Origin of the sequence: Frankia sp. AgB32 (assembly GCF_023243045.1) — a bacterium.
GTDB lineage: Bacteria > Actinomycetota > Actinomycetes > Frankiales > Frankiaceae > Frankia.
Genome location: NZ_JALKFX010000009.1, coordinates 24,908 through 82,578 on the forward strand (window position 1 = coordinate 24,908; position 57,671 = coordinate 82,578).

45 protein-coding genes, 1 tRNA gene and 1 other RNA gene (1 of these 47 cut by a window edge) are annotated in these 57,671 nt (G+C 72.4%); 35 read left to right on the forward strand and 12 right to left on the reverse strand.

Annotation, left to right across the window (positions count from 1 at the left end):
* The coding region (gene ileS / locus MXD60_RS04570) for an isoleucine--tRNA ligase (protein WP_248817689.1) at positions 1-2,790 on the reverse strand (2,790 nt) is incomplete at its 3' end.
* 488 nt (positions 2,791-3,278) lie between these two features.
* Here ileS and MXD60_RS04575 point away from each other — a divergent pair.
* The 7 genes from MXD60_RS04575 (at position 3,279) to MXD60_RS04605 (ending at position 9,768) form a co-directional block, all read left to right on the forward strand.
* Complete coding sequence (locus MXD60_RS04575) at positions 3,279-3,878, forward strand: signal peptidase II (protein ID WP_248817690.1); 600 nt, start codon at positions 3,279-3,281, stop codon at positions 3,876-3,878.
* Positions 3,875-4,813: an RluA family pseudouridine synthase gene (locus tag MXD60_RS04580; RefSeq protein WP_248817691.1), complete on the forward strand. Its 939-nt coding sequence runs from the start codon at positions 3,875-3,877 to the stop codon at positions 4,811-4,813. The genes MXD60_RS04575 and MXD60_RS04580 overlap by 4 nt, the downstream gene beginning before the upstream one ends.
* The gene (locus MXD60_RS04585) at positions 4,810-5,871 is read left to right on the forward strand and encodes a hypothetical protein (RefSeq protein WP_248817692.1); all 1,062 of its coding nucleotides are present in this window, start codon (positions 4,810-4,812) and stop codon (positions 5,869-5,871) included. The genes MXD60_RS04580 and MXD60_RS04585 overlap by 4 nt, the downstream gene beginning before the upstream one ends.
* 191 nt (positions 5,872-6,062) lie before the next feature.
* Complete coding sequence (locus MXD60_RS04590) at positions 6,063-6,707, forward strand: DUF6308 family protein (RefSeq protein WP_248817693.1); 645 nt, start codon at positions 6,063-6,065, stop codon at positions 6,705-6,707.
* A 48-nt stretch (positions 6,708-6,755) separates the two neighbouring features.
* Positions 6,756-7,718, forward strand: a complete 963-nt coding sequence (locus tag MXD60_RS04595) for an ABC transporter ATP-binding protein (protein ID WP_248817694.1) — start codon at positions 6,756-6,758, stop codon at positions 7,716-7,718.
* Between the two features lie 40 nt (positions 7,719-7,758).
* On the forward strand, positions 7,759-8,685 hold the full coding sequence (locus MXD60_RS04600; RefSeq protein ID WP_248817695.1) for an ABC transporter permease: 927 nt from the start codon (positions 7,759-7,761) through the stop codon (positions 8,683-8,685).
* Positions 8,686-8,907: 222 nt separating this feature from the next.
* The gene (locus MXD60_RS04605; RefSeq protein ID WP_248817696.1) at positions 8,908-9,768 is read left to right on the forward strand and encodes a hypothetical protein; all 861 of its coding nucleotides are present in this window, start codon (positions 8,908-8,910) and stop codon (positions 9,766-9,768) included.
* Here MXD60_RS04605 and MXD60_RS04610 read toward each other — a convergent pair.
* Positions 9,716-10,390 carry an LON peptidase substrate-binding domain-containing protein gene (locus MXD60_RS04610; RefSeq protein WP_248817697.1) on the reverse strand — a complete coding sequence of 225 codons (675 nt, stop codon included), beginning with the start codon at positions 10,388-10,390 and terminating at the stop codon, positions 9,716-9,718. The genes MXD60_RS04605 and MXD60_RS04610 overlap by 53 nt on opposite strands.
* A gap of 216 nt (positions 10,391-10,606) precedes the next feature.
* Here MXD60_RS04610 and MXD60_RS04615 point away from each other — a divergent pair, with 216 nt between their 5' ends.
* Complete coding sequence (locus MXD60_RS04615) at positions 10,607-11,092, forward strand: hypothetical protein (protein ID WP_248817698.1); 486 nt, start codon at positions 10,607-10,609, stop codon at positions 11,090-11,092.
* 32 nt (positions 11,093-11,124) lie between these two features.
* Here MXD60_RS04615 and MXD60_RS04620 read toward each other — a convergent pair whose 3' ends face one another.
* Together MXD60_RS04620 and MXD60_RS04625 are read right to left on the reverse strand one after the other, a co-directional pair.
* On the reverse strand, positions 11,125-13,317 hold the full coding sequence (locus MXD60_RS04620) for a DUF8189 domain-containing protein (RefSeq protein WP_248817699.1): 2,193 nt from the start codon (positions 13,315-13,317) through the stop codon (positions 11,125-11,127).
* Positions 13,318-13,491: 174 nt separating this feature from the next.
* Positions 13,492-13,692, reverse strand: coding sequence for a hypothetical protein (locus tag MXD60_RS04625; protein ID WP_248817700.1), 201 nt, complete (start codon positions 13,690-13,692; stop codon positions 13,492-13,494).
* A gap of 156 nt (positions 13,693-13,848) precedes the next feature.
* Here MXD60_RS04625 and MXD60_RS04630 point away from each other — a divergent pair, with 156 nt between their 5' ends.
* From MXD60_RS04630 to MXD60_RS04650, 5 genes are all read left to right on the forward strand, one after another.
* On the forward strand, positions 13,849-14,781 hold the full coding sequence (locus MXD60_RS04630) for a Nif3-like dinuclear metal center hexameric protein (protein ID WP_248817701.1): 933 nt from the start codon (positions 13,849-13,851) through the stop codon (positions 14,779-14,781).
* Positions 14,782-14,823: 42 nt separating this feature from the next.
* Positions 14,824-15,567: a zinc ribbon domain-containing protein gene (locus MXD60_RS04635; protein ID WP_248817702.1), complete on the forward strand. Its 744-nt coding sequence runs from the start codon at positions 14,824-14,826 to the stop codon at positions 15,565-15,567.
* 114 nt (positions 15,568-15,681) lie between these two features.
* On the forward strand, positions 15,682-16,818 hold the full coding sequence (locus MXD60_RS04640) for a bifunctional RNase H/acid phosphatase (protein ID WP_248817703.1): 1,137 nt from the start codon (positions 15,682-15,684) through the stop codon (positions 16,816-16,818).
* A gap of 83 nt (positions 16,819-16,901) precedes the next feature.
* Complete coding sequence (locus MXD60_RS04645) at positions 16,902-17,432, forward strand: hypothetical protein (RefSeq protein WP_248817704.1); 531 nt, start codon at positions 16,902-16,904, stop codon at positions 17,430-17,432.
* 150 nt (positions 17,433-17,582) lie between these two features.
* Entirely contained in the window at positions 17,583-18,422 is an 840-nt protein-coding gene (locus tag MXD60_RS04650; RefSeq protein WP_248817705.1) for a DUF4097 family beta strand repeat-containing protein, read from the forward strand.
* Positions 18,423-18,704: 282 nt separating this feature from the next.
* On the opposite strand, the gene MXD60_RS04655 is transcribed toward MXD60_RS04650, so the two are convergent.
* The 3 genes from MXD60_RS04655 to MXD60_RS04665 all read right to left on the reverse strand — a co-directional run bounded on the left by MXD60_RS04655 (position 18,705) and on the right by MXD60_RS04665 (position 20,274).
* Positions 18,705-19,091 (reverse strand): hypothetical protein, encoded by a 387-nt coding sequence (locus MXD60_RS04655; RefSeq protein WP_248817706.1) that lies wholly within the window; start codon positions 19,089-19,091, stop codon positions 18,705-18,707.
* Positions 19,084-19,986, reverse strand: a complete 903-nt coding sequence (locus MXD60_RS04660) for a DUF8616 domain-containing protein (RefSeq protein WP_248817707.1) — start codon at positions 19,984-19,986, stop codon at positions 19,084-19,086. Before MXD60_RS04660 ends, MXD60_RS04655 begins: the two co-directional genes overlap by 8 nt.
* A gap of 120 nt (positions 19,987-20,106) precedes the next feature.
* The gene (locus MXD60_RS04665) at positions 20,107-20,274 is read right to left on the reverse strand and encodes a hypothetical protein (RefSeq protein ID WP_248817708.1); all 168 of its coding nucleotides are present in this window, start codon (positions 20,272-20,274) and stop codon (positions 20,107-20,109) included.
* Between the two features lie 331 nt (positions 20,275-20,605).
* Between MXD60_RS04665 and MXD60_RS04670 the strand changes: the two genes are divergently transcribed.
* The 4 genes from MXD60_RS04670 to MXD60_RS04685 all read left to right on the forward strand — a co-directional run bounded on the left by MXD60_RS04670 (position 20,606) and on the right by MXD60_RS04685 (position 30,816).
* Positions 20,606-24,016, forward strand: coding sequence for a helicase-related protein (locus MXD60_RS04670; RefSeq protein ID WP_248817709.1), 3,411 nt, complete (start codon positions 20,606-20,608; stop codon positions 24,014-24,016).
* A gap of 80 nt (positions 24,017-24,096) precedes the next feature.
* Entirely contained in the window at positions 24,097-24,504 is a 408-nt protein-coding gene (locus MXD60_RS04675) for a DUF1643 domain-containing protein (RefSeq protein ID WP_248817710.1), read from the forward strand.
* Between the two features lie 167 nt (positions 24,505-24,671).
* Positions 24,672-27,434: a DUF1156 domain-containing protein gene (locus tag MXD60_RS04680; RefSeq protein ID WP_248817711.1), complete on the forward strand. Its 2,763-nt coding sequence runs from the start codon at positions 24,672-24,674 to the stop codon at positions 27,432-27,434.
* 1 nt (position 27,435) lies between these two features.
* Complete coding sequence (locus MXD60_RS04685; RefSeq protein ID WP_248817712.1) at positions 27,436-30,816, forward strand: DUF499 family protein; 3,381 nt, start codon at positions 27,436-27,438, stop codon at positions 30,814-30,816.
* Positions 30,817-31,042: 226 nt separating this feature from the next.
* Here MXD60_RS04685 and rnpB read toward each other — a convergent pair.
* An RNA gene (rnpB, locus tag MXD60_RS04690) (RNase P RNA component class A) lies at positions 31,043-31,457 on the reverse strand.
* Positions 31,458-31,620: 163 nt separating this feature from the next.
* Between rnpB and MXD60_RS04695 the strand changes: the two genes are divergently transcribed.
* The 3 genes from MXD60_RS04695 (at position 31,621) to MXD60_RS04705 (ending at position 36,804) form a co-directional block, all read left to right on the forward strand.
* Positions 31,621-32,100: a lipopolysaccharide assembly protein LapA domain-containing protein gene (locus tag MXD60_RS04695; protein WP_248817713.1), complete on the forward strand. Its 480-nt coding sequence runs from the start codon at positions 31,621-31,623 to the stop codon at positions 32,098-32,100.
* Positions 32,101-33,356: 1,256 nt separating this feature from the next.
* Positions 33,357-36,278 (forward strand): serine/threonine-protein kinase, encoded by a 2,922-nt coding sequence (locus tag MXD60_RS04700; RefSeq protein WP_248817714.1) that lies wholly within the window; start codon positions 33,357-33,359, stop codon positions 36,276-36,278.
* Positions 36,279-36,504: 226 nt separating this feature from the next.
* Complete coding sequence (locus MXD60_RS04705) at positions 36,505-36,804, forward strand: GlsB/YeaQ/YmgE family stress response membrane protein (RefSeq protein WP_248817743.1); 300 nt, start codon at positions 36,505-36,507, stop codon at positions 36,802-36,804.
* Between the two features lie 22 nt (positions 36,805-36,826).
* Here MXD60_RS04705 and MXD60_RS04710 read toward each other — a convergent pair whose 3' ends face one another.
* A complete protein-coding gene (locus tag MXD60_RS04710; protein ID WP_248817715.1) occupies positions 36,827-37,477 on the reverse strand; it encodes an MBL fold metallo-hydrolase in 651 nt (216 codons plus the stop codon).
* 730 nt (positions 37,478-38,207) lie between these two features.
* Between MXD60_RS04710 and MXD60_RS04715 the strand changes: the two genes are divergently transcribed.
* From MXD60_RS04715 to der, 9 genes are all read left to right on the forward strand, one after another.
* On the forward strand, positions 38,208-39,197 hold the full coding sequence (locus MXD60_RS04715) for a ParA family protein (RefSeq protein WP_248817716.1): 990 nt from the start codon (positions 38,208-38,210) through the stop codon (positions 39,195-39,197).
* Positions 39,198-39,236: 39 nt separating this feature from the next.
* On the forward strand, positions 39,237-39,926 hold the full coding sequence (locus tag MXD60_RS04720; RefSeq protein WP_248817717.1) for a M50 family metallopeptidase: 690 nt from the start codon (positions 39,237-39,239) through the stop codon (positions 39,924-39,926).
* A gap of 53 nt (positions 39,927-39,979) precedes the next feature.
* On the forward strand, positions 39,980-41,029 hold the full coding sequence (locus MXD60_RS04725) for a segregation and condensation protein A (RefSeq protein ID WP_248817718.1): 1,050 nt from the start codon (positions 39,980-39,982) through the stop codon (positions 41,027-41,029).
* Positions 41,026-41,703 (forward strand): SMC-Scp complex subunit ScpB, encoded by a 678-nt coding sequence (gene scpB, locus MXD60_RS04730; protein WP_368861177.1) that lies wholly within the window; start codon positions 41,026-41,028, stop codon positions 41,701-41,703. The genes MXD60_RS04725 and scpB overlap by 4 nt, the downstream gene beginning before the upstream one ends.
* A gap of 64 nt (positions 41,704-41,767) precedes the next feature.
* A complete protein-coding gene (locus tag MXD60_RS04735; protein ID WP_248817719.1) occupies positions 41,768-42,511 on the forward strand; it encodes a pseudouridine synthase in 744 nt (247 codons plus the stop codon).
* A 22-nt stretch (positions 42,512-42,533) separates the two neighbouring features.
* Positions 42,534-43,646 carry a prephenate dehydrogenase gene (locus tag MXD60_RS04740; protein ID WP_248817720.1) on the forward strand — a complete coding sequence of 371 codons (1,113 nt, stop codon included), beginning with the start codon at positions 42,534-42,536 and terminating at the stop codon, positions 43,644-43,646.
* A 245-nt stretch (positions 43,647-43,891) separates the two neighbouring features.
* Complete coding sequence (gene cmk, locus MXD60_RS04745) at positions 43,892-44,698, forward strand: (d)CMP kinase (protein ID WP_248817721.1); 807 nt, start codon at positions 43,892-43,894, stop codon at positions 44,696-44,698.
* Positions 44,695-45,537 carry a lysophospholipid acyltransferase family protein gene (locus MXD60_RS04750; RefSeq protein ID WP_248817722.1) on the forward strand — a complete coding sequence of 281 codons (843 nt, stop codon included), beginning with the start codon at positions 44,695-44,697 and terminating at the stop codon, positions 45,535-45,537. The genes cmk and MXD60_RS04750 overlap by 4 nt, the downstream gene beginning before the upstream one ends.
* A 70-nt stretch (positions 45,538-45,607) precedes the next feature.
* Positions 45,608-47,050 carry a ribosome biogenesis GTPase Der gene (der, locus tag MXD60_RS04755; RefSeq protein WP_248817723.1) on the forward strand — a complete coding sequence of 481 codons (1,443 nt, stop codon included), beginning with the start codon at positions 45,608-45,610 and terminating at the stop codon, positions 47,048-47,050.
* A gap of 386 nt (positions 47,051-47,436) precedes the next feature.
* Here der and MXD60_RS04760 read toward each other — a convergent pair whose 3' ends face one another.
* The 3 genes from MXD60_RS04760 to MXD60_RS04770 form a co-directional block, all read right to left on the reverse strand.
* On the reverse strand, positions 47,437-48,177 hold the full coding sequence (locus MXD60_RS04760) for a nucleoside/nucleotide kinase family protein (protein WP_248817724.1): 741 nt from the start codon (positions 48,175-48,177) through the stop codon (positions 47,437-47,439).
* Between the two features lie 241 nt (positions 48,178-48,418).
* Positions 48,419-48,492, reverse strand: a tRNA-Pro gene (locus MXD60_RS04765).
* Between the two features lie 157 nt (positions 48,493-48,649).
* Positions 48,650-49,189, reverse strand: a complete 540-nt coding sequence (locus MXD60_RS04770; RefSeq protein WP_248817725.1) for a hypothetical protein — start codon at positions 49,187-49,189, stop codon at positions 48,650-48,652.
* Positions 49,190-50,091: 902 nt separating this feature from the next.
* On the opposite strand from MXD60_RS04770, the gene MXD60_RS04775 reads away from it, so the two are divergent.
* From MXD60_RS04775 to MXD60_RS04800, 6 genes are all read left to right on the forward strand, one after another.
* Positions 50,092-51,033: a class F sortase gene (locus tag MXD60_RS04775; RefSeq protein ID WP_248817726.1), complete on the forward strand. Its 942-nt coding sequence runs from the start codon at positions 50,092-50,094 to the stop codon at positions 51,031-51,033.
* A gap of 653 nt (positions 51,034-51,686) precedes the next feature.
* Complete coding sequence (locus MXD60_RS04780) at positions 51,687-52,763, forward strand: NlpC/P60 family protein (RefSeq protein WP_518467352.1); 1,077 nt, start codon at positions 51,687-51,689, stop codon at positions 52,761-52,763.
* A gap of 388 nt (positions 52,764-53,151) precedes the next feature.
* On the forward strand, positions 53,152-53,817 hold the full coding sequence (clsA, locus tag MXD60_RS04785; RefSeq protein WP_248817728.1) for a cardiolipin synthase ClsA: 666 nt from the start codon (positions 53,152-53,154) through the stop codon (positions 53,815-53,817).
* A gap of 11 nt (positions 53,818-53,828) precedes the next feature.
* On the forward strand, positions 53,829-56,315 hold the full coding sequence (locus tag MXD60_RS04790; RefSeq protein ID WP_248817745.1) for a mannose-1-phosphate guanyltransferase: 2,487 nt from the start codon (positions 53,829-53,831) through the stop codon (positions 56,313-56,315).
* Between the two features lie 171 nt (positions 56,316-56,486).
* The gene (locus MXD60_RS04795) at positions 56,487-57,476 is read left to right on the forward strand and encodes a DUF881 domain-containing protein (RefSeq protein WP_248817729.1); all 990 of its coding nucleotides are present in this window, start codon (positions 56,487-56,489) and stop codon (positions 57,474-57,476) included.
* Positions 57,473-57,671 carry the 5' portion of a DUF1290 domain-containing protein gene (locus MXD60_RS04800; RefSeq protein WP_248817730.1) on the forward strand. 134 nt of this gene lie beyond the right edge of the window, so only the first 199 of its 333 coding nucleotides appear in the window; its start codon is at positions 57,473-57,475; its stop codon lies off the right edge, out of view. Before MXD60_RS04795 ends, MXD60_RS04800 begins: the two co-directional genes overlap by 4 nt.

Sequence of the window (57,671 nt, forward strand, 5' to 3'; positions counted from 1 at the left end):
TGGCCGCCCCGCGGGGGCGGGGGGGCCGGGGCCCCGGCGGGGGGGGGGCGCGCCCGCGGGGGGGCGGGCGGGGGCGACGGCCTTGGTCGTGGCGCCGAACCGTCGTCCCAGGGCCCGGAAGTTCGGCTTCACCGTGATGGTGACGACGTCGGCGGTGGCGGCCTCGACCGCGGTGACGTTGAGTTCCTCGGCGATCTGCGCGCGCAGCTCGACGGTCAGCGTGCCCACGGCGCCGCCGCCGACGACCGCCCGCGGCAGCGGCTGGCGGGTGCGCACGCCGCTGGACGCCCGCGCCGCCCGGCCGAGCTCGACGATCCGGCGGACGAGATCCATCTGCCCGGACAGCGCGGGGGAGCGCAGCTCACCCGGCAGCTCGGGCCACGCCGCGAGGTGCACCGAGTCGGGCGTCTGGCCGTCGACGGCGAACAGCCGCGTCCACAGCCAGTCGGTGAGGAACGGGGTGAACGGCGCCATCACCCGGGTCAGCGCGTCGAGGCAGGTGTGCAGGGTGGCCAGTGCGTCCGGGTCGCCGGCCCAGAACCGCCGCCGTGAGCGGCGGACATACCAGTTGGACAGGTCGTCGACGAACCGGGCGATGCGTCTCCCGGCGCGCAGCGAGTCGAACCCGGCGAGCGCGTCGTCCACCTCGGCGACGGTGTCGGCGAGCTCGGACAACGCCCAGCGGTCCAGCACGTGCCGCTGGGCCGGCGCCTGCGCGGGCGGCCCGGTGTCCGGCCGCCAGCCGGCCGCCCCGGCGTAGAGGGTGAAGAACGACGCGGTGTTCCAGTAGGTCAGCAGGACCCGGCGGACGATGTCCTCGATCGCCTCGTGCCCGACCCGGCGGTCCGACCAGGGGGAGCCGCCGGCGAGCATCAGCCAGCGCACCGCGTCCGCGCCGTGCCGCTCGAACAGCTCGAACGGGTCGAGGACGTTGCCGACGTGCTTGCTCATCTTGCGGCCGTCGGCGTCGAGCAGCAGCCCGAGGCAGAGCACCGTCTCGTAGGAGGAGCGGTCGAACACCAGCGTGCCGATCGCCATCAGCGTGTAGAACCAGCCGCGGGTCTGGTCGATCGCCTCGCAGATGTACTTCGCCGGGTAGTGCCGGGCGAACTCGTCGGCGTTGCGGTGCGGCGCGCCCCACTGGGCGAACGGCATCGCGCCGCTGTCGTACCAGACGTCGATCACCTCGGGTACCCGCCGCGACGTCGCGGCGCAGGTCGGGCAGGGGATCGTCACGTCATCGACGAACGGGCGGTGCGGGTCGAGGGCGGCCAGGTCGCGTCCGGCCAGCTCGGAGAGCTCCGCCAGCGACCCGACGCACGTCAGGTGACTCGGGTCGTCGGTGCAGCGCCAGATCGGCAGCGGCGTGCCCCAGTACCGGTTGCGGGACAGCGCCCAGTCGACGTTGCCGCGCAGCCACTCGCCGTAGCGGCCGTCCTTGATTCGCTCGGGGTGCCAGTCGGTGCGGGCGTTCTCCGCCAGCAGCCGCTCGCGGATCGCCGTGGTGCGGATGTACCAGGACGGCAGCGGGTAGTAGATCAACGGGGTGTGGCAGCGCCAGCAGTGCGGGTAGCTGTGCGTGAACATCTGGCCCCGCCACAGCCGGCCCCGCGCGCGCAGGTCGTCGGTCAGTGGCGCGTCGGCGTCCTTGAAGAACATGCCGCCCACCAGCGGCGTGTCCGCCAGGAACCGGCCGTCGGTACCGATCGGGTTGACCACCGGCAGCCCGGCGGCCCGGCACACCGCGAGGTCCTCGGCGCCGAACGCCGGCGACTGGTGCACCAGGCCGGTGCCGTCGGTGGTGGTGACGTACTCCGCCAGCACGACGGTGTGTGGCGTGCCGGTGCCGGTGGCGAACAGCTCGGCGTCCAGCAAGGTGAACGGACGCTCGTAGCGGGCGCCGGCGAGCGCCGACCCACGGAACCGCTCGAGCACCTCGGCGTCCTCGCCGACGGCCGCCGTGACCAGCGGCTCCGCGACGACGACGAGCTCGCCGTCGGCGGCCCGCACCAGCACGTAGTCGACGTCCGGATGCGCCGCGACCGCCGTGTTCGACACCAGCGTCCACGGCGTCGTCGTCCACACCAGCAGCCGCGCGCCCCGCTCGGCGAGGCCGAGGTCGTCGGCGAGCAGCGGGAAACGCACGTGGACCGACGGGTCCTCGACGTCCTCGTAGCCCTGGGAGACCTCGTGGTCGGACAGCGGCGTCTCGTCGCGCGGGCAGTACGGGGTGACCCGGTAGTCCTCGACCAGCAGGCCCTTGTCGAAGATCTGCCGCAGCGACCACCAGACGCTCTCGATGTAGCTGGTGTCCATCGTGCGGTAGGCGCTGTCGAGGTCGACCCAGTAGCCCATCCGCTCGGTCATCGCCGAGAAGTCCGCGACGTGGCGCAGCACCGACTCGCGGCAGCGGTCGTTGAACTCGGCGACCCCGTAGGCCTCGATGTCGCTCTTGCCGGTGAACCCGAGTTCCTTCTCGACCGCGAGCTCGACGGGCAGGCCGTGGCAGTCCCAGCCGGCCCGGCGGGGGACGTGGAAGCCCTTCATCGTCCGGTAGCGGGGGAAGATGTCCTTGAACACCCGGGCCTCGACGTGGTGCGCGCCGGGGCGGCCGTTGGCGGTCGGCGGGCCCTCGTAGAACATCCACAGCGGCCGGTCGGCGGTGGCCTCCAGCGAGCGGTGGAAGACCTTCGTGTCCCGCCAGCGGGCCAGCGTCTCGCGTTCGAAGGCGGGCAGGTCCACCTGCGCGGGCAGCGGCGCGTAGCTGGGCGGGGGCGGCGTGCTGTTCATCGTGGCGGACCCGGTCTTCCCTCGGTGGTCGTCGCTGGCGTCGGCTGTCACCAGAGGGACGACGCCACCGGCTCTGGCCGGGCCGGGACGCCGGCGGGCCTGACCCGCCGCCGCGCCCCTGCCGGGGAGCCGGTGGTACCGCGGTACCACCCTCCTTGCACGCCTCCCGGAACGGACCGCCCGCGAGACGGGCGCCGGACCGCGAAACGGCCACTCGTTGGTTCGCGCGACTGCCGGGTCTACTGCGGGACGCGCCGGCCATGCCGACGGGCCCGGTTCTGCCGGCAGCTCGGGGGTGATGTTTCGCGACGCGCTGGCCGCCGGGCTTCCACCAACCCCGGCTCGCTCGGGCTGCGCCCGCCGCTACTCGTCCCCGTCAACGCCGTGCCGCTGCTCGGCAAGTGTAGTCGACCGGCCCGTCGGATCCGCCGCGTCAGGGTGGCCCGTAGAGTGGTTCCGCTGGGCAGACAACTACCATCGGGAGCAGCGTGTCCGAAGATCCCGCCGGCCGCGGTCCGGCCGCCGTGCGCGGGCCGGCAGCGCGTCCCGACCCCCGGCGTCCCGGCAGCCGGCGGCCCGTCGTCGTGCTGGCCGCGACCGCCGCCGTCCTACTGGCGCTCGACATCGTGACCAAGCACATCGCGGTGTCCACGCTCTCCGGCCGCGGCCCGGTCCGCATCGTTCCCGGGATCCTGGACCTCGAGCTGACCCGCAACTCCGGCGCCGCGTTCAGCATCGCCGGCGACGCGACGGTGATCCTCAGCCTGGTCGCCCTCGCCGTGATCGCCGTCGTCGTCTTCACCGCCCGCAGGCTGGGCTCGGTCGGCTGGGCGGCGGTGCTCGGCGCCCTGCTCGGCGGCGCGCTGGGCAACCTCGTCGACCGGATCTTCCGCCCGCCCGGCCCGCTGCGGGGACACGTCGTCGACTTCGTCCACCTGCACCACTGGCCGATCTTCAACGTCGCCGACTCGGCGATCGTCTGCGGCGGCGTCGTCGCGGTGATCCTGTCCCTGCGCGGCATCGGCCTCGACGGCAGCCGCTACGGCGACGACACCACCGGGGACGCCACCGGCCGGGCAGACCAGTGACGGCCAGCGGGGACACGCGTTCCCTGCCCGTGCCCGACGGGCTCGACGGGGTGCGCCTCGACGCCGCCCTCGCCCGGATGTTCGGGCTGTCCCGCACCGCCGCGGCCGCCCTGATCGACGACGGCCAGGCCAGCCTCGACGGCCGGGTCCGCGGCCGCTCCGACCGGGTGCACGGCGGCGCCTGGCTGGAGGTGTGCCTGCCCGCCCCGCCCCGGCCCATCCAGGTGGAGCCGACCCCGGTCGAGGGCCTCGGCATCCTCCACGACGACGACGACATCGTGGTCGTCGACAAGCCGGTCGGCGTCGCCGCCCATCCGGCGCCCGGCTTCACCGGCCCGACGGTCATCGGCGCCCTGGCCGCCGCCGGCTTCCGCGTCGCCACCTCCGGGGCGGCCGAGCGGCAGGGCGTCGTGCACCGCCTCGACGTCGGCACCACCGGCGTCATGGCCGTCGCCAAGAGCGAGCGGGCCTACACCCTGCTGAAGCGGGCCTTCCGCGAGCGCGAGGTGGACAAGCGCTACCGCGCCGTCGTGCAGGGCCATCCCGACCCGCTGCGGGGCACCGTCGACGCGCCGATCGACCGCAATCCCCGCCGGCCCGGCCTGTTCGCCGTCGTCGCCGACGGCAAGCCCAGCGTCACCCACTACGACGCCCTCGAGGCGTTCCGGGCGGCCTCGCTGCTGTCGATCCGCCTGGAGACCGGCCGCACCCACCAGATCCGGGTGCACATGTCGGCCCTGCGCCACCCCTGCGTCGGCGACATCGCCTACGGCGCCGACCCGACCCTCGCCGAGCGTCTCGGCCTGCGCCGGCAGTGGCTGCACGCCGCCTATCTGTCGTTCGAGCATCCAGGGCATGGCGGGCGGGTCGAGTTCACCAGCCCCGACCCCGCCGACCTGGCGGCAGCGTTGGAGAGGCTGCGGGAGACGGCATGAGCGATCCGCCGGTCGCGGTGGCCGTCGCCCCCGGCCGGGCCGCCGCCCAGCCGCCCCCGCCGGACCAGGATGCGCCCGCCGGGCCGACCTCGGTCGGGCAGGCCGCCCCCGCCGCGGAAGACGGGCGGTGGATCATCGGCGCCCTCGACCGGCTCGACGCCGCCGCGCTGCCCGGGGCGCAGCGCGTCCTGGCCGCCGCGCGCGGGCGCGTGCTGGGCGTCGCTGACCGGGAGACCGAGCGGGCCCGGCGGATGGCCGGCGAGGTGCGGGTTCGCGCCGGCTGGCCACCGGCCGCCGCGGCGGGCTCGGCTCCGCCACCAGCGCAGGACGGGGTCGGTCTCGGCGTCGCCCGCGGGGGCCTGGTGGACCGCGGCGCGCGCGTGCTCGTGCTCGGCCTCGTCGCCCTGATCGTGGTGAGCGCCACGGCGGCGATCCTGCAGAACGTCGACACCGGGCGGACGTCGGGCGAACCGGCGAGCGGCGCGCCGGCCGTGCCGTCGACCTCGTCGTCGCCCACGGCACCGGTGGTACCGACCGTGACCATCGGGCCCGGCACGCACGACCCGGTCGCGGACTACCTCGGCGCGAGCCGGCAGAGTCTGGCCAACCAGGCCGCCGCCGCGCCGAACCTGGACGCGTACGCGGTGGTCAGCCTCGACGCCGCGGTCACCCCCGAAGGGCTGCTCGAAACCTTCGGCGCCTATCGGACCGTGCAGGTGTTCTTCACCGCCGGCCTTGGCGGCGAGGCCGAGCAGGCCGTGGTTCAGGACCCGGTGAGCGACGTGCGGGCGGCGTTCGCCTCGGCGGCGGAGCAGACGGACGCGCGGGCCGCCGTCGACCGCCGCGCCGGCGACGCGACCGCCGACGACCGCGACAGCCGGGCGGCCACCCAGCTACGGGCCGGCTGTGCCTGCCTGTTCGCGGCGGTCGTGCGGGCTCCGGCCAGCCGGCTCGCGCAGCTCGCCGCCGACCCACGGGTACGGGTCGTCGATCCGGCCCCGCCCGGCACGGCACCACCGAGTGTGACCTTCATCCCACTGTCGCCGGATCGCCGCTGACATCGGGGGTGCCGTCCCGCATCATCTGGCCGGGTCACTGCCATCAGGCGAACACGGCCGCGGGACGCCGTCCCCCGACCCCCCACCCTCGGCCCTCCCTGGCCGGGGGAGGATGACGCCAGACGGCCGTGCTGGCCCGGACCGGCGGCGCACGAACGTGAGAACCGAACGACGACGACAAGGAGCCCTGGGTGAAGCTGGCGAAAGGTACCCGGGAGGTCTTCGACGCAGAGAGCCTGGTGGAGGAGTACCTGGGCCCGCGCAGGCGGGGACTGCGCTACGCCTACCCCTACTACGACGGCCTGGTCACCAACAACGACCCCGACCTGCTCTGCACCGGCGACCTGCTCGCACCCAGCCTGCTCGGCGTGCACGTCGCGGTCGACCGCATGCACACGCTGACGGCGCTCACGCCGCTGTTGCAGCGGGCGCTGGACCGGCTGCCGCCGGGCATCGACCTCATCGAGGCCGACGAGGCGACCCTCGACCTGGTCGCCGCGCTCTACGACCCGCTCGACGATCCCGACGTCTCCGACCGCGACGTCAAGGGTTCACTGATCGCCAAGGTGCTGCACCGCAAGCGTCCCGCACTGGTCCCGCTGTTCGACTCCAAGGTGCGCATCTTCTATCAGCACGAGGACTGCGTGCCCCCGTCGCCGCGCGACGGCCGTAGCTGGCGGCAGTACATGGAGCTGCTGGTCCGCGCGATGCAGTACGACCTGCGGGAGAACGCCGAGGAGTTCCGCCGCCTCGCCACCCTGGTGCCGCAGAGTGGCCCACCGGTCACCCCGCTTCGCATGCTCGACGTGGTGGTGTGGATGAGCAGCGCGGTGTGAGGCGTCCCCAGGGACCGTCCGGGCCATCACGCCGACCCGGCTGCGAGAATGGGCGTCGTGTTGAGCTATGCCGTCCGCGGGCTCACCCGACGCCACGGGGCGGGTGAGCACGCCGTCCTCGCGAACGACCGGATCGACCTGGACATCAGTCAGGGGGAGGTGTTCGGCGTCCTCGGCCCCAACGGTGCCGGGAAGACGACGCTCGTCCGCCAGCTGATGGGGCTGCTGCGCCCCGACGCCGGCACGATCACCATGTTCGGCCAGGACGTGCGCGACGCACCGGACCTGCCCGCCCGGCTCGCCGGCTACCTCGGCCAGGCGGACCACGCCCTGGCCGAGCTGCCGGTCGCCACCGCGGTGGGCACCACCGCGAGGATGCGCGGGCTGTCCCGCGCCGCGGCGCGCACGGCCCGCGCCGCCATCCTCGAGGAGCTCGGGCTCACCGCGGTGGCGAACCGCCCGCTGGCCCGGCTCTCCGGCGGCCAGCGGCGGCTGGCCTGCGTGGCCACCGCGCTCGTCGGCGACCGTCCGGTGCTCATCCTCGACGAACCCACGACCGGGCTCGACCCGGTGGCCCGCCGGGCCGTGTGGGCGGCGCTGCAGCGCCGCCGGGACGCCACCGGCACCACCGTCGTGCTGATCACGCACAACGTCCTGGAAGCCGAGTCGGTGCTCGACCGGGTCGCCGTCCTGGAGGCCGGCCGGGTGATCGCCTGCGACACCCCCGGCCAGCTCAAGGCGTCGGTGTCCGGCGACGTCCGGCTCGACCTCGCCTGGCGCAGCGAGCCGCCGGCCGACGACCCCACGGTCGCCCTGCTGGCCGGCCTGGCCACGACCAACGGCCGGCGATGGACGGTGCGGATGGCGCCCGCTGCCGCCCGCGACGCCCTCGGTCGCCTCACCACCGGCGCGGCCTTCGCCGCGCTGGACGACTTCAGCCTCGCCACCCCGTCGCTGGAGGATGTGTACCTCACCCTCGGCGGCGCATCCCGAGACCTGGAGCGGACATGACCATGAAGTTCCGTCACCCGGGCCCGCTGGCACGGTTGCGATGACCGTCGTCCCCGACGCCCGCGGCGCGTCACCCGTCCCGTCCACCGCCGGCGGTGGGCCCCTGCCGAGGGCCGTCCTGGCGGTGTCCGACCTGCCGGTGTCCGACCTGCCCGGGTCCGATCTTCCGGCGCTGCCGGCCGTCCCGGTGCCCGTGTCGCCAGGCGCGCCGTGGATCCCGCCGGCCACCGGCTTCGGCGCCGCCTTCGGCGCGGTCTACCGCGGGCAGCTGGCCCGGTCCAAGGTGGGGCGCATCCCGCTGCTGTTCGTCGCGTCGTTCCAGTCGGTCGGCATCCTCGTCCTGCTGCGCGGCATCCTCGATGTCGACAACACCACCGCCGCCGGCCAGGTCGTCGCCGGCTCCACCGTGCTGGTCGTCGCCTTCGTCGCGCTGAACCTGCTCGCGCAGCGCTTCGGCGCGCTGCGGGCGGCCGGCGCGCTCGACTACTACCTGACCCTGCCGGTGCCCCCGGCCGCGGTCGTGCTGGGCACGGCGGCGTCGTACGCCACGTTCGCCGCGCCCGGGACGCTCATCACGGCCGTGTTCGGCAGCCTGCTCTACGGTCTGTCGCTGTCGGGCCTGTGGCTGCTGCTGCCCGTCGTCGTGCTGGCCGGGGTGTGCCTGTCCGGCCTCGGCGCCGCGGTCGGCCTGCTCGCCCCGCGCCCGGAACTCGCAACCCTCGCCGGGCAGCTCGGTATGAGCATCGTGCTGTTCCTCGGCGTCATCCCGGCGGACCGGCTGCCCGAGGTCGGCCGGCTGGCCCGCGACGCGCTGCCGAGCACCTACGCCGTGGACGCGCTCGCCGCCGCGTTCCAGCCCGGCATCGACTGGGCGACCGTGGGCACCGATCTCGCCGTGTGCGCGGTCGTCGGGGTGGCCGCGCTCGCCGTCGCGGTGATCGCGCTACGTCGCGTCGCGACCTCCTGACCGCCGCGACCTGACCGCCGCGACCTGACCGCCGCGACCTGGCCGTCGCGACCTGGCCGTCGCCGCCGGGCCGGATCCGGCCAGGTGACGAGACCACTGTCAGCCCGCTCCGATCGGCAGTGGCCGTCGGCACGATAGGGTCAACCGTCCGCGGGTTTCCGTCGAGTCGGTGCCCCGCGGAGTGTGGCGACGAAGTGGACACCTCTGGGCGGAGCGGGCGACGTGACGGATGGCGCAGCGGAACTCCGCCCGGCCCCGGCGCGCGGCTGGCGGTCGAACGCGCTCGCCGGGCTGATCTGCGCGGCGGCCATGGTGGTCGTCGGGTTCCCGCTCGGCCTGCTCTGGGCGGCCGCCGCGCCGCATCTGAACATGGCGAACGCGCTGCAGGGCAACGAGTCCGCGTTCGCGGTGCAGAGCGACATCGACGCCCGGTTCGGGCTGATCTGCGCGGTCGCCGGGGTGATCGGCGGTGCGGTGGCGTTCTGGCGGGCGCGGGACGCCGGCTGGCCCGTTCCCCTCGGCCTTGCCGGCGGCGGCCTGGGCGGCGCGCTCACCGCCGGCGGGCGCGGCCACCCGCGGCGCGCGCCGGGCGGGCGGCACAGCCTGCCCGGCGATGCCTCCCCGGTGCTGGTCGACCTCGTCGATCTGCGCGTCCGGGCGCACGGCCTCTACCTGATCATGCCGGTCGTCGCGCTGGTGGTGTTCGCGGTCGCCCTGTGGGCGGCGTCCTGGCCGCAGCGCGCCGGGACCGCCGGTCGCCCGCGCCGGCACGCCACCCCCACCGCGCCCGCCGCACCCATCGGCGGCTTCGGCCCCGACGGTGGGGACGGCGTGCGCGAATTCGGGACCGCGGACAGGAACACCGGTGGGGATTCGGCCGGCGGACGGGGCATGTCGGCGTTCGTCGCCGAGGCGTCGGAGTCCAGGGCGGGCCGCGTCGGTGCGGGCGGCGGTGCCGGTGCGGGCTCGGTCACTGCGGGCTCGGTCAGTGCGGGCTCGGTCAGTGCGGCCAGGGTCAGTGCGGGCTGGGTCAGTTCGGGCTGGGATCGACCCGGCGCAATTCGCTCGAACCGATGGTGGTGATCTTCCCCAGCAGGCCGACCTCGCGGCGCAGCAGCGCCCGTTCGGCACCCAGCCGGCTGGCGGCGTCCGCCGCGGCCAGCAGGCCCTGCCGCTCGGTCAGATCGGTGACCGCGGCCGCGGCGACCACGTAGGACAGCGCGATCGGGTCGTCCGGGAGGTCCGGCAGGGAGATCTGCACGGTGCCGGTCGCGGCCAGCCGCTGGGCGTAGGTGCGCATGAGCCGCTGCACGGGCCCGACCGCCTCCCGGGCGGCGTCGGCGTCACCCAGTTCGTCGGGCAGGAACTCCACCTCGCCGAGCAGGTAGGGCGCGCCCTGCTGGTCCACCGCGCCGACGCGGAAACGCTGCCCGCCGACGGTGATCAGGGAGAACCGGCCGTCCGGATGCTCCTGGACGCGGCGCATCACGGCGGTGCAACCGACCTCGTGGATCGCCGGCAGCGCCGGACCGGTCTCGCGGCCGCGACGGATCGCCACCACCCCGAACTGGCGCACCTCGTCGGCCGACTGGGCCATCAGCTCCCGCACCAGTGTGCGGTAACGCTCCTCGAAGATCTCCAGCGGCAGCACCAGTCCCGGCAACAGCACGGTGCCGAGCGGGAACAGCGGTAGTCGCGTGCTCATCGCCCGTGCCCTTCCTCCCGGTCCTGCCCCGACCACGTCCCGTCGCCGGACGGTGAGTCCAACCCTGTCCCGTCTGAGCGGTGGTGTCCACGGCTGGAGGACCGCCGGAACTGTGATTCTCCTCGACGCCGCCGGTTCCGTCGCCCAGCGCGGCCGCCCGGGGTGGCGCGGGGCAGCGGGGGTCCTCAAAAGCCTGCAACGCTGGACAATGGAGCGGTGTGGGGAACCGAACCTGAACTGCTCGTCGTCCTTGATCGCCGGCGGGACGCGGACGCTCCCGGCGCCGCGGTGGACCTGACCGCGTTCGGGCAGGTGACGTCGGGCCTGGCGCCGCGGCTGGTCCTGCTGGTCGCGCCGGCCGGCCGGGCGGGGGAGGTGGCCGCGTTACCGGGGGTGTTCGCGGTGTTCGTCGACGCGGTGCCCGCCGGGCTGCGGGAGGACCTCAGCCCGGCGGAGAACCTGTTCGTCGACGGCTGGCTGACGCGCCGGGCCGGCAAGGACCGGGGCCCCGGCGACGGCCGGCCGTGGGACTCGCCGGGTTTCGAGCCGCCGGACCGGCCCGCGCCGCCCGCCGGCCCTGGGAACCCCGCCGGCCCTGGGAACCCCGCCGGCCCTGGGAACCCCGCCGGCCCTGGGAACGAGGACGGGGACGGCGCCGGCCGGCGCTGGGCGCGGGATCCGGGCGTCGACCCGGACTGCTGAGCGCGGCGGGCCGTCGCGCTCCGGCGAAGTCGTCAGAAGACCCGGCGGGGGACGGACCAGGTCGCGCTGGCACCCGACGAGCGCCACAGCATGTGCAGCTCGTCGCCCACCCGGGCGAGGACCTCCAGGTGGCCGTCGAAGTTGCTCTGGATCATCGAGACGGCGTCGACCTTGCCGAGGGTGGGGGCGAACGGTCGCGGCCCGCTCCAGGCGGGCGTCGACGCGCTGTTGTTCCGGTAGTAGTGGATCAACCCGCCGCCGGCGGCGGGGGTGACCACCTCGAAGTTGTGCGACCCGTCGCCGAACGAGCTCTGGATGAGCGCCGGGTTGCCGGCCACGCCCTCGCCGAAGACCGGGCCGGTCCGCCACACGGCGGTGTTGTCCCGGGTGAGGTGGACCAGGCGGCTGCCGACCCGGGCGACGGCCTCCAGCATGCCGGCGCCGCCGCCGAGCGTGCCGTGGATGAGGCTGACGGCGTCGACCTTGCCGAGGTTGGCACCGAACAGCTTCGGGGCGCTCCACGGGTAGCCGTGGACGTCGTGGTTGCGCCACAGGTGCTGCAGGCCGACGTCGGCGGCCGGGACGAGCAGCTCGAAGTTCCCCTTGGTCCCCAGCCTGCTCTGGATCAGCGACGGGACGCCGCGGACACCCTGGAACAGCGTGGTGGGCGGGTGCCAGGCGAACGCACCGGTGCTGTCCCGCCACAGGAAGGAGAGCGTCGAGCCTACCCGGACGGCGACCTCCAGCGGCCCCGGGTTGGCCAGAGTGCTCTGGATCATCGTGACGGCGTCGACCGGGCCGAGGGCCTGCGCGGTCTGCCACGGGTCGCGCCACGGGTAGCCGGTGGCGTCGTTGTCGCGCCACACGTGCGTCAGCCCGGAGAACTTCGACGGGACGACGACCTCGAAGTTGCCGACCTTCCCGAGGCCCTTCGACTGCACGAGGACCGGGTTGCCGCCCACGCCGTGACCCCAGCCGAGCTGGCTGGGGGTGTAGCGGCACAGCGCGAAGCTGTTGGAGCGCATCAGGCAGTCGGCCGGGGCGGGGGCGCAGCTGTCGCAGTTGCCGTTGGGCGTCTGGAACACGCCCCACTGGCCGCCGCAGTCGCAGTTCGCGCCGCCGTACTCGTCCGGGGCGCCGAAGATGTGCCCGGTCTCGTGGGTGAAGACCCGGTCGATGTTGTCCGGCCCCCAGCCGTCGTTGGCGTACTGCATGACGATCCGGGGCCCGCCCACCGACGAGTACGCGAAGTAGCCGAGCGGGTATTTCGTGAAGAACGCGCAGTACGCCCAGTCGGTGCCGAGCTTGCCGCGCAGCGCGTCGACGTAGGCGTAGACCCCGTCGAAGTTCGCCGCGTAGCCGAGCCGGTCCATCGTCGGGTCCCGCCAGAGCGCCTCCAGGTCGGCGGCCTTCGGGTTGGCCGGCACGGACAGCCGCACGATCTGGATGTCGTAGTGGAACGCCAGCCCCGCCGCCGGATTGGTGGTGGCGTACCAGGACAGCCCGTTCTGCACCTCGGCGACGACCTTGGTCCGTTCGGCCGCGGAGAACTGCAGGTCCGTCGTCGGCCCCTCGACGATGACGAGCCCGATGGCCACCGAGCCCTCCAGCCGGGAGCTGGTGGGCGAACCGGCCGTTGCCGGCGTGGCGACGGCCGTGCTGTCCGGCGTCGCCAGGGTCGCGAGCGGGCTGAAGTGGTCCGCACGTCCGTTCGGGGTGACCTGGGTGTCGGCGCCGAGTCCCGGCGCGCCGCCGGACGCGCCGCGCGGCGGTGGGACGTCGGTGCAGGGCCGGTCCATGTCCCAGCCGTGGCCGTCGCGGGGCCGGTCGTCCTTGAGCCGCCGGTAGGCGGAACTCGCGCGCAGCCGGAAGGCGTCGAGACCGAGCGTCTCGGCCCGGTTGAGGCCGGGGCTGACGCCCGTGGTGGACACGACGCTGCCGTCGGCGGGGGGCAGCAGGCCGGCGAGGCCGCGTACGCCACTCGTCGCGGCCGCCGACACCTCGGGCGGCGTCGGCCGCGGTCGGCCCAGGACCCGCACGCGACCGTAGTGGTGCAGGGCGCGTTCGCCGCCCGGCGCCGCGGCGGCCGGGACGCCGTCCGGCTGGCCCGGGCCCGCGGCGTGCGCCGCGGACGCCCCCGGGCCAACGCCCGGGGTGGCGACGTCCGGCGCCACACCGGACGGGGTTATCAGCGCGCGCTCGTCAACCGGTACGTCCCCCGCCATGCGTGATCGTTGTCCTTTCGAGGCGAATGGCTGTGCGGAGTTGTATCGCGTTGCGGCGCCGTTGTGTCGCGTTTGGTGGAAGCGGGCACGTCCGCTACCGATCCGAGGTATTTGAGCCGCCTCGCCGGTCCCGCGGCGGTCGGTTCTCCCCGTCGGCGCCCGCGGCGCCGTGGATCAGCGGCCCGGCGGCATACCGGGAGTGGCCGAGGGTGCGTCCGACCAGGCCGAGCCGACCGCGGAGCGTTGCTGCGAGCCCATGGACTCGGCCACCTTGCGCATGATCGCTTCCACCAGTCGCACGGCCTCGGCCGTCGCGAGGTTCAGCACGATCTCCGAGTCTCCGGCGACCTGAAAGCGCACCGACACGTCCGCCATGACGAGTTCCCCTTCCTCGTGGCTCGCTCCCAGTCGGGCGCGTCGCCATCGGTACGTTACGGGGCGAAGGAGACGTTGCGCGCAGCACCTCGGCGCCACCCGATCGGGTGTGACCGGCTGGCAGACGGCCGCGACGGTCCGGGTAGGGTCACCGTGATGAACGCTGGGTTGGCAACGGTCCGTGACTGCATCGCGGTGCTGGAGGAGGCCTACCCGCCCGGCTGGGCGCAGTCCTGGGACGCGGTGGGTCTGGCGGCCGGAGACCCGGACGCGCAGGTGGCCGCGGTGCACTTCGCCGTCGATCCCACCCCCGAGGTCGCCGCCGAGGCGGTGGCGGGCGGCGCGGGGCTGCTGGTCACCCACCATCCGCTGTTCCTGCGCGGGGTCCATGGCGTCGCGGAGACGACGCCAGGCGGACGGGTGGTGGCGAACCTGGTCCGCGGCGGGGTCGCGCTGTACACCGCGCACACCAACGCCGACGTCGCCGACCCCGGCGTCAGCGACGCGCTCGGCGCCGCGCTCGGACTGCGCGACCTCCGCTCCCTCACCGATGCCGACGCCGGCACTGGCACCGACGCCGGCACTGGGACCGACGCCGGCACTGGCACCGACGCCGGCACTGGCACCGACGCCGGCGACCGGCCCGCGGCGAACGGCGCCGCGGTGTGCCGGGGGCTTGGCCGGATCGGCGAGCTGCCCGTGCCCGAACCGCTTGGCGAGTTCTGCGCCCGCGTCGCCCGGTCGCTGCCGTCGACCGCGGGGGGCGTGCGCGCCACGGGGCCGGCGCAGCGGCTCGTGCGGCGGGTGGCGGTGTGCGGTGGCTCGGGTGGCGAGCTGGCCGGCGCCGCGGCGGCCGCGGGCGCGGACGTGCTGGTCACCGCGGACGGCCGGCACCACCACGTGCTCGACGCGGTCGGCGCGTATCCGGTCGCGATCGTCGACGTGGCCCACTGGGCGAGCGAGTGGCCGTGGTTGGCCGTGGCGGCCGCGCGTCTGCGCACGGGTCTGCGAGCGCGGGGACGTACGGTGAGTGCGTCGGTGTCCGCTATCGTGACCGATCCCTGGCGGTTGCACGCTCCGTCCCGGTAGACCGCGCGGCGGCAGGGATCAGGGCATTCCGGTGAGGAGTACATGAAGGCCGACCCAGCAATCCAGCTCCGCCTGCTCGACCTGCAGGCGCTCGACTCCGGCATCGACCGGCTCGCCGCCCGTCGGCGCGGGCTGCCGGAACTCGCTGTCATCACCGAACGGACCGCGGCCCTGCGCGCCCTCGACGACGATGTCGTCGAGGTGCGGACCGAACTGGGTGACGTCACCCGCGTCCAGCGCCGGCTGGAGAACGAGATCGATCTGGTCCGCACCCGCGCGGAACGCGACTCCCAACGCCTCGACTCCGGCGCCGTGTCCAACGCGCGCGAGCTGGAGAACCTGCAGTCGGAGCTGGCATCGCTGGCCCGCCGCCAGGGCGCCCTCGAGGACGAGGCGCTGGAGAAGATGGAATCGGTCGAGGCCCTGGAGAGCCGGCTCGCGGAGCTGGGCAAGCGCCACGACGACCTGACCGCCGAGATCGACACGGCGAACGCCGGCCGGGACAAGTCCTTCGCGGAGATCGACAGTGAGACCGGCCGGCTGCGCGGTGAACGCGATGCCCTCGCCCCGCAGTTGCCGGACGCGCTGATCACCCTGTACGAGCGCATCCGGGCATCGTCGAGTGGCGTGGGTGCCGCGGCGCTGCTGCGCCGGCGCTGCCAGGGCTGCCATCTGGAGCTGTCCGGCGGTGATCTGCGGGCGGTCGCGGCGGCCCCGGCCGACGAGGTCGTGCGGTGCGAGGAATGCCGGCGCATCCTGGTCCGTACCCCCGAGTCCGGGCTGTAGCGCCAAAGGTTCGACAGCGTCAAGGTTCGACAGCGTCAAGGTTCGACGGGGCCGCCGGGCTGGCCGCACGAACGCGCCGGGCCGGGTGTGGTGGCAGGGCGAGGGGAGTGGCAGATGGGGACCGAGCGCAGGCTGGTCGTCGAGGCGGACGGCGGCTCCCGGGGCAATCCGGGCCCGGCGGGCTACGGCGCCGTCGTCCGCGACGCGGCGGACGGATCGGTGCTCGCCGAACGCGCCGCGTCGATCGGCCGGGCGACGAACAACGTCGCCGAGTACTCGGGGCTCATCGCCGGCCTGCGGGCCGCCGCGGAGCTCGCGCCCGGCGCCGAGGTGGAGGTCCGGATGGACTCCAAGCTCGTCGTCGAGCAGATGAGCGGCCGCTGGAAGATCAAGCATCCGTCGATGCGCCCGCTGGCCGACGAGGCCGCCGGCCTCGCCCGCGAGTTCGCCACCGTGCGCTACCAGTGGGTGCCGCGCGCCCGCAACGGCGCCGCCGACCGCCTCGCCAACGAGGCGATGGACGCCGCGGCCGCCGGGCGCACCTGGGAGCCCTCCGTCCCGCAGTCCCCGGACCCGTCGCCGCACCGCGCGCCGACCACCAACCGGCTCTCCGGCTGGATGGCGCCACCCGCGCCGCCGATGACCACGGTGCTGCTGCGGCACGGCCAGACCCCGCTGTCGGTGGAGAAGCGTTTCAGCGGCACGGTCGAGGCGGCCCTGACCGACCTCGGCCTGGAGCAGGCCGCCGCGGCCGCCCGCCGGCTGCGCGACGAGCCGTTCGACCTGATCGTCAGCTCCCCGCTCAAGCGCGCCCGGCAGACCGCCGAGGCGCTGGGCCGCGACTACACCATCGACGACGACCTGCGCGAGACCAGCTTCGGCGCCTGGGAGGGGCTGACCTTCGGCGAGGTGCGCGAGCGCTTCCCCGAGGAGCTCAACGCCTGGCTCGCCGACCCGCACGTGCCCCCGCCCGGCGGGGAAAGCCTGATCGCCACGGTCGCCCGGGTGGCGATGGTCCGCAACCGCCTGCTCGCCGAGTATCCCGGCCAGCGGATCCTGATCGTCTCGCACGTCACGCCGATCAAGGGCCTGACCCAGCTCGCGCTGGCCGCGGAGCCGACCGTGCTCTACCGCCTGCACCTGGACCTCGTCTCGCTCAGCACCATCGACTGGTACTCCGACGGCCCCGCCGTGCTGCGCGGCTTCAACGACACCCACCACGCCGCCGACCTGACCAGCTCCGGCGAGTAGCTGCGACCACTGGCGCCACTGTGGCGCCAGCGGCGCCACAAAACGGCTTGACATGGCGCCATCGGCGGCGCCATGATGGCGGCATGGACCTGACGCCCTATGTGGAGAACCTCCGCGCCGAGCTGCTGGCCGCGGCCGACTCGGGTGAGGCCAGGGCGATGGCCGAACGGCTGGTGGCCGCCGTCTCCTCGGCGTCCCGGCTGGCCATGCTCGACGTCCTCTCCGCCGCCGCGGAGGAGATCACCCGCGACCTCGCCCCCGGCTCGGTGGAACTCAGGCTCCGCGGGCGCGACCCCTCCTTCGCGGTGACCCCCCCGGACCTGCCGGAACCAGCCGACGCCAGCCGCGTCGCCGCGCCGGCGGCGATGGCCGTCGGCGAGCCGTCGTCGCCGTCCACCGACGGCCGTGACGGCCCCGCGGCCCGCATCAACTTCCGCCCGCCCGAGCGGGTCAAGCTCGCCATCGAAGCGGCGGCCGCGGCCGAGGGCCTGTCCGTCAACGCCTGGCTCGTCCGGGTCACCTCCGCGGCCCTCGCCGTCCCCGACAGTGGCGACGGCCATCAGCACGGCGGCCGTCGCGATGGCGGTGGCCGCTTCGTCGGCTGGGTCGGCTGACCCGCTCCAACCTGTCCTGTCGACTGTCCTTTCCGAGCTCTTCCGACGCCCGTTGCGCAGCCTGCCTCGGCCCGCCCGCCCTGGCTTGCCGCGTCCCCCGCTGTTCTCCCGACCTGAGCATCCGCCCGCCACGCAACGGAGGAGCCCGCCGTGCCCACTTTCGACACCCCCGATCCGATCACGGTCGACCTGCGGATGGCGGACGGCCGGGTGGAGCTTGTCGCGAGCGACCGGACGGACACCGTCGTGCAGATCGACCCGGGCACCCGGGTCGGCGCGGCCGGCCGCGTGCGGGTCGACTACGACCGCGGCCTGCTGTCGATCAAGACGCCCGTCAACGGCCGGTTCCGCTCCCGCTCCGAATCGGTCACGATCGTGATCGAGCTGCCCAGCCGATCGAGCCTGCTGGTCCGGGCGGCAAAGGTGGAGATCGTGGCGACCGGTGTCCTCGGCGAATGCCGCCTGCACGGCGCGAGCGGCCAGGTAGCCCTGGAGCGCACCGCCGAGCTGCAGGCCCATTTCGCCGACGTCGACCTCGACATCGCCCGCGTCACCGGTTCCGCCGAGGTGAAAAGCGCCCGGGGCGTGGTGCGCATCGGCGAGCTGGAGAGCTCCGCCGACGTCCAGTCCGGCCACTGCACCGTCACGATCGGCCGCGCCGGCGGCCGGCTGTCCGTCGCCACCGCCGGCGGCGACGTCACCATTCACCGCGCCGAGAGCAGCGTCACCGCGCGCACCGCGAAGGGCAGCCTGCGCGTGCGCGAGGCGGCCCGCGACCGCATCGACCTCGCCACCGGCATCGGCGACGTCGAGGTCGGCATCCGCCCCGGCTCGGCCGCCTGGGTCGACGCCTTCACCAAGTCCGGCGCCGTGCGCAACCATCTGCCCCCGCGCGAAAGCCCCAAGGACTTCGCCGAACGGGTCGAGGTCCGCACCCGCACCCACCGCGGCGAAATAGACATCCGCGCCGCCCACCCCACCCCGGCCTGACCAACCCCGGAGCACCGACCCACCATGATTATGACGGGCCTACGGCCCACCCTCGTCCAGTACCTCGCGACCTGCGCCCAACGAGCCGATCCGGACCCGGCGGCCAGCAGCTCGGCTCCTGACGGCGCCGCGGAACACCTTGATCAGAAAAACTGGCTGGCGGACGCCTCGGACCAGGCGAGCAGCCGACCGCAATCGTGAACTTGCGACGGATCATGGGTGGCAGCCGGACAACCCACTATGTCGACGCCGCAGATCCGACCGTTCTTATCACCCTTGTGATTACTCGCCCCGGACAGCTCGCCCGGCCGTCCTGACCTTGTCTTCCGTCGGCGTCACGTAGTGAAAGTCGCGAGCGCGCAGATAATCGAGAAACTCCGGTTCGGGAGGGAGTCCGTGCTCCTCAAGATAGTATCCGATGGATGCGCTCCACACCCATTCTCCGTCGGTTAGAAATACAATCGGGACCGTCTTGCCTCTGGATTCATCAAGGCGGTCGACCGACTGGCCGGCCGCGCGCATGACGATCTTCCCCTTCTTTAGATAGGCAAGGAAGTCTGCTCGTTCTGGACCGATGGGAAGTGCCGGACGGTCGACGACGTACGGTGCGCCGTCCCGAGTGCCGTCGAACAGCTTCGCAATTTTGATGCCGTCGACGATCTCAGGCATTCCTTTTCCCTTCCGCGGTCGGATGAAAGTCGATCCAGTGGCCATCATGGGGAACGGTCTGCACCAGCCGGCCGTACTCGTTCTCGTGCATCGACGTCGTCCACACCGTACCGGTGTCCTCGTCGGAGAACGCGAGTTCGGTGGGGGCGGTGACGGTGACGCCGAGTTCGTCGGCGAGGTCTTGGGCGATCGGGTTGTCGCCCTGGCCGGTCTCGCAGGACATGAGGCGGATGGGCCGGCCCTGCCAGTTGTCGTCCCGCCGGATGAGGGCGGCCAGTTGCCGGGCGTCGAGGTCGCGCCGGCCCACGTGGACGGCGTCGGGGCTGCCGTGCAGGTCGGCAGTGTATTTACCGGGTGCGGGCTCGGCGGTGGCGGCCGCCTGCCACATCTCCTCGTCGGACTTCTCGTAGAAGGCGCGCCCGTCGACGGTCGGCTGGCTGTCCTTCCAGACCCGGGACAGCCGCCAACCGAGCCGGTCCGAGCCGTCCCGCCCGCGTGCGATGTCACTGTCGCCAACCGGCTGTCCGGTCCTTTCCGCCGGCGAATCGGTTGCCTGTTCGTGAGCACGGTCAAGGAGAGCGAGCTTGCGCTCAAGCGGGGACAGCGTGGGGTCGATGCCGGCCGCGGAACGTCTGTCAACCGGGCCGGCGGGTCGATCCGCCGCGCCTGGAGGCTCAGGCGGACGCCGGTCGTCCAACCGCGGCGGTTCGTCGCCGTCATGCGGGGAGCCGGTAGTCGGCGGGTCGGATGCGTTGGCCTCGGTGTCCGCGAGGCGCTCCGGCGCCGCTCGCGTCAGGTGCGCCTGGTCGAGCAGGCGAGCCTTCCGCTCGGCCGCGGTGGGCTCGCCTGGCCCCGCGTCCAGGGCGGGTGGGTCGCGCGGAGACTCCAGGTCCATCCGCGGTCGTTCGATCACCATTGCCACGAACTGTAGCAATGATGTCACAGGGGAGGTGAGTAGTGCGGACCTAATCCATCGTGCGATCTCAGGCGACAGGCCGTGCTTGTCCGGCCTGGCTCAGGAGTCCGTGAGGATCCGGGCCTCCCGGACCTGGCCGTTCCAGCCGGGTGTCCAGGCGTCGATGGCGAGAGCCGCCGTGCGCACGGCGGGCCTCGCGCGCAAGCGCATCGTCGATGTCAGCGCATCGTCGATGTCGTCGTCCTCGACGATCAGCGTGACGTCCACGATGCCCTCGCTCGGAGAGGCCGCGATGTCGGGATCGATGACATCGTGCGTGAGCGTGGGTCTGGCATCACCGGACGATCGCCCTTCGGGTCGACGCTTCGCCGTGCGGAGAAACCTCACCGAAGCCGTGGACGCTGTCCCGCCCCGGCGGATCGGGAGCTGGCCCCGCGGCCGTTGGTCGCGCGGGGCCGTCGTCGTCTGCGTTCGTCGGCTGCCCGATTGCGCGATCAAGCGGTTCGGCTCCTGGCCCGACGGTCCGGTAGAGCAGGCGGGCTTTGAGCTGTTGGACTGATCCAGTAGCGTTGCCCAACTGTCTATCAGGGGGCGGATCGTGCTGCTGGAGGAACTCACGTCCGGACTGCGCCTCGACGGGCTCATCCCCGCCGAGGTCATCACGGTCCTCGCCGCGCAGTGGCATGGTTCCGACGCGATCGAACTGACGTACAAGACCACGGCCGGTGTCCTTGGCCAGCAGGTTGTGTTCCGCAGTGACCAGGACAAGCTCAGCGTCGCTCGGGCCGGCAGCCGCGCCTTCGATGCGGTCGCAGGCGATTTCAAGCTCGCGGCCGAGGCGCAGCGCATCTCGCTGGCGGGGCTGTTCGACCCGATGCTCGCCGTGGCCACGAGTGATGTGCAGCCGTTGCCGCACCAGATCCGCGCGGTCTACGGCGAGCTTCTCCCGCGCACGCCGCTGCGATTCCTGCTGGCGGACGATCCGGGCGCCGGTAAGACGATCATGGCTGGTCTCTATATCAAGGAGTTGCTGCTGCGCGACGACGTGAAGCAGTGCCTCATCGTCGCGCCCGGAGGGCTCGTGGAGCAGTGGCAGGACGAGTTGTTCTTCAAGTTCGGCCTCCGTTTCGACCTGCTGACCAACCAGCTCATCGACTCCCAGGTCAATCTCAACGTCTTCGAGACGAATCCGTTGCTCATCGCGCGGATGGATCAGCTTTCCCGCAGCGAGCAGCTGCGGGCCCAGCTCGTCGAGACCGAATGGGATCTGATCGTCGTCGACGAGGCCCACCGCATGGGCGCGCACTACTTCGGCGGCAAGCTGCAGAAGACCAAGCGCTTCCAGCTCGGGGAGCTCCTCGGTGAGATCACCCGTCACCTGCTGCTGATGACCGCGACCCCGCACTCCGGCAAGGAGGAGGACTTCCAGCTCTTCCTCACGCTGCTCGACCGGGACAGGTTCGAGGGCCGCCAGAAGAAGACCACGGACACCAGCGGGATCATGCGCCGCCTGGTCAAGGAGGAGCTGCGCACGTTCGAGGGCAGGAACCTCTTCCCCGAGCGTGTCGCCGAGACTGTTCCCTACGAGCTGACCGCGTCGGAGTACGCCCTCTACGAGGACGTCACCCACTATGTCCGGGAGGGGATGAACCGGGCCGACCGGCTCGGCGGAAAGCGCAAGAACACCATCGGCTTCGCCCTGACCGTTCTGCAGCGGCGGCTCGCCTCCAGCCCGGCGGCGATCCACAAGAGCCTCGTGCGCCGCTGCGAGCGCCTGGAGCGCAAACGACAGGAGATCCTCGACGGCACCTACCGCGATCCGGACACCACGGTCGAGTGGAGTGCGATCGACGCCGACGAGTTCAACGCGGAGGAGATCGAGACGCTGGAGGAGGATCTGCTCGATGCCGCCACCGCCGCGCAGACGGTGGAGGAACTGGGCGTCGAACTGCTCGAGCTGGCCGAGCTGGTGACGGCGGCCAAGGCCGTTCGTGACGCCGGCACCGACCGCAAGTGGACCGAGCTGTCGACCATCCTCCAGGACAACGCGCTGATCACCGACGGGAACGGCTGGCCGCGCAAGTTCATCATCTTCACCGAGCACCGAGACACCCTCGACTACCTCCGGGCCAGGATCGGATCGCTGCTCGGCAGGCCGGACGCCGTCCGGGCCATCCACGGCGGCGTGCGCCGCGGCGAACGCCGACAGATCACCGAGGAGTTCACCAAGAACCGCGAGGTCCAGATCCTCCTGGCCACCGACGCCGCCGGTGAGGGCCTCAACCTTCAGGCCGCCCACCTGATGGTCAACTACGACCTGCCGTGGAACCCGAACCGCATCGAGCAGCGGTTCGGCCGTATCCACCGCATCGGCCAGGAGAAGACCTGCCACCTGTGGAACCTCGTGGCCGCCAACACCCGCGAGGGCGAGGTCTTCACCCGCCTGCTGGAGAAACTCGACCAGATGCGCAAGGACTACGGCGGCAAGGTCTTCGACGTCCTCGGCGAGGCGTTCGCCGAGACCCCGCTGCGCACCCTCCTGCTCGACGCCATCCAGTACGGCGAGCGCCCCGAGGTGAAGGCGAAGATGCACGAGATCATCGACGCCACCGTCGGGGACGGCCTGCGTGAGCTGCTCGCCGAGCGGGCGCTCGCCTCCGAGCATTTCGCCGAGGCCGACCTGCGGCAGCTGCGCGCGGCGATGGACGAGGCCCGCGCCCGCCGCCTCCAGCCGCACTACATCGAGCTGGCGTTCAAGGCGGCCCTCACCCGCCTCGGTGGCCGGATCGCCCGGCGCGAGCAGGGGCGCTACGAGATCGCGAACGTGCCCCAGCATGTGCGCTCGGCCGGCCGGGGACCGATCGCGACCAGGTACGACCGGATCACCTTCGACCTCGGCCGGGTCCAGCCCGACGGGCTCACCCGGGCCGACCTGCTCGCCCCCGGCCACCCGCTGCACGACGCGGTCATGGACGAGACCGTCCGGCAGTTCGGCGCGGCGCTCAACCAGGGCACCGTGCTCGTGTCCTCGACCCTCGAGGAGCCACACCTGCTCGTCGGAGTCATCGAGGAGGTCACCGACGCCACCGGCGAGTCCGTGGCCCGTCGCTTCGGCTACGCCTACGTGAACAGCGCCGGCACCGTCAGTCCCGCCGGTCCCGCGCCCTACCTGGACTGCGTCGCCGCGCCCGCGGGCCCGGCGATCGCCACCGCGCGGGCTCTCCCGTGGCTCGCTGAGGCCGAGGACCGGGCGGCGAGCTGGATCATCGCCAACCGCCTGCCCGAATACCTCGCCGAGGTCCAGCCCCGCCGGCTGGCGGAGCTGACGAAGGCCCGCGAGCTGGTCACGAAACGCCTCACCGCGGAAAGCGAGCGCCTGCTGCTCGAGGCGGCGATCGCCGCGGAGAACGAGCAGAAGGGCGAGCGTCCCAGAGAATCGTCGGAAAGCCTCAACCGCAAGGCGGTCGAGCTCGATCTGCGGCTGCGCCAGCGCCTGGCGCTGCTCGACCAGCAGCAGCTCATGTCCACCAAGCCACCCCGCCTCGTCACCGCCGCCCTGGTGCTGCCCGTGAGCCTGTTCGGGGACGGACTGCCGCCGGCTGCGCCGATGCGCGCCAAGGAGACGAAGGAGGTCGAGCGCCGCGGCGTCGACCTCGTCCTGAGCCGCGAGCGGGAGATCGGCCGCGAACCCGTCGAGCAGGCCTTCAACAACCCGGGTTTCGACATCCTGTCCACCGACGCGAACGGCGATACCTACCGCCTCGAGGTCAAGGCCCGCCTCGCCGGTGCCACCGACTTCTTCATCACCCACAACGAGGTGATGACCAGCAAGAACGCAGCCCCCCGCTACCGGCTCGCCCTCGTCCGCGTCGACCCACGCGGCCCGCGGTACGACGAGGTCCGCTACCTCGACGCGCCCTTCGCCACCACCGAACTCGGCGACTTCGACTCCGACGGCCTCCGCGGCAACTGGGCCAGGACCTGGGCCAAGGGGCGGCCGCCGTTCTGATGGCTCAGCCCACCACCGCGACTCTCGTCGCCGTTCTGGCGAATCCACCTCTGACTGACGGCAAGCGCACCTTGGGCCGCGTGGCGTTGGCGGGCGAGCTGCTCGGCTTCGCCGAGGTCAAGGTCGTGAACCTGTTCTCGATGCCGTCACAGGCCACTGGGGCCATCAGTGAGCTCGGCGCGACCGCCGAGGGTTGGCTAACGGCAAGACCCTCACTGGACGTAGCGCTCGCCGGGGCGGACGCCGTCCTGCTCGCCTACGGTGCGACGTCTCCCTCCGGCTCGGCCCGCACTCACTTCCGTGAGCAGGTCGAGTGGCTGCACAGCCGCCTCGATGAGTGGGCCGTGCCGGGTTGGCAGGTTGGTGATGGTCCGCGACATCCGTCTCGGTGGCAACGCTGGACCAGCCGGGAGCACCCTGACGTCCCGTTCGCCGAGGCGGTGCGACGCAGCCTCGTCCCCAAACTGCCCCAGATGTCCCGGCTCTGAGCAGCCGGATCTGTCTGTCCTGATGCCTCCCGTGAATCCCGTCTTCGGTCACCGAGGCCAGTTCATCCTTGCTCGTGCCTGATCGCTAGATTCGGGACTGCGAGTCAAGAGGTTGGATGTTGCCTTGTCGTGACCTCCGCGGGGGCTCAGAGGGTAGAGGGAAGTACGTGCAGAAGCGAAAGCTGATCGAGGTGGCGCTGCCGCTGGAAGCGATCAACCGGGAGTCCGCCCGGGAGAAGTCCATCCGGCACGGACATCCCTCCACGCTCCACCTGTGGTGGGCGCGGCGGCCGCTCGCGGCGGCCCGAGCGGTCCTGTTCGCCCAGCTCGTCGATGACCCGAGCGCGCGGCCCGAGGAGTTCCCCACCGAGGAGCTGCAGCGCAAGGAGCGTGAGCGGCTGCACGGGCTCATCGAGCGACTCGTCATCTGGGAGAACATCCGGGACGAGAAGCTCCTGCGGGAGGCCCACGAGGAGATCCTGAAGTCCACGAACGGCAACCCGCCGCCGATCCTGGACCCCTTCGCCGGCGGCGGCACCATCCCCCTGGAGGCCCAGCGGCTGGGCCTGGAGGCCCACGCCTCCGACCTCAACCCCGTCGCCGTCCTCATCAACAAGGCGCTCATCGAGATCCCGCCAAAGTTCCGTGACCAGCCCCCCGTCTATCCCGGTTTGGCTGACTCCGAGATCCGTGCCTGGAAGGGCGCCGAGGGCCTCGCCGCCGACGTGCGCGCCTACGGTGCCTGGATGCGCGACGAGGCCGAGAAGCGCATCGGCCACCTCTACCCCAAGGCGACCCTCCCCGACGGCACCAAGGCCACCGTCATCGCCTGGATCTGGGCCCGCACCGTCACCTGCCCCAACCCCGCCTGCGGCATCGAGATGCCCCTGGTCCGCTCCCAGTGGCTCGGCAAGAAGAAGGGCAAAGAGGCGTACGTCGTCCCCACCGTCGTCCCCGATCCCACCCACCCCTCAGGGCAGCGGGTCGAGTTCACGATCGGACACGAGAAGCACGCCGCGCCGACTGCCGCGACGGACGGGACAGTCTCGAAGACCGGTGCGCGATGCGTGGCCTGTGATGCAGCGGCGGACTTGAAATTCGTACGTGCTGAAGGCCGCGCCAAGCGCCTCGGTGCCCAGCTCATCGCCGTGGTTGCGGAAGGTAACCGTCGGCGGATGTACCTCGCCCCAACCAGCGAACACGTCCTGGCTGCTGCCATGGGGCGACCTGACGATGTGCCCGAGGCGTCCCTCCCGGTGGAGGCCCTTGGCTTCCGGGTCCAGGCCTACGGCATGACGGAGTGGGCCGACCTGTTCACCAACCGCCAGCTCACCGCCCTGACCACCTTCAGTGACCTGGTCTCCGAAGCCCGAAATCGTGTCCTTGCCGATGGTAGTAGCGACGGGTACGCCGATGCCATCGCTACCTACCTCGGTTTTGTCGTGAGCCGCCTAGCTGATTATCAGTCATCGATCACGACGTGGGCCAGCAATCCGCAGAAGGAAATTCTGCGGAATATCTTCGCGCGGCAGGCGATCCCGATGACCTGGGATCACGCGGAGGGTAACCCGTTCGCCGACGGCTCGGGAAGTCTTGTAAGAATGACGAATGCCGTCGCCGAAGCAACGGAGCGTCTCGACGGATGCGGTCATGGTGTGGTGCGGCAGCGTGATGCTGTCCAAGCGGTGTCAGCACCCGTCCTAATTAGCACCGATCCGCCGTATTACGACAACATCGGCTACTCCGACCTGTCGGACTTCTTCTACGTGTGGTTGCGCCGGTCGCTGCGCGAAGTATATCCAGATCTCCTGGCGACGCTACTGGTACCGAAGGCGGAAGAACTTGTTGCGAACCCGTTCCGCCAGGGCGGCAAGGGGGGTGCGCAGAGATTCTTCGAGGACGGCTTCCGTCGGGTCTTCGCGCACGCGCGGGAGGTCGCGCGAGACGATGTACCGATTACTGTCTGGTACGCATTCAAGCAAAGCGATGCCGATGATGCCGGCGAGGCATCAACAGGCTGGGAGACCCTGCTTGAGGGCATGATCCGGGCAGGCTGGTCAATCACGTCGACTTGGCCGAGCAGGAGCGAGCGGAGTGGCCGCATGAGGGATGTCGGCTCTAACGCTTTGGCCTCCTCGATCGTGCTGTCGCTGCGCCCTCGAACCGAAGGGGCTCCGACGACGGATCGGCGTGGCTTCATCGGGGCGCTGGAGGCCGAGTTGCCCGACGCGCTACGCAAGCTTCAGCAGGGGCAGATTGCGCCCGTGGACTTGCCGCAGGCGGCGATTGGGCCGGGGATGGCGGTTTTCAGTCGCTATGGCGCCGTGCTGGAGCCCGACGGCAAGAAGATGACAGTTCGGTCCGCGCTGGCCCGGATCAATGAGATCCTTGACCAGGTGCTGGCGGAGCAGGAAGGCGACTTCGATTCGCCTTCCCGCTTCGCGATAGCATGGTATCGCCAGCACGGGTACGGGGTGGGTGTGTTCGGCGACGCTGACAATCTCTCCCGGGCTCGCAACACGAGCGTCGACGGGATGGATCGAGCGGGCATCCTGTCGAGTCGGGCTGGCGTCGTGCGGCTCGTCAGGCCCGCCGACCTGTCGTGGGATTACGACGTGCGCAAGGATGGCCACGCCAGCAACTGGGAGGTGCTCCATCACCTGATCAAGGTGCTGGAGCGGGACGGCATCACGCCAGCGGGGGAGTTCCTCCAGGTGGCGTTGGGTCGGACGGATGGAGCTGTTGATGCTGACCTGGTCAAGGAGCTTGCGCATCTTCTCTTCCGGGTCGCGGAAAGCAACGGCTGGACGAAGGACGCGCTGAGCTTCAACAGTCTGGTGACAAGTTGGCCGGAGATCCTCGACGTCGCGCGCATACTGAAGAAGCCCACGGAGACACAGTTCGCGATCGAGTTCGACGAGGACGAGTGAGATGGCGCTGAGCAACCGCGACCGCATCGACCGGATGTTCCAGATCCTTGCCCCGACGCTGGACGACTTCATCTCGTCGGTGATCGGTCAGGATGACCAGGCGCTGGGGGCCGAGTGGACGAAGCTGGTCCAGGCGAAGGACGTCAAGAACGGCGCGTCCGCGACCAAGGGCTATGACCCGCTCGACCCGCAACTCCAGTTCCGCATGCTCACCGAAGGCAACATCACAGGCGGCCACAAGCCTGGCTGGTATCCGTTCAACCAGGTCGTCGGGCGGGCCGGCGAGACCTACGCCAGCGAGCTGCGCGAGGCGCGCAATGACTGGGCGCACAACCGGCCGTTCACCGACGACGACGCCTACCGTGCGCTCGACACGGGGGAACGTCTTCTCAAGCTCATCAAGGCCAACGCTGAGGCCGACGCGGTCGGTGGCATCCGGCAGAACCTGCGGCGGGTGACCGCCGACAAGGATGATCGGAGGGTTCTCAAGGCCGCGGTCGTCAACCCGGAGTCCACCGGGCTCAGGCCGTGGCGCGAAGTGCTCCAGCCCCACGACGACGTCGCCACCGGCAACTTCCACGCCTCCGAGTTCGCCGCCGACCTCTACAAGGTCGCCACCGGCGGCGAGGTCGACTCCGACTATGCCGACCCCGTCGAGTTCTTCCGGCGCACCTACCTCACCGAAGGTCTGCGCGACCTGATCGGCCGCGCTGTGCGGCGGCTGGCGGGTGACGACAACGCCTCGCCGGTGATCAACCTGCAGACCAACTTCGGTGGCGGCAAGACCCACTCGATGCTGTCGCTGTGGCACGTGGCCGCCGGGCTTCCTGTGGGCGAGTTCCCGCAGGAGACCCAGGAGCTGCTCACGACCAACGGCTACCAGGGCACCAGGGTGAACCGGGTCGCGATCGTGGGCAACCACCTCAGCCCGTCCGGTGTCACCAAGGACGATGGCACCCACGTCAACACGATGTGGGGTGAGCTGGCCTGGCAGCTCGGCGGCGCCAAGGCGTACGCCCTCGTCGCCGCGGCGGACAGCGACCGCACCCACCCCGGCGAGGCGCTCCACACGCTGCTGGCGACGTACGCGCCCGCCGTCATCCTGATCGACGAATGGGTCGCCTACGCCCGCTCCCTCGTCGGTCGCGACGACCTGAAGGGCGGCACGTTCGACGACCAGTTCACCTTCGCCCAGTCACTGACCGAGGCGGCCAAAGGCACCTCGGGTGTCCTGCTTGCGATCTCGATCCCTGCCTCGGAGACCGGTGACGACACCGAGATCGTGGTCGGAAGCGCCGAGGAGGTCGGCGGCGCCAACGGGCTTGAAGCCCTGAAACGACTGCAGAACGTTGTGCGCAGGGTCGCCGACCAGTGGCGCCCGGCGTCGTCGGACGAGGCGTACCACATCGTCCGGCAGCGGCTGTTCAAGCAGCCGGACGCCGCCGCGCTCGCCGCGATCGGCGCGACCGCCAAGGCGTATGTGGAGCTGTACCGCAAGTACACCGACGACTTCCCGCGCGAGGCGCGCGACAACTCCTACGAGATGCGCCTGCGGCGCACCTACCCGATCCACCCGGAACTGTTCGATACGCTGTACGAGGAATGGTCCTCGCTGGAGCGCTTCCAGCGCACCCGCGGTGTGCTGCGGCTGATGAGCACGGTGATCCACGCGCTCTGGACGGGCGAGGACGCCTCGCCGCTGATCATGCCTGGTTCGATCCCGCTCGCCACCGCGAACGTGAACGCCGAGCTGACGCAGTACCTCCAGGACTCCTGGAAGGCGATCATCGACGCCGATGTCGACGGCCCGAACTCCGAGCCGGCGCGCATCGACAAGGAGAAGCCGCTGTTCGGCCAGCGGGCGCTGACCAGGCGACTCGCCCGCACGGTGTTCTTCGGCGCCGCCCCGACCGTCGCGCCCGGTTCGGTGCACAAGGGCATCGGCACCCAGCGGGTCTTCCTCGGCACGGCGATCCCCGGCGACGTCCCCGGCAACTTCCACAGCGCGCTGACCCAGCTCGGCGACCGGGCGACGTACTTCTACTCCGGCTCCGGCAAGTACTGGTACGACCTCCAGCCCAACATCACCCGTACCGCCAAGGACCAGGCTGAGCGCCTCCACAAGGAAGACGTGTGGAAGGAGATCGTCACGCGGCTGCTCGGCCAGGGCCGCGTGAAGGGCGACTTCGCCGGCGTCCACGTCTGCCCGCAGACCGACGCCGACCTCCCCGACACGGCCGAGGCGCGCCTGGTCATCCTCCATCCCAAGTACGCCCACAAGCGGGGCAGCACCGATTCGGACGCCAGGAACTTCGCCCAGCAGGCGACCGAGCATCGCGGCAGCGCCAACCGGTCCAACCGCAACATGCTCGTCTACCTTGCCCCCGACGAGGCCCGGCTGGAGGAACTCGACACCGCCACCCGCGACTATCTCGGGTGGAAGCACGTCCTCGACAACGAGGCCGACCTCGACCTGACCCAGAACCAGAAGAAGCAGGCCACCCAGCGCCAGACCCAGGCCGACCAGACCGTCACGGCCAGGCTGCTGCAGACCTTCGTCTGGGCGCTCGTCCCGGCCCAGCCGGTACCGAAGCAGCCTTTCGTCCTGCGGGAGATCAAGGTCGAAGGTCAGTCGACCTCGCTCGCCGAGCGGGTGTCCCGCCGTCTCGGAAGCGACGGCGATCTCTCGACGCGGCAGGCCGCGTCGACGATCCGCCTGGCGATCAGCAAGGTTCCGGAGATCTGGAAGGACGGGCACGTCTCGCTCGGTGCCCTGTGGGGGCTCTGCTGCCAGTACCCCTACCTGCCTCGCCTGCGCGACAGGACGGTCCTCGACGCCGGCATCGTCGATCTGCCGCTGCTCTGGCAGACAGATGCCTTCGCCCTCGCCACCGGCTACGACGAGGCGGCCGGCCGCTACGTCGGACTGTGGCTACCCGAGGACAAGACCGCCGCGCCGGCGGCCACCGACTCGCTGCTCCTGGTACAGCCCGAGGTTGCCCTCAAGCAGCGCGCCGCCGAAACCCCGCCGACGCCGGGTCTGGGAGAGACCCCGGGCGTGGGCGGGGGCGTGGGCGTTGACGTGGACAAGGACGACGCGAAGAAGCAGTTCAGGAAGGACGCCGACCACGACGGTGTCTACCGCCAGGTCAAGAGGCGGTTCTACGGGGTGAAGACCCTGAACCCCGAGAAGATCGCCCTTGACTTCAAGAACGTCTCCGACGAGATCATCGCCAACCTTCGCCGGGACGGCACTGAGCTCGCCGTGAAGATCGAGATTGAAGCGACGATGAGCGGTGGTTTCGAGGAAGGCCAGGTCCGCACCGTCTCGGAGAACGCCCAGACCCTGAAGTTCGATCAGTCGGGCTTCGAGGAGGGCTGACCGGCCGACCAGCGCGTACCTAAGCACAGTCGGCGTGCTCAGGCGCCGTGGTGGAGCGGTCGAGGTCGACCAGGACGAGCTGGGGTCGGACGCGGCCTGGACGCGGAGACCGTCGGTGAAGGTGGCGGAGCCCGCTCCGCCGGTAGCGCAGCGGGTAAGGAGGTCGCGACGGCCCGGTCCGCTGGCCTGCGGTGCTGGCCGAGGACACGGTCGACTGCAGAGAAGGCGGATGAGGTGGCCTGTAAGCCGGGTTCTGTGGCCGGGGTGCCTTGCGGCTTCCCGGTGGCGGCCATCTCTCTACGGCTGCCGTTGCCGACAGCCTCCAGCGGTCTACCCGCAGGCTCGGGCGGGCAGCCCTCGAACGCCTGCGCGGCCCGCGGCCTGGTAGGGCCGTGGGCCTTCTGACCTTGCTCCGGGCGGGGTTTACCTAGCCGCCCAGGTCACCCTGGGCGCTGGTGCGCTCTTACCGCACCGTTTCACCCTTACCGGTGCCGTTGCCGGCGCCGGCGGTTTGTTTTCTGTGGCACTGTCCCGCGGGTCGCCCCGGGTGGGTGTTACCCACCGCCCTGCCCTGCGGAGCCCGGACTTTCCTCGGCGGCGCCAGCCGGAGCCGACGCCGACGCGGCCGCCCGGCCACCTCATCCGCGTGTTTCAGCATAGGGCACCCGACGGCCTAGACTGCCAGGCACAGGGGAGCGACCTGGACGCTGCGGTGCCGGGCCGGTGTGGCGATGCGGGGACAGCGTCGCCGCGGTCGGGCGGGGCCCGGGGGCGGACGGGCGATGCGCGATGGATGGGGCGATCATGGCCGGACCGGATCAGCCGGGCAAGAAGATCAACGACACTCGCCCCCAGTGGCCGCAGCCGGCCGCCACCGCACCCGCGGTCCCGCCCGCCGGGGGCCTGCCCGTCCCACCGCCGCAGCCCGCCGGTGTCGGCGGCGCGCCGACGTCGCTGACCCCGCCGGGGCAGCCCGCTCCGTCGGTGCCGGGGGGTCCCGCGGGGCCGACTGGTGGGCCGGCGCCGCGGCGAGGGATCGCCTACACGACGTACGCGATCACTGTGCTCGTCGCCCTCATCGCGATCCTGGTCGTCGTCTTCGTGGTGAAGAACGACGCGCGGGTGAGTATCTGGCTGTTCGGGACCACGAAGCAGATGTCGGTCGCCGGGGCGTTGGCCGCCTCGGCCGCTGCCGGGCTGGTCGTCGGCCTGCTGCTCGGGGTGATCCCGCAGATCAGGCTGCGCCGCGAGCTGCGGCAGCTGCGCCGCGCCACCCGCGGCTGATGCCGCACTGACCCACCGCACGCGCCCCGCCGCGCGTGCGGTGGGTGTTTCTTGTGGTGGCGGTTGGCGCCATCCATGGCCGCGTGGGTCCGGTTCGTGGTTGCCGTCCCGGAAGATACGCCGGGACAGTTGGGGGCGGTAGTTCTGCGGGGGCGTGCCAACGGTCGCCGTAATGTCTCTGGGTTCTGTGACCGGGCCGTCCGGGAAGCCGTGGCCGGGCAATGTTGCCCTGGCGACCGGATGGTGTCGATCACGGAAGCCGGCGTGCCCACCGTGCCGTGGCAGGAATCACGGGTTGGGTTTCCGTCGCTGTTTTGTTGTCGTGTTGGCCTTGAATGGTAACCATGATCTGGGAGGTTTCATGGCAGAAACTCGTGCCATTCGCCGACCGGGTCGAACCGCGGGTCGGACTTTGGTCCGGTCGGGCGCGTCACGCGTCACCGCGGATCCGGGCGGCGGAACGAACGTGGCAGGCCGCAGGGCTGCTGGGAGCGGAACAAGGTCATCGCTGGAGGTGCCCGGCACCCTCGAAGAACCAGGAGAACTCGTCGACCGGTTCATTCTCGTGAAGGTCCGGCAGGACCTCTCCACGAGCTGAGGACAGCGGTCACGGCGGCGCCTGTGGGTGCCGCCGTGGCTGGTACGTCTCGATATCCAGGTGTTTCCGCAGAACGACCCGCAGATCGCTCCGTCGGATAGCCGGTTGGGGTAACCGATAGGTGTGTCTTCTGGGTGCCGAATGGCCGGGTAGCTGCGGTTCCATCGGTACAGTCCAATTTGTGACGCCGCAGCGAACCGAACCGTCCTGGAGGGCAATCCGGGCTCTTGGGCGGGCGCGCGCGCCGATCTTCGGGACGGCGGTGACGGCGCGCGTTTCGCGATGCCGGATCCGGATTGACCGGGTGACGGCCGAGGCGGGGCGGCCGCGGCTGGCCGAGATCCGGGTCAGCCGGCCGGCGGGACCAATGGACCGCCCGGCGGGGCGCGGACGGCACGGTCGGTCGCCCCGGCCGGTGGCCGCGACACACATCTGCGCCACAGATTGGGAGGGCACTGTGGGACGAGTCCAGGACCGAACCCACGGTGCCAGCCCGACCGGTGCCAGCCCGACCGGTGCCAGCCCGACCGGTGCCAGCGCCCTGAACGGCTCGGGACCGCACGGCGGGCAGGCACCGGCCGCAGGCTGACGACGGGGGCCCGGCCGGTTGGCCGGGCCAGGCGTCGGATGGTGAACAGGACGACGGAGGGAGGGCGAGGTGCCGCCCAGGCCGCTGCGCTCCGGTGACCCCGAGCGGGTCGCCCGGTTCGCGCTGGCCGCGCGCCTCGGCTCCGGCGGCATGGGGGTCGTGTACCTCGGCACCGACGATCTGACCGGGCAGTCGGTCGCCATCAAGGTGATCCGCTCGGACTTCGCGGCCGACCCGGAGTTCCGCTCCCGCTTCCGCCGCGAGATCGACGCGGCGCGCGCGGTCGGCGGCGCCTGCACCGCCCGGCTCGTGGACGCCAACCCGGACGCCGACGACCCGTGGATGGCCACGGAGCTCATTCCCGGCCAGAGCCTCGCCGAGACGATCGCGACCCGCGGGGCCATGGAGATGCCGACCGTCGTCGCGCTGGCCGCGGGCCTGGCTGAGGCGCTGACCGCCATCCACGGCGCCGGCATCATCCACCGTGACCTCAAACCCGGCAACGTCATCCTGAGTACCGAGGGCCCGAAGGTGATCGACTTCGGCATCGCCGCGGCCGTCGACGCGACCGCCGCCACCCGCACGGGAGTCCTGCTCGGCAGCCCCGGCTACATGGCGCCCGAGCAGGTCACCGGGCATGGTGAGGTCGGCCCGGCCGCGGACGTGTTCGCGTGGGGTCTGACCGTGCTGTACGCGGCCACGGGCAAGCCGCCGTTCGGCACCGGCCGGGCCGACGCGCTGCTCTACCGGGTCGTGCACAGCGAGGCGGACACCGCCGACGTGCCCGCCCGGTTGCGGCCCGCGGTGACCGCCGCTCTGGTGAAGGATGTCGCCGGCCGCCCCAGTGCCAGCGATCTGCTGCGTGAGCTGATCGGCCCGACCAACGACCCGGCCGCCGCCACCCGCAAGCTGTTGCGGGAGTTCTGGACGCCCCCGCCGATCGACCCGCTGGCGTTCGTTCCGGTGTCCACCTTCACCCCGACGCCGAGGTCCGGGGGCTCCGGCGGATCATCGGGCAACAAGCTGCGCGAGGCCGACTTCCACGACAGTCAGACCCTGGTCGGCCTGCCGTCGCCCCGGCCGTCGGTCAGCCTGGTCACCCCGCTGCAACGCCAGCCGGAGCCGGATCACGCCGTGACCCGGGTCTCCCGCCGCCGGCGCGCCTGGGGACCGGGTGCTTACGAGGCGCCTGCCGGGAAGGCCGCGCAGGACGCCATCGCCGCGGCGGCCGAGCGGGCCGACGCCGGACCGCCCTGCGCCGACGCCTCGTCCGGCCCCGACACGAGCCCGCCGTTGCCGCCCCCCGCGCCGGTCGCCCCCGGCGTGTCGGGGTCGCCGGCGGGATGGCGCACGGGCGCCGGTCGACGCGGCGGCCTGCGGGGACGGGCGGGCAGCGCCCGCCGGGACGCCGCGGGGAGTGCCGGCGCGTCCCAACCGGATCCCGCCGAGAGGGCGGACCCGCACTCCCTCAGCCCGTGGCGACGGCTCGGCGCCGCAGCGCAGGGGGGCGGGGCGCAGGGGGGCGGGGCCGGGGAGACCATCCCGCCGCTCCCGCTCGACGGGCGCCTGCCGGGGCGCGGCGGGGATGGCAGGCCACTGGCGGATGCTGACGACCACCACGACCGGCTCGGCGCCGGGTGGAGCGGGGACTCGGTGGACGACGACCCGCTCGCCGATGCTGAGCACGCGAGCGGGTCGGTGGCCGACGCGAAGGGCGTCGGCCTGCGTGCCGGCGACGGAGTCGCCGACCGTGCCGACACCGCCGGCGCGGTGGCCGTCGACGATGGTGAGGCCGACGGGTATGACGCCGACGGGTATGACGCCGACGGGTATGACGCCGACGGGTATGACGCCGACGGGTATGACGCCGACGAGGACGACCCCGACGAGGTTGACGCTGACGAGGCGGACGAGGTCGAGGCCGGGCGCGGTGCGGCGGTCGGCCGGGCCGCGGGTGCCTCGGGGCTGCCAGGCGTCGCCGGCCGCGAGTTCGAACAGGCCGGGGTGGGCGTCGGGGCCGGCGCGGAACAGGCCGGGCGCGCGGCGCGGGCGTGGCAGAGCGGGTGGGAGGGCTCGGCGGGAGACGCGCCCCTGTCCGTCGACGCGGAGGGTTCCGCCGAGCCGCGCGCCCGCATCGCGCGGATCGCGGCGGCGGACGATGTCTTCCCGGACGACGTGGTCTTCCCGGACGGTGATGTCTTCCCGGAGGACGCGATCCGGTCGGACCAGGACCCCCCGGGGCTGAATCCCGCCGACGCCGACGCCGACGCCGACGCCGACGCCGACGCGGCCGGGGCCGGGGCCGAGGCGGTGGCGCGGGAGGAGGCTCCGGCGGCGGGCGACGGACAGCGTTCGCGTCGACCTCGGCGGGCCGTGGCCATCACCGTGCTGGCCGCCGCCGTCGCCGGGCTGACGGCGCTCGGAGCCGCGCACGCGGCCGACGACCAGGGGCGTTCGGGCCCCACCGGGGTCAGGCCGAGCCCGGTGGTCCAGCGGGTCCCGGCCCCGCCGGGTGGCCCGGCGGCGCACGGCGCCGTCACGTCCAGTGTCCCGGGGCTGCCGGCGCTCAGCGACGTGCCGACGTTCCGGGGCGCGGTCGGCCAGCTCGGGGCGAGCAAGCCGTTCGTCGACTTCGTCGCCGCCCACGACAACGGCGTCGTGAACCTGGACCTGCTGGCCCCGGTCGAGGGCAACACCCAGGCGTTCTTCCCCGGCCCCGAACTGGGGGGCGACGCGGTGCCGAACCTGACCCTCTACGGATCGTGCGAACGGCTCGTCTACGGCGAGACACCCGGTACCGACCCGGCGCAGGGCTGCGTCGGGACGAGATATCGGCTGGCCGGGATGACCAGTGGCGGCGCCACCTTCGACCGCGTCCAGGAGTTCTACCGTCTGCGCGGGTACTTCCGGGTCGCGGTCGGCGGCACGGCGCGGCCGGGCATCGCCGCCGTCGAGCTTCGCGCGATCGACCCCCGGAGCCTGCCGAGCTGATCTGTCCCGCCCGGCGGCCCCGCGGCCCCGCGGCCGTGAAATGCGCGGCGGCGATGTTTGCGGGCCGGCGGCAACGGCGCCGGCGGATACGCCGCGCCGCTCGATATTGTCTCGCGTCGACAGCCCTGGCGGGCGATCTGTTTCCGATGGCGACCGGCTCACCTGGTTTTGGTAACGGGTGGACGCGGAAGAAACCTCAGGGCAGGTTCTCGACTGGGGGTGCGCGGTGTTCCAAATTCTCTGGATCATCCTGGCCGGACTGGTGATCGGCGTGTTGGCTCGCCTGATCGTCCGGGGTAGGCAGGACATTCCGCTCTGGCTGACCGTGGTCATCGGCATCGTCGGCGCACTCGTCGGCAATGTCATTGCCAGCGCGATCGGCGTGCGGCACACCGGCGGGATCGACTGGATTCGCCACATCCTGCAGGTCGGCGTCGCCATCGGTCTGGTGCTGCTGGTCGCCCCGCTGTGGGCGTCCCGCGTCAGTGGTCGCCCGCACGACCGGCATACCGCCGGGAGGGTGTGACGACACCCCGGCCGGGGCGGTGTCAGCGGCCCCGGCGCACCCAGTCGTCGTAGTCGACGCTCTCCTCGCCGATGGTCGTGTCGTCGCCGTGGCCGGTGTGGACGACGGTCTGGGCCGGCAGGGTGAGCAGCTTCGTGCGGATCGAGGCGAGGATCGTCGGGAAGTCCGAGTAGGACCGGCCGGTCGCACCGGGGCCGCCGCGGAACAGGGTGTCGCCGCTGAACACGACCGGTTCCCCGCCGAGTTCTCCGAACAGGCAGATGCCGCCGGGGGAGTGACCGGGGGTGTGCAGGACCCGCAGGGCGCCGCCGCCGGGCAGTGCGACGAGCTGTCCGTCGGCGAGCGCCCGGTCCGGTTCGCGCCGCGGGTAGACGGTGCGCCACAGCACGGTGTCGTCGGGATGCAGGGCGATCGGGGCACGCACCAGGTCGGCGAGCTCCGCGGCGGCGTTGATGTGGTCGTTGTGACCGTGCGTGGCCACGATCGAGGTGACGACCCGGTCGCCGATCGCGGCGGCGATCACCGACGGGTCGTGCGCGGCGTCGACGACGACGACGGAGTGGTCATCGCCGACGAGCCAGACGTTGTTGTCGACCGTGAACGACTGACCGTCCAGGGTGAAGTCACCGCGGGTGATCACCCGGTCAACCCGAAGACCCGTACTGCCGGTCATGACGTCCCTCATCCCCGATCGTCGCGGCATCCCCGATCGCTGCGACACCGTGTCACACGTCCGAGGCCGGTCACGTGCGGATGACCGGCCAACGGCTTCGGCCGCCGGGGTCGCCCGTGTCCGTGGCGGCACTGCTCGCCGTCTCGACCGTATCGGTCGGCATCGCGCCCGGTGGCGCCCCGGCACCGCGGACGGGCCGCCGGCGTGGACCGGCGGTCCTGGCCCCACCCGTTCGGGGCATCCGGGCCCGGGGTTGGGGGTCCCCGCGGGTTCCCGGCCGGACCTCACCGCCGCCCTGGGTGTCGCGACCACCGACCGGGGGCGCCCGGATGGTCAGCCACGAACGCAGTGGCACCGAAGTGGCAGCTCGTGGCGGGCGCCGGCGGACCGAATGCGGCCCCGGTCCCGGCGGCGTTCCCACCATCCGGGCCACCGCCGTTCCACCCTCCGTGCGCCCAGAGGTCGAGATCGGGTAACCCTGGCGGCCGATGCCCGCGATGTCGGATAGGCCTTCGCGAGCCGTTCGCCGGCCGCCATACGCCGGAGTGACATCAATCCATCACACCAGGTGGATGATTTCGCACCCTTGTGGGCGGGCGATGGTCAACGTGCACAGGCCGCCGATGCGCGACACGCCGCTTTGCGGCCACCCGACGCCCCCGAGAACGGGTCGATGTCGGTACGCTCCAACCGGTCCGTTTCTGCTCTTTGTAGAAGGAGCAACCCGTCCGTGGTCCGTATCGCCGACACTCCCGCCGTCGAGTCCCCGATCCGCTTCTCCTATGGGGAGGTAACGGTCGGTGACCCCAGGCTGTCCGAAGAGGGGCGCCTCGAAGCCGGCGGCGGGAGTATCGATGAGGGGGTCGGCGAGCCCGGTCCCACCGGCCGCCCGCTGCCGTCCTTCCGTGTCCCCGCTCCGCTCACCTCGCGCGGGCCCGCCTGGATCGTCGCCATGTGCAACCAGAAGGGCGGGGTCGGCAAGACCACCAGCACGATCAACCTCGGCGCCGCGCTCGCCGAGTACGGCCGCCGGGTGCTGCTGGTCGACTTCGACCCGCAGGGCGCGCTGTCGGTCGGTCTCGGCATCAACCCGATGCAGTTCGACCTGACCGTCCACGACCTGCTGCTCGGCCGCGAGAACGACATCCGCGAGGTCATCGTGGAGACCCAGATCGACGGGCTCGATCTGCTGCCGAGCAACATCGACCTGTCCGCCGCCGAGGTGCTGCTGGTCACCGAGGTCGGCCGGGAGCACTCCCTCGCCCGCGCGCTCGCCCCCATCCTCGACGAGTACGACGTCATCCTCGTCGACTGCCAGCCCTCGCTGGGCCTGCTGACCGTCAACGCACTGACCGCCGCGGACGCCGTCATCGTCCCGCTGGAGTGCGAGTACTTCGCGCTGCGCGGGGTGGCGCTGCTGCTGCAGACCATCGACAAGGTCCGCGAGCGGCTCAACTCCCGCCTGGAGCTGGCCGGCATCCTCGCCACCATGTACGACGCCCGTACCCTGCACGCCCGCGAGGTGCTCGCCCGCGTCGTCGAACGCTTCCCCGACGAGGTGTTCCACACGGTGATCAACCGCACGGTACGGTTCCCGGAGACGACCGTGGCCGGCGAGCCGATCACGACCTACGCACCGACCTCGGTCGGCGCCGCGGGTTACCGGCGGCTCGCGCGCGAGCTGATGGTCCGGCACGACACGCCACCGGCCGTCGGCTAAATCCGGCACTTTCGGCGATCGGGACGAAAAGGTAGCAACGTGCTGTTCCATCTCGCCGAACCGGCGGCGCTTCTCGGGATCGCGGTCGCCTTCCTCCTCGGCGTGTACGCGCACGACGCCGCGCAGGTCCTTGCCGCCCGGCTGGTGCGTGACCCGACCCCGATGCGTGCCGGCCGGCTGACGACCGGGATCAAGCACCGTCTGAGCCCCTACAGCGGCCTCGCCGTGGTCATCGTGGGCCACGGCTGGGCCGAGTCCGTCCCGATGAACGACGTGTGGCGCAAGCGGCGCTTCCACGTCGCCGCCGCGGTCCTCGCCGGGCCCGTCGTCTACCTGCTGCTTGCCCTGGGCTCGCTGGCGCTGTTCCAGATCCTCGGCGACCACGCGTCGATCGAGCTGGGCAGCCGCGTGACCGAGGTGACCGTCGCGAACAGCTTCGCGGCGGAGCTCACCCTCTGGCTCGCGGTCACGTTCGGCTCGATGCTCATCGTCAGCCTCATCCCGGTGCCGCCGACCGACGCCGGGCGCCTGGTGTTCCTGCTCGGCCCGACCTCGGCGGGCTGGCGCAACGCCCACTACCGCCTCACCGAGGGCAACATCGGCCTGGTCATCCTGCTCGCGTTGTTGCTGCTGCCCGTGCTGTTCGCCGGGTTCCCGTCCGTCGTCGGCCAGCTGATCGGCCCGCTGCTGCGCGGGCTCGCCTCGCTGATCGGCCTCAACCTGGGCTGAGCCCGGACGATGGCCTGGATCATGCGCCGGGGGAACCCGCGTAGCGTGGCGCCATGACCCGGTCCCCGGCCGACGCCGACAAGCGTGCGATCCCGCGGGCGAGGGTCTCGGCCGACCGCGTGAGCGAATCCGCGGCCGGCGCGGAGCCGGGCGAGGCCGCCGGGGCCGCGCAGACCGGCCGCGGCGGGCGGACCGAGCAGTTCGTGGTCGAACTCGCCAACTTCAGCGGGCCGTTCGACCTGCTGCTGTCCCTCATCGCCAGGCACCGCCTCGACGTCACCGAGGTCGCGCTGTCCCAGGTCACCGACGAGTTCGTCGCGCACATCCGCCGGCTCGGCACGCGCTTCGACCTGGGCCAGGCCACCGAGTTCCTGGTGATCGCGGCGACCCTGCTCGACCTCAAGGCCGCCCGACTGCTGCCCGGCGCGCTCTCCGAGGACGAGTCGGAGGACCTCGCCCTGCTGGAGGCCCGCGACCTGCTGTTCGCCCGGCTGCTCCAGTACAAGGCCTACAAGGAGGCCGCCGGGCTGTTCGCCGGGCTGATGGCGCTGGAGTCCCGGCACGTCCCGCGCGCGGTGCCGCTGGAGGCCCGCTACGCCGACGCGCTGCCCGAGGTCCAGCTCGGCATCGGACCCACCGAGCTCGCGGCGCTCGCGGCGCGGCTGCGGGAGCCGGCGTTGCCCCCGCTGGTCGCCACCGACCATGTGCACCTGCCCAGGGTCAGTGTCCGCGAGCATATGATCGCGATCATCGGGCTGCTGCGCGAGCTCGGCACCGCGGACTTCCGCACCCTGTGCGCCGGCTGCCGGCAGACGATCGAGGTCGTCGCCCGGTTCCTGGCGCTGCTGGAGCTGTTCCGGGAGGGGCGGATCTCGTTCGACCAGGAGATCCCGCTCGGTGAACTGATCGTGCGCTGGATCGCGGTGGACGATGACGGCAAGGGCGATCTGGTCTCGGTCGGCCGCGGCCTGTACGGCGACGACCACGACGGCGACGACCACGACGGCGACGACCACGACGGCGACGACCACGACGGCGACAGGGCCGCCCACGCGGGAGCGGGCGATCCGGGCGCCGACGTCGCGCGAAGGGAGGCATCGTGACCCGTCCCTCGGACGACTCCGACGTCACCGCGGGCACCGTCCCGGACGGCGAGCCGACAGGTGGCGAGCGGCCGCGCGGTGAGTCGCGCCGCGGCGGTCCGGCGCGGGGTGGGCCGCCGGCGGCCGGCGAGCGCCCGCCGCTGGCCGCGCTGCTGGAGGCGGTGCTCATGGTCGCGGAGCGGCCGGTCGGGGTGGCCGAGCTCGCCACCGGTCTCGGCGCGTCCGCCCGGGAGATCGAGCGGCTGCTGCCCGAGCTTGCCGAGGACTACGTCCGCGCGGGCCGCGGGTTCCGGCTGCGCCACGTCGGCGCCGGCTGGCGATACTACACCGCCGACGAGTGCGCGCCGTGGGTGGAGAGCTTCGTGCTCGCCGGCCAGTCGGCGCGGCTGAGCCAGGCGGCGCTGGAGACCCTCGCCGTCGTCGCCTACCAGCAGCCGGTCAGCCGGGGCCGGATCGCCGCCGTGCGCGGGGTGTCCGCCGACGGAACCATCCGCACCCTGACGGCGCGCCGCCTCGTCGAGGAGGTCGGGCACGACCGCGAGACCGGTGCGATCCTCTACGGTACGACCGACTACTTCCTGGAGCGGATGGGCCTGCGCGACCTCGACGAGCTGCCGCCGCTGGCCCCCCTGCTGCCCGGCCTCGATGATCTGGATGACATCGTCGTCCCGTGAACCGCATGTCCCCTCCGACCAGTCAGATCTGTTCGATCTGTCCGACACATGAGCTGGTGGCCTGATGACCCGACCCGCGTCCGACGAGGGAATCCGGCTGCAGAAGGTGCTCGCCGCCGCCGGCGTGGGCTCCCGCCGCCACAGCGAGGAGCTCATCGCCGCCGGCCGGGTCCGCGTCGACGGCACCGTTGTCCGCGAGCAGGGCCGCCGCGTCGACCCGGAGCTGGCGGTCATCGAGGTCGACGGCGAGCGGATCGTGACCCGCGCCGGGCTCGTCCACCTGGCGTTGAACAAGCCGCGCGGCGTGCTCACGGCGATGTCCGACGACCGCGGCCGGCCGACCATCGCCGACCTGCTCACCGAGTTCGGCGCGGGGCTGTTCCACGTCGGTCGTCTCGACGCCGACAGCGAGGGCCTGCTGATCGTCACCAACGACGGCGAGCTCGCCCACCGGCTGACCCATCCGTCCTACTCCGTGCCGAAGACCTACCTCGTCGAGGTCTCCGGGCCGCTGCGCCGCGAGGTCCCGCGCACGCTGCGCCTGGGCGTCGAGCTGGAGGACGGCCTCGCGAAGGCCGACTCGGTGCGCGTCGTCGACAACGCGAACGGCCGGGTCATGCTGGAGATCGTCGTGCACGAGGGGCGCAAGCGCATCGTGCGCCGGATGCTGGCCAGCGTCGGCTACCCGGTGCGCCGGCTGGTGCGCACGAACCTCGGCACGGTCCACCTTGGAACGCTGCGTGCCGGCCGCGCGCGTCACCTCACTCGGCACGAGGTCGGATCGCTCTACCGCAGCGTCAACCTCTGATGGCCCCATAGGCTGTCATCTCATGGTCGCATCGGGCTGGGAGCCAGCCAGACTGCCGCAGCTGCGCCGGGTCGGCGTCGTCGGAACAGGGCTCATCGGCACCAGCATCGGGCTCGCGCTGTCCGCGCGGGGCATCGAGGTGCTGCTCCGGGACGCCGACGACGCCCAGGTCGCCATCGCGGAGAAGATGGGCGCCGGGCGACGCTGGGCGGGGGAGCGCGTCGAGCACGCCGTCATCGCCACCCCGCTGCCGACGATCGCCCGGGAGGTGCGCGCTCTGACGCAGGGCGGCCTCGCCGACACGGTCAGCGACGCCGGCAGTGTCAAGGTGCGCCCGCTGGTCGAGGGCGTCCAGCTCGGCTGTGACCTGTCGACGTGGTGCCCGGCGCATCCGATCGCCGGCCGGGAGCGCCACGGCGCGGTATCGGCCCGGGCCGACCTGTTCGCCGAGCGGGTGTGGGCCGTCTGCCCCGTGCCGCACACCGGGTCCGCGGCGCTGCACGCCACCGTCGCGGTGGCGCTGGCCTGCGGCGCGACCCCCGTGCGCACCACCCCGCGCCACCATGACGAGGCGATGGCGGCGCTCTCGCACGTGCCGCAGATCGTCGCCAGCGCGCTCGCGGGCTCCGTCGTCGGGCTCGCCCCCCAGGACGTCCCGCTGGCCGGCCAGGGCTTCCGGGACACCACGCGGCTCGCCGAGAGCGACGCCGGCCTGTGGGCCGGGATCATCGAGGGCAACCGGGTGCCGATCGCGCGCCGGGTACGCGAGCTCGGCGCGCGGCTCGGCGCGCTCGCCGACGTCCTCGACGCGGGGGCGGCCGACGACGTCACCGCGGCGGTGACCCGCCTGATGCGCGAAGGGCATGACGGCCGTGCCCGGCTGCCCCGCAAGGCCGGCGCGTCGCCGCGGGAGTGGGGCTGGATCGGCGTCGTGCTCGACGACCGACCCGGCCAGCTCGCCGCGATCGTCGGGCTGATCGGCGACTGGCAGGTGAACATCGAGGACGTCGGACCGTTCGAGCACAGCCTCGACGCGCCCGCCGGGATCGTGGAGCTCGCCGTCGATCCGGCGGCCGCCGACGAGGTCGTCGAGCGGCTCGCAGCGACCGGTTGGACGGCATACCGCCGATCCTGACCCGCCACCGAGTAGCCTGATCCGGGTCGCACGTGTCGGATCGCCAGGCATGACGCGGCCAACGGGTTGACGACGCCGGCCCGCGCGTGGGCCGGGACGCGTCGGCAGCCCTCCGACGGGCCGCCGTCGGGGCCCCGGCGTCCGGTCTGTGACCGGACCGCGCCGTACGCCCCGACCGGGGCGGTGCGCGATGCCGCGCCCGCGCGGCCCGACGACTCTCATCGTGTCCGGGACGGAGGAAACGGGTGGAGCCCGACCAGGGGTCTGCGCTGCCGGCGGGCGAGTTCGCCGCCGACGGGGCGAAGGGAACGTCCGGGCCGCACGGAGCCGGGGGTGCCGCGCTGACGCGCCCCCGCGACCCGGGCGAGGGCCTGGTCGTCGCGGTGGACGGCCCGGGCGGGTCCGGCAAGAGCACCGGGGCCCGCGAACTCGCGCGGCGCCTCGGCCTGCGTTACCTCGACACCGGTGCGATGTACCGGGCGGTCACCCAGCTCGCGCTGGAACGGCGCATCGACCTCGAGGACCAGCAGGCCGTCGCGGAGATCGCCGAGCGGGCCGTGCTGACGATCGGCACCGATCCGGACGAGCCGTCCGTCGCCGTCGACGGGATCAGGGTCGACGCCGAGATCCGCACCCGCGCGGTCACCAACGCGGTCAGCGCGGTCGCCGCGGTGCCCGTCGTCCGGGCCCGGCTCGTCGCCCAGCAGCGTCAGTTGATCGAGTCCGCGCGGGCGGCCGGCGGCATCGTCGTCGAGGGCCGCGACATCGGTTCCGTCGTCGCGCCGGACGCGCCGATCAAGGTGTTCCTCACCGCGTCGACCGAGGTCCGCGCCCTGCGCCGGTCCCGCCAGCTCGGGGAGAAGGGCGTGGACGACGTCGCGCGCACCCTCGCCGAGCTCGGTCGGCGCGACGCCCTGGACAGCAACCGGGCCGCGGACCCGCTCGCCATCCCCGCCGGGGCGATCGTGCTCGACTCCACCGCGCTGAGCGTGCCCGAGGTGGTCGACGAGGTGCTGCGGCACTGCGGTCAGTCGACCAACGTGACGACATGACCGCCCCCGAGCAGCCCACCGCCGACCGGCTCGACCTCGAGCAGGCCAGGCCGACCGCGTCCGCGGCGCCCCTCGTCGCCGAGCCCGCCGTCGCCGAGCCTGTCGCGGCTGAGCCCGTGGTCGCGGCTGAGCCCGCCGTCGCCAAACCCGCCGCCGCGGGTGCCGCGTTGCACCGGGGGGCCGCCTCGGCGGTCTACAACGATCTTCCGCACCGGGTGCTCAAGCCCGGCGTCCGCAGGATCCTCAACAGGCTGGTCATGCGGGTGCGCCTGGAAGGCGTGGAGAACGTTCCCGTCGGTGAGCCGCTGATCTTCGCAGGCAACCACAGCAGCTGGATCGATGGTCCACTGGTCGTGATCGAGGCGCCTCGGACCGTGCGCTGCCTGGTAAAGTCCGAGATGTACACCCGCGTGGTCGGCCGGCTGCTGCTGATCAGCGGACAGATCCCGATCGACCGCGGCCGGCCCGACCGGGAGGCTCTGCACACGGCGCTGGACGAGCTGTCCCGCGGCGGGGCCATCGGGGTGTTCCCCGAGGGCACGCGCGGCAGTGGGGAGATGGCCGCCGTCCAGCACGGCATCGCTTACCTGGCTGTGCACAGCCGCTGCCGGGTGCTGCCCGTGGCCTGCATCAACACGGCAGCGGCGCTGCCGAAGGGCGCGCGGTGGCCGCGCCGCTCCGTTCAGGTGCGGGTCGTCTTCGGCAAGCCGTTCGACGTGGACGTCCCGGCGAATCCCCGGTCGCGGCGCGCGCTCGCCGCCGTCGCCGAGGACATTCGGGTGCGCCTGCTGGACCACCTTGAGACAGCCCGTGCCGACCACGGCCAATCCGCCGCGTGACCGACGAGGCTCACCGGACCCGAAGACAGGTACCACAGCCATGGCAGTGATGAACGGACGGGACACCCGCATGAATCGCGACGGTGCGGTCGAGGACGGCGCGCTCGGCGACGGTCTGCAGGGAGACGGCGTGCTCGTCGGTGCGGGGACCGGCGAGGACGGCCCGGCGTTGTTCGGCCCGGCGCTCGGCCAGCCGGTCGTCGCCGTCGTCGGCCGGCCGAACGTCGGCAAGTCGACGCTGGTCAACCGGGTTCTCGGCCGCCGCGCCGCAGTTGTGGAGGACGTCCCCGGCGTGACCCGCGACCGGATCGCCTACGACGCGGTGTGGAACGGCCGCCGGTTCACCCTCGTCGACACCGGCGGCTGGGAGCCGGACGCCTCCGGGCTCGCCGCCCAGGTCTCCGAGCAGGCCCGCGCCGCGCTCGACACCGCCGACGCGCTGCTGTTCATCGTCGACGTCACCACCGGTGCCACCGACGCGGACGAGGCTGTCGCCCGGGTGCTGCACCGCAGTGGCCTGCCCGTCATCCTCGTTGCCAACAAGGTCGACGACGCCCGGACCGAGTCCGACGCGGCGGCGCTGTGGGGCCTTGGCCTCGGCGAGCCGCACCCGGTGTCCGCACTGCACGGCCGGGGCAGCGGTGACCTGCTCGACGCGGTGCTCGCGGTGCTGCCCGAGGCGCCGCGCGAGGTGTTCAACGAAGCCGGCGGCCCGCGCCGGGTGGCGCTCATCGGCCGGCCGAACGTCGGCAAGTCCAGCCTGCTCAACCGGATCGCCGGCAGCCGGCGCTCGCTCGTGCACGACGTCGCCGGCACCACCCGCGACCCCGTCGACGAACTGGTCACCGTCGGCGGCGAGGAGTGGATGTTCATCGACACCGCCGGGCTGCGCCGGCGCGTTCGGGAGGCCTCGGGCGCCGAGTACTACTCGTCGCTGCGCACCGCCTCCGCGCTGGACGCCGCCGAGGTCGCCATCGTCCTGCTGGACGCCTCCGAGCCGCTCACCGAGCAGGACCAGCGGGTCATCTCGATGGTCGTCGACGCCGGCCGTGCGCTCGTCCTCGCGTTCAACAAGTGGGACCTCGTCGACGAGGACCGGCGCTACACCCTCGAGCAGGAGATCTCCCGCGACCTCGCCCGGGTCGCCTGGGCACCGCGGGTGAACGTCTCCGCCCAGACCGGTCGTGCCACCGAACGCCTCGCCCCGGCGCTGCGCACGTCCCTGGATTCCTGGGGCACCCGGATTTCGACCGGCCGCCTCAACACCTGGCTCGGCGAGGTGACGGGTGCCACCCCGCCGCCGGCCCGCGGCGGCAAGGTGCCGAAGATCCTTTTTGCCACCCAGGCCGGCGTCCGCCCACCGCGTTTCGTCGTGTTCACCACCGGCTTCCTGGAGCCGACCTACCGCCGCTTCCTGGAGCGACGCCTGCGCGAGGACTTCGGCTTCGCCGGCTCGCCGATCTCGATCTCGGTACGGGTCCGCGAACGCAACGACCGCCGTCGTCCCGGCTGATCCTCGGCCCGGCGGCGGCACGGCGCCCGAAGCGCGCTGTCCACACGGGTCCCTCCGCTCACGGCGCTTCCCGGCCCGCACGCGTCCCTCCGTCGACACGGTTCCCGCCTGAAGCGCAGTCCTCCGCCAACGGGTTTCGCCCGTCCCGGGTTCCCTCGTCCACAGGGCTTCTGGTCCACAGGGCTCCGCCCGTCCCAGGTCCCCCGATCCACAGCGCTCCCTCGTCCGCAGCGCGGCCCCGGTGAGGGTGACGAGAACGGTCCGGACCTGCTGTCGTCGACGGCCTGACTGTTCGGTACTCGGGCGGCGGCCTCCACCACCTCACCCCGGTGATGGCGTGTCCGCGCGAGTTGTTGTGATGGCCGGCCGGGATCGGTAGACGTCTGTCAGGACGTCCTGTGGCTGGAGTGTGTGGAGGGGAGGTCGGCGTGGGTTGCCGCGCCCGGCCAGCGGAGGATGCGCGGCGCGTCGGGGCTTTCGTTGTCGATCAGTATGTCGGCGTGCTCCTGAGGTGCGGCGTGAAGAAAATAGATGCTCTGGCCGGGCAGGTAGCGGGCCAGATACCGGTCACGAACGGCTCCAGGTGATCCGAACAGCTCGATGTCGCGGTGCAGGGCTCGTCGGAGTGACTCGGCGGGGCTGATCTGGAGGAAGACGCTCAGGTCCCAGCAGGCGGAAAGCTCCTCGCGGAGAAGGAAGACACCGTCGAGGAGCAGCACGGCGTCGGGTGCGGCGAGCCGGGCAGGTTCATCGACGGCCGCGTCGATGCGGAAGTCGAAGGCGGCGGGACGATAGAGCCGGTTGCCGCTCGGTCCGAGCGGGTCGAGGAGCAGACGCCGCAGGGCGTCGTAGTCGAAGGCGTCGAAGAAGTAACCCTCGGGAGAGAGGGAACCTCGCCGTCGGCGGACCGAGACCGGATGGTGGAACGCGTCGATGCTGGCCCGAATGACTGGGCGGCCGCGTTCGGCAAGCCTGCGGGCGACCTCGTCGGCCAGGATTGTCTTTCCCGCCGCGTCCGGGCCGTCGACAGCGACACGAAGTGTCTGACCGGAGTGAGCTGCGATGAGCAGGTCGGTGAGAGCGCGAAGGACCGCAGTGCGGGCGCCCCGGGCTTCAGCGGCAGTCATGCCGGGCGACTCCATCGATGGCGCACCAAGGTTGGTTCGGACGCGGACGTAACCCACCCATCGGTACTCAATGGCTGCCGCGGGGGAGTCCTGGCCGATATCTCGTCGGCTGGTCCCAGAATGATCCCATAGGGAGCGCGTCGAGGCGCCCGCCCGAGTGCCGCGGTGGGCGCGCGGGCGATACGAAAAAGCCCGCTGGCCAGGCGGTGTGCCTGTCCAGCGGGCTTGCGGTGATGCGTTGTCGGGACGACAGGATTTGAACCTGCGACCCCCAGACCCCCAGTCTGGTGCGCTACCAAGCTGCGCCACGTCCCGTACGGAAGCAACGTTACCGTACCGGAGGCCCTGAGTGTGACCGGGGGTCGCGTCGGCGTTGACGCGACCCCCGACCCTCGTGCGCGGCCCGCGTGGGACCAGGCCGAGGCCGTCACCCACGAGGGTCTCCTGCGGCTGATGCCGCGGGATGGCAGAGTCAGGCCGCGCCCTGGGCGCGCCGCCGAGCCACCCCTGCGCCGATCAGAAGGGCGCCGAACGCGGCACCGGCGAGCGGGATCATCGGCGAGGATGCGGGGTCGGCCATACCGCCGCCGACCACGCCCACCCCGACACCGGCGACAACGCCGACCGGGCAGTTGCGGTTGTCCTTGTCCTTGTCTTTGTTCTTGTCCTTGTCGTCCCAGTTGAACCAGTCGTCGTTGTTGTCCTTGTTGATGTCGTCGGAATGGGCCTGCTTGTCGTCCTTGACCTGGTCCTTGTCGTCCTTGACCTGGCCCTTGTCGTCCTTGTTCTTGTCGCCGAACAGGTCCCAGTTGTCCTTGCTGTCCTTGCTGTCCTTGTCGTCCTTGTCGTCCTTGTCGTCTCTGTTGCCGACGCAGTTGTCTTTGTTGTTGATCCCGTCGCCCTTGTCGTCGAACGCGTGGGCGGCAGCCAGGCTTGGCCCCAAGGTCAGTACAACGCTCGCCGCGCTGGACATCGCAAGGACGGCGGCGCCGCGCCCCATACCCTTCTTCACGTGGTCCCCTCTCTCACTGATGGTGATCGTGCCATCACTGCGAGTGACACCATAGCGAGTGGGTGTGGCGATGCGCGCCAAGCGCACCGGGCGTGGTGCGGCCGGATTCGCCGGCTCGCGTGGCGCTGAGCGTGCCGTTATGTCACGGGATGTTGAATTTCGTCTGACCTGGGGGCCGGGGCGCGCGCGGTCGCGCGGTCCGTCGACCACTCCTCACCGATTGTGCCCTCTCGGATCGTTACAGTGACGGTCGGTGAAGTGGTTGTGGTCTTGGTGCAAGCGGCCCCGAAGGTCTGGGGACATGCGGTGGCCGGCGGCCGGGCCTGTGGACGGGAGGGACTGTGGATCACGAGAGCGCAAGCGGTCACCGGGAGTCCGCAGCGTCCGAGGTATCGAAGGATCCCGGCCGTCGCACCGCCGCCGCCCCGCCGCGGACCGCTGGAGGCGTCGAGGACCGATCCCCGTCGGCAGGGCCGCGCCGCATCCCGCGGCAAGGCGCCGGCTCGGTGGAGGGCTGGTCGCAAGATGCGGAGCCGCGCTGGGCCGGGCCGCGTGCGGCTGGGTCGGATGGGGCTGGGTCGGATGGGGCCGGGTCGCGTGGGGCCGGGGCTGGTGGTGGGTCGCGTGAGGTCGGGCCGCGCGGCGGCGGGACACATCGCGGTCGGTCGTGGGGCGTGGCGTCTCGCGGTGTTCGCGCGTCGGGGAGCTGGGTGGGTGGTGCCGGGGCAGGTCGGGCTCGGCCGCGTGTGGACGCAACGGCTGGGCACCGCCCACGTGCCACTGGGCTGTGGGACCGCCGGCCCTGGGGCGGGTTCCGTGGCCAGGGCCGGCGCAGCCCTCTCTGTGGAGCGCGGGTCCAGGGGGGCCGGCGGCGGTCCCTGCTGTGGCCGGGGTTGCTGCTGGTGGGCGCGGTGCTCCTGATCGGCAGCAGTTTTCGGCTCGCGGAAGCGGCGTTTGACGGCGGTCGCGGCGGTTCCGGGGCGCGTGCCGCGGCGGAGCTGCCGCCCGTCCTTCCGCCGCCGCCGTCGCCGGCGCCCGGTCCGAGCGGTGCGGCCGCCCAGGTGCTCGAACGGCCGGCCGTCGTCATCAGCGATCCGAGTCGGCTGCGCATCACTCGCCTCGGTATCGATGCGCCGGTGACGCACCTCGGACTGGCCACCGACGGCTCCATCGAGGTTCCGAAGGCGTGGGGGGACGTCGGCTGGTTCGACCGGGGTCCGGCCCCCGGCGGGATCGGGCCGGCGGTCCTCGTCGGGCACTACGACTCCACCACCGGTCCGGCGGTCTTCTACCGGCTGGGGCTGCTGGTGCCCGGCGACCGGGTCGAGGTCGCCGGGCCGACGGGCATCTCGCAGACCTTCGTCGTCGACCGTTCGGAGCAGGTGACGAAGGCGACGTTCCCGACGCAGCGCGTCTACGGTCCGGTGACCCGACCGGAGCTTCGTCTGATCACCTGTGGCGGCGCGTTCGACTACAAGACCCACCACTACCTCAGCAACCTGATCGTGTATGCGCATGCGGACACCACGTTCGTGCCCACGCCGGCTGCCGCGGCGCCGACCGGGGCCACGGTCCCGTCCGGCGGGCCAGCAGGTCCCGTTCCGCCGGCCGTGCTGCCGGGCCCGGCGGCGGCTGTGACCGCCGCGCCGTCAGCCGTGCCGTCCACCTCGCCACCTGCTGTACCGCCCGCTGTACCGCCTGCCGCACCGCCTGCCGCACCGCCTGCCGCACCGCCTGCCGCACCGCCCGTTGGGTCGGGAGCGGCTTCGCGGCCGGCCGCCGCGGTAGGGGGCGGCGTGGTGAGCCCGGCTCCCGCGGCGCGTGCGCGAGCCGGTACGGCCTGAGCCGGGCGGCCAGGGCGGCGGGGGGACCACGTGAGGCGGGCGACGGCGTCGTCCGGACAGCGTGGCGGGGCCTCGGTCCGCAGGTGGGCGGGGGCCCCGATTCCGGCCGGGGCGGGGTGGCTCACCGGATCGCCTGCGGACAGTCACGCCGATTCCGGGTGCCAGCACATCGGGTGAACGGTCGGATGCGGACGGATCGAGGCATCGCGGCGGGGATGCTCCTGCGGGGGACAATCCCACGACCGGCCGTCGCGAGAATCGGACATTCCGGTGACGGACCGGTGCATACCCCGCGCGTGTTCAAACGTTGGGTTTGGGGTGGTTGCCGGCTACCGCAGAGTGTCCACTATGGTCATCGACAGCACTTCTGCTCCGGACCGGGATCGATGTCCGGAATGGGGCGTGCTGATGTCGTGGATCCGAACAGTGCTAACCGTCGAACCGAAGCGCCTGGTCCTGCCCCCGGTTCGACGGCCCCTCCGAGTTTGTGGGGCAGGCGCGGGAGACCCATGGTCCCAGCGGGCGGCCGCCGTGGTCGGGCGCCGCCTGTGGGGGAGAGACCGGCGGTCGCGCGGTAGGTCCAGGCCCCCCAGCCCGGACCGGGCAGCGCACTCGCGGACGCACAGGAAGGACACGTCTTGCCACGTCGTGGTATGGCCTGGCTTCCGGAGGACTGGGAACAGTTCGTCCGGAACCGTCAGCGCCCGCCGGCGCCCCGAGCATCCTCCGGCTCCGACGCGGTTCGCCGCCGTACCACCGCTCCGCCTCGACGTGCGGCGACGATCGCCGCGTTCACCACCGGATCCATCGCCGTGTCGACGGCCGCGTTCGCCGCGACCGTGCCCAGCGGCGTCGACGGCAGCGCCTCCCTCGACGCGAACTCGCCGACCCAGTCGTCTGTTCTCACCGGGCACAGCGGTCGGGCCGACCTCACCACCGCGCGCACGATCGCCCCGCTGGCGACGGCGATCGCCGACCACGACCCGGTGTTCACCAACGTCTCCATCGCGGCGGACAGGACGACCGTCGCGCCGAACACGCCGGTCGTGCTGACGGTGCGCGCGACCGAGGCGGACTCCGGCGCCCCGCTGGCGAACCAGGACGTCCGGATCGTCGTCGTCAACGGGCCGCAGTGGCAGACCTCCACCCGGCTGCACACCGACGCGAACGGCAACGCGCAGATCACCGCTCGGCTGCTGTCCACGACGACGATCACCGCCGTGTTCGACGGGTCCAGCGCGCTGCGCCCCTCGCTGGCCGGCGCGGCCACCGTGACGATCACCAGCCCGACCATGTCGGGCAGCGGCGGCGCGGGGGGCGTCGGCGCGGGGATCGCGGCGGGCATCGACCAGGCGATCCCGAAGATCATCCCTGGCAGCTCGATCGGTGAGAAGGCTGTTTACCTCGCCTCGCTGAACAAGGGCAAGCCGTACGTGTGGGGGGCCGAGGGGCCGTACTCGTTCGACTGCTCAGGGCTGGTCCAGTACGTGTTCAAGCAGCTCGGCCGTTCTCTGCCGCGGACCGCGCAGGGCCAGTACAACGTTTCCACCAAAGTGCCACAGTCCGGCAAGCAGCCCGGTGACCTGATCTTCTACGGTACCCCGGGCAACATCTACCACGTCGGTATCTACGCCGGAAACGGCTACATGTGGGCGGCGCCGCAGACCGGCGGGGTCGTGTCGCTGCGCCCCATCTACAGCTCGACCTACAAGGTCGGCCGCATCCTCTGATCCGCCCGGGCCCACCAACCCACCGCCGGCCGCGCCGCGCCGGGCTCGGCCGCGCCGGGGCCTGATCGCGCGACGATCAGCCCGGGACCGGGTCGCCGACGGACCGGTATCGCCGGCAGTGCCGTGCCTGTCGGCCGGGACCGGGCGGCCTCGCGGGCCGGTCATCCGCTACCGTCAGCCGTGTCCGGCCGCCGCCGGGGTGTCCCGCCTGTCCCAGCTCGGGCGACCGGGCGCCGCACAGCTTCGCGGGCGCGACTCGTCGCGTGGCCGGGGGCGCCGGGCGCGGTGGGCGGCCGCTCACCGCCCCACGCGGCCACAGCCCACGCGGCCGCGGCCGCCGAGCCGGCGGACCCGCCGGTGGAGGAGGACGTCGCATGCAGGAGGCCGTGTGAGCGCGCCGACCACCTCGCGGTCCGCGGCGTCCGACCCGGTCGCGCCGGACCGGATCTGGACGATCCCCAACGCGCTGTCGACACTGCGCCTGCTCGGGGTGCCGGTGTTCCTGTGGCTGGTACTCGGTCCGGAGGCGGACGGCGCGGCGCTGGGGGTCCTGGCGTTCGCCGGGATCAGTGACTACCTCGACGGCAAGCTCGCCCGGGCGCTGAACCAGACCAGTCGGCTCGGCGTGCTGCTCGACCCGCTGGCCGACCGGCTCTACATTCTTTCGACGATCATCGCGCTGACCGTGCGGGGCATCGTTCCGGTCTGGTTCGCGGTGCTGCTGCTGGCCCGGGACGCGGCGCTGCTCGTGCTGCCGCCGCTGCTCAGGCGGATCGGCGTCGGCGTGGCGCTGCCCGTGCACTACCTGGGCAAGGCGGCGACGTTCAACCTGCTCTACGCCTTCCCGCTGCTGCTGCTCTCGGCCGGGGACTCCTGGCTCGCGACCGCGGCGCGACCGCTCGGCTGGGCGTTCGCGATCTGGGGCCTCGCCCTGTACTGGTGGTCCGGCGTCCTCTACTTCGTCCAGGCCGCCGGGCTCGCCCGGCGCTACCGGGCACACACCCGGGCGCTGGCCGGGGCCGGCCGGCCGGCCGGGGCGGGCGGTGACGGGTGAGAGCCGTCGTGATGGCGGGTGGGGAGGGCACCCGGCTGCGCCCACTGACCGCCAACCTGCCCAAGCCGCTGCTCCCCGTCGTCAACCGGCCGATCATGGAGCACGTGCTGCGGCTGCTCAAGCGGCACGGCTTCGACGAGACGGTCGTGACCGTGCAGTTCCTGGCCTCGATGATCCGGACGTACTTCGGCGCCGGTGACGAACTCGGGATGCACCTGTCGTACGCGACCGAGACGACGCCGCTGGGCACCGCGGGCAGCGTGAAGAACGCCGAGGACGCGCTGCGCGACGAGGCCTTCGTCGTCATCTCCGGGGACGCGCTGACCGACATCGACCTCACCGACCTCGTCGCCTACCACCGCCGCCACGGCGCCCTGGTCACCGTGGCGCTCAAGTCCGTCCCGGACCCGCTGGAGTTCGGCATCGTCATCACCGGCGAGGACGGCCGCATCCAGCGCTTCCTGGAGAAGCCGACCTGGGGACAGGTGTTCTCGGACACCGTCAACACCGGCATCTACGTCATGGAGCCCGAGGTCCTCGCGCACGTCCCGCCGGGCGAGCCGGTCGACTGGTCGGGTGACGTCTTCCCCCGCCTCGTCGAGGCCGGCGCGCCGGTGTTCGGCTACGTCGCCGCCGGCTACTGGGAGGACGTCGGCACCATCGCGAGCTTCCAGCGGGCCCAGGCCGACGTGCTCAACCGGCAGGTCGACGTCGAGATCGGCGGCTTCGAGGTCTCCCCGGGCGTGTGGATCGGCGAGGACGCCGACGTCCACCCCGACGCGGTGCTCAAGGGCCCGCTCGTCGTCGGCGACTACAGCAAGGTCGAGGCCGGCGCCGAGCTGCGCGAGTTCACCGTGCTCGGCAGCAACGTGCTGGTCAAGAGCGGCGCCTTCCTGCACCGGGTGATCGTCCAGGACAACGCGCTGATCGGCCCGCAGACGAACCTGCGCGGCTGCGTGATCGGGCGCAGCACCGACGTGCTGCGGGCGGCCCGCATCGAGGAGGGCGCGGTCATCGGCGACGAGTGCGTCGTGCGCGAGGAGGCGTTCGTCTCGCACGACGTGAAGGTGTACCCGTTCAAGACGATCGAGGCCGGCGCCGTGGTGAACACGTCGGTCATCTGGGAGTCGCGCGGGCAGCGCACGCTGTTCGGGCCGCGGGGCGTGTCCGGCCTGATCAACGTCGAGATCACCCCCGAGCTGGTCGTCCGCCTCGCCGCCGCGTACGCGACCACCCTGCGCAAGGGCACCACCGTCACCACCGCCCGCGACGGTTCCCGCGCCGCCCGCGCGCTCAAGCGGGCTGTGATCAGCGCGCTGACCACGAGCGCGATCAACATCCGCGACCTCGAGGTCGCGCCGATGCCGGTGACCCGCTTCGACGTCCGCTCGTCCAGCGCGGCCGGCGGGATCATGGTCCGCACCACCCCCGGTGACGCCGAGCGCATCGACATCCTGTTCCTCGACGCCGACGGGAACGACCTGTCCCCGGCCGCGCAGCGCAAGCTCGACCGGGTGTTCTCCCGGCAGGAGTTCCGCCGCGCCTTCCCCGGCGAGATAGGTGACCTGCGCTTTCCCGCCCGCACGCTGGACCTCTACACCCAGGACCTGCTCGACCGGGTCGACACCGGCGGGATCGCCGAGGCCGCCCTCAAGATCGTCGTCGATCCGTCGGGCGGGTCCGCGTCGCTGGTGCTGCCGATGCTGCTCGGCCGGCTCGGCGTCGACGTGCTCACCGTGAACGGCCGGGTCGACGAGGTCATCCCGACCCACAACGCCTCCGACGACCTGCGGGCCACCGACCGGCTCGGCGCGCTGGTCGCGAGCTCCGGCGCGGCCTTCGGCGTCCGCTTCGACCACGTCGGTGAGCGCATCGCCATCGTCGACGAGCGCGGTGACCTGATCGACGACGACCGGGCGCTGCTGGTCTTCCTCGACCTCGTCGCCGCCGAGAGCCGCGGGGCGCGGGTCGCCGTCCCGGTCACCACCACCCGGGTCGCCGACCAGGTGACCCGCTTCCACGGGCTGACCGTGACCCGGACGTCGCTGTCGGCAGCGGCGCTGTCCGCGGTCGCCCGGGAGGACGGCGTGGTGTTCGCCGCCGACGGGCGCGGCGGGTTCGTCGTCCCCGAGTTCGGGCCGGCCATCGACGGCCTCGCGGCGTTCGTGCGACTGCTCGCCCTGGTCGCCAGGACCCGCCTCACGCTGAGCGCCATCGACTCCCGGATCCCGTCGGTCGCCGTCCTGCGCCGCTCGGTGCCCACGCCGTGGGCGGCGAAGGGGACGGTGATGCGTCGCGTCGTCGAGTCCGTCGACACCGATGCCGGCTACACCCTGGACACCACCGACGGGGCGCGCGTCGTCGGCCCGGATGGCTCCTGGGTGCTGGTGTTGCCCGACCCCAGCGAGGCCGTGACCCGTCTGTGGGCGGAGGGCGCCGACCTGACCGAGGCACACACCCTGCTGCGGCGATGGGCGGAGGTCGTCGAGGCCCCGTGACGGGCTGGGACACCCGGTCCCGGCCGCCGCCCTGCCCACGCCCGCGTCGACGTGACCAGCGGGCCGTTCCCGGCGCCGCCCGCGCGCACGGGTGCCGTGCCGCGCGAACCGCGCCGGTGGGGACGCGCGGCGCGACCGCGGTCGGCCGGTCGTGGTGAGCGGTCGGTCAGAATGCCCCTTGTGCGGGAGCGGACCGGAAGGCGATGGGCCGGGGCGAGCCGGCTCGCCGGCCGGCTGCGCGCGCGGCGGTCCGGCGGGCGTCGCCCCCGTCCGGACCCCGGGCGCGGCGGCGGGGGGCGGGGGCACCGGCGGACGGCGCTCGTGCTCGCGCTGGCACTGCTGGGTGGCGTGGTCGCGCTCGGCGCGCGGCGCGCCGCTGTCACCGCCGACGCCCGCGGTCGGCTCGCCCACGAACTGCGGACGCAGCTGCGGGTGCGAACGGATGATCTCGACGCCACCGAGAGCCGGGTCGACGCGCTGCGCGCCAGCGTCGCCGCCGAGCGCGGCGAGCGCCGGCGGGTGGCGGCCGAGCAGGCCCGCGCGGCCACCGACGTCGCCACCCTCGGCCCGGCCGGCGGCTGGGCGGCGGTGACCGGAGCCGGCGTGCGGATCACGATCGCCAACCGGCTCGGCGGCGGTTCCGGCGCCGCCGACCCGCGCGTTCCCGGTGCCGACCCGCACGCGTCCGGTGCCGACCCGAGTGGGTCCGCGGCAGGTCCACGCGGGTCCACGGCGGGATCCGGGGCCGGTCCGGGGGGACCCGCGGGCAGCACGCCGGACTCCTCCGGACCGGCGCTGTCGGCGCCGGCTGGCGGGCGGATCCAGGACCATGACCTGGCGGACCTGGTGAACGTCCTGTGGATTGCCGGGGCGGAGGCCGTCGCCGTGAACGGGGTGCGGCTCACCGCGCTCAGTGCCATCCGGTCGGCGGGGGACGTGGTGCTGGTCGGCTTCGTCGCGGTGCTCGCGCCGTACGTGATCGAGGCGGTGGGCGATCCGGCGGCGCTCGCCCGGCACACCGACGAGTCGGCCGTGGTCGACCGGCTGCGCCACCGGCCGAACTCGCCGGTCACCTCGCTGACGGTGACCCGTGCCAGCACCCTGACCCTGCCGGCGGCCGCGGCGCCGGTGCTGCGCAACGCCCGACGGAGTGGATCATGATTGCCGTGCTCGCCCTCGTGCTGGGCGTCGTGGTCGGGCTCGTCCTGGGCCCGACCGCGCCGGCCTGGCTCGATCCCTACCTGCCGGTCGCGGTCGTCGCCGCGGTGGACGCCGCGCTCGGGGCCGCGCGGGCGGGCGTCGAGGGCACGTTCGACGACCGGGAGTTCGCCGTGTCGTTCCTGTCCGACGTGACGA

What these genes read in the sequence shown, in the direction of transcription:
- MXD60_RS04585 (WP_248817692.1), top strand. Translation starts at nt 4,810, where the DNA reads ATGAGCGATCCGCCGGTCGCGGTGGCCGTCGCCCCCGGCCGGGCCGCC.
- MXD60_RS04595 (WP_248817694.1), top strand. Translation starts at nt 6,756, where the DNA reads ATGGGCGTCGTGTTGAGCTATGCCGTCCGCGGGCTCACCCGACGCCAC.
- MXD60_RS04600 (WP_248817695.1), top strand. Translation starts at nt 7,759, where the DNA reads ATGACCGTCGTCCCCGACGCCCGCGGCGCGTCACCCGTCCCGTCCACC.
- MXD60_RS04610 (WP_248817697.1), bottom strand. Translation starts at nt 10,390, where the DNA reads ATGAGCACGCGACTACCGCTGTTCCCGCTCGGCACCGTGCTGTTGCCG.
- MXD60_RS04620 (WP_248817699.1), bottom strand. Translation starts at nt 13,317, where the DNA reads ATGGCGGGGGACGTACCGGTTGACGAGCGCGCGCTGATAACCCCGTCC.
- MXD60_RS04625 (WP_248817700.1), bottom strand. Translation starts at nt 13,692, where the DNA reads ATGGCGGACGTGTCGGTGCGCTTTCAGGTCGCCGGAGACTCGGAGATC.
- MXD60_RS04630 (WP_248817701.1), top strand. Translation starts at nt 13,849, where the DNA reads ATGAACGCTGGGTTGGCAACGGTCCGTGACTGCATCGCGGTGCTGGAG.
- MXD60_RS04635 (WP_248817702.1), top strand. Translation starts at nt 14,824, where the DNA reads ATGAAGGCCGACCCAGCAATCCAGCTCCGCCTGCTCGACCTGCAGGCG.
- MXD60_RS04640 (WP_248817703.1), top strand. Translation starts at nt 15,682, where the DNA reads ATGGGGACCGAGCGCAGGCTGGTCGTCGAGGCGGACGGCGGCTCCCGG.
- MXD60_RS04645 (WP_248817704.1), top strand. Translation starts at nt 16,902, where the DNA reads ATGGACCTGACGCCCTATGTGGAGAACCTCCGCGCCGAGCTGCTGGCC.
- MXD60_RS04655 (WP_248817706.1), bottom strand. Translation starts at nt 19,091, where the DNA reads ATGCCTGAGATCGTCGACGGCATCAAAATTGCGAAGCTGTTCGACGGC.
- MXD60_RS04660 (WP_248817707.1), bottom strand. Translation starts at nt 19,986, where the DNA reads ATGGACCTGGAGTCTCCGCGCGACCCACCCGCCCTGGACGCGGGGCCA.
- MXD60_RS04685 (WP_248817712.1), top strand. Translation starts at nt 27,436, where the DNA reads ATGGCGCTGAGCAACCGCGACCGCATCGACCGGATGTTCCAGATCCTT.
- MXD60_RS04695 (WP_248817713.1), top strand. Translation starts at nt 31,621, where the DNA reads ATGGCCGGACCGGATCAGCCGGGCAAGAAGATCAACGACACTCGCCCC.
- MXD60_RS04710 (WP_248817715.1), bottom strand. Translation starts at nt 37,477, where the DNA reads ATGACCGGCAGTACGGGTCTTCGGGTTGACCGGGTGATCACCCGCGGT.
- MXD60_RS04725 (WP_248817718.1), top strand. Translation starts at nt 39,980, where the DNA reads ATGACCCGGTCCCCGGCCGACGCCGACAAGCGTGCGATCCCGCGGGCG.
- MXD60_RS04735 (WP_248817719.1), top strand. Translation starts at nt 41,768, where the DNA reads ATGACCCGACCCGCGTCCGACGAGGGAATCCGGCTGCAGAAGGTGCTC.
- MXD60_RS04740 (WP_248817720.1), top strand. Translation starts at nt 42,534, where the DNA reads ATGGTCGCATCGGGCTGGGAGCCAGCCAGACTGCCGCAGCTGCGCCGG.
- MXD60_RS04750 (WP_248817722.1), top strand. Translation starts at nt 44,695, where the DNA reads ATGACCGCCCCCGAGCAGCCCACCGCCGACCGGCTCGACCTCGAGCAG.
- der (WP_248817723.1), top strand. Translation starts at nt 45,608, where the DNA reads ATGAATCGCGACGGTGCGGTCGAGGACGGCGCGCTCGGCGACGGTCTG.
- MXD60_RS04760 (WP_248817724.1), bottom strand. Translation starts at nt 48,177, where the DNA reads ATGACTGCCGCTGAAGCCCGGGGCGCCCGCACTGCGGTCCTTCGCGCT.
- MXD60_RS04780 (WP_518467352.1), top strand. Translation starts at nt 51,687, where the DNA reads ATGGCCTGGCTTCCGGAGGACTGGGAACAGTTCGTCCGGAACCGTCAG.
- MXD60_RS04790 (WP_248817745.1), top strand. Translation starts at nt 53,829, where the DNA reads ATGGCGGGTGGGGAGGGCACCCGGCTGCGCCCACTGACCGCCAACCTG.
- MXD60_RS04795 (WP_248817729.1), top strand. Translation starts at nt 56,487, where the DNA reads ATGCCCCTTGTGCGGGAGCGGACCGGAAGGCGATGGGCCGGGGCGAGC.